This window comes from Aquitalea sp. (assembly GCF_030150775.1).
GTDB classification, from domain to species: domain Bacteria; phylum Pseudomonadota; class Gammaproteobacteria; order Burkholderiales; family Chromobacteriaceae; genus Aquitalea; species Aquitalea denitrificans.
Window position 1 is genome coordinate 1 of record NZ_JASLFG010000055.1, and the last position, 56,384, is coordinate 56,384.

The window sequence follows — 56,384 nt, forward strand, 5'->3', positions numbered from 1 at the left end:
GTTGGATAGAGTATTTGGCTACGAACCAAAGGGTCGGGCGTTCGAATCGCTCCGGGTGCACCAAAGTCCCTATAGTTTAGCGGTTAGAACACCGCCCTTTCACGGCGGTAGCCGGGGTTCGATTCCCCGTGGGGACGCCAGTATTCAAGAAAAAGCCCAGTCGCAAGACTGGGCTTTTTCGTTCTTGTGCTCCCGCCATCGATGGCGGGCAATATGCCGGCTACTGCCGGCATTGCCGTTTCTGTAGCTTATTGTCTGGCCATGCAGCTCTGATAACGGGTGTTCACCTTGCCAGCAAACCATTGCGTGGTCAGTTTGCGGCTGATCTTGGGGCTATGCAGGTCGATCTGTGGCATGCGTTCGCGTGGTACTGGCTTACCAGCCTTGCGGTCGGCTAGCGCAAACAGTTTGCGGTACAGCTCGCTCTGGGCAAAGTTGCTATTTTTCTCTTGCTGCAGGTCCCGTTCCAGTTCTCCCTGACTCATTTCCAGCCGACTGCGCAAGGTCAGCAAGGCTTGGTAGGTGCTGCCCGTGGCCTGTTTGCCGGTGTAACTGAGCAAGTCACCATCCAGTGCCAGCTTGCGGCCTGACAATTGGCTGACGGCGGCCTGGAAGGCGGCATTGCGGCTGCTGTAGCGGCCGGCATTGAAGTCGGCAAAGCGGTAGCGCATGTCCTGATAGGGTGCCGGGTATTGCAGCAGGATGGCCGTACCGAAGTAGATGCCGCCACGGCGTGTGAATACGTCGTTGCGGATGCTGTTGCCAGTCTGGTAGGGGTAGGGCCAGATTTTGACATGGGCTTCGGCAAACTCCACGCTCACCTGCATCGGTCCACCGGTACGAATGGGGTTTTTCATATTCATTGGTAGCCCCAGCTTGCTGGCCTCTGCCGCCATATCTTCGAACAGCAGGTTCATTTCACGCTCGGTACGCAGATTATCTATGCGCGCCTTATAGCTTTTGCCATTGGGCGAGGTTTTGAGCAGCGCAGCTTTCACTACCGGTAGCGGTACCAGGTATTTGTTGGCCCGCTCGCCAATCTTGCCCCAGACAATGGCCGGCAGATTGGGCACGGTCGGGTCGCCCTGCCAGCTGGATTCCTGCTCGATTACCGCTGCTACGGCGCAGAAGTTATCAGCCCGGTACGGAATTTTCAGCGCGGTGAAAGCCGAGATGATGTCCTTGCTCCAACCCTGGCGGTCACCAATATGTGGTGGCAGCAGGCGCTCCAGCAAGTTGCGCCCCTGACTCTCGCTCAGGACGACTGGTTTGACTGGCGGTGTGACGGGCGGAGGCAGGGTACCGACGACGGGAGGTAGCACTACCGGTGGCGCTACCGAAGGTGCGGATACTGCTTCGGATGCGGGAAGGACAGGAGAGCTGGGCAGGCTGCCCGACGGAGTAACAGGCTGGGTGCTGCAGGCGCTAAGTGTTGCCAGCAGCAGGAATGGGTACAGATAGCGGGTCATGCGGGTTTGCTTCCGGAAAGCCAAGCCGTGATCTTGGCCCAATGCGTGGGCTAGGGCAATCATTGCGTGCGTAGCAAAGCTACCCACCTTGCTTTTGCGCAGGAAAATCTGCCTTGGCCGGTGGTGATTATTTACAATGCATGATCAGCACGCTTGATATCGCTACCTTTGGGAGAGTCCGATGATTTACCTCTATACACCGCAGGATATGGCTGCGTATCGGGAAGCCTTGCAGCAGGCTTTGCCGGGTAAGGCGCTGGCCTGCTGGCCCGAGGAGATTGTCGCCAGCCGGGTGGAGTATGCAGTGGTGTGGAATCCACCAGCCGGTTTCTTTTGCGGCATGGTTAATCTGCAAGCGGTGTTCGTGCTGGGTGCAGGTGTGGACCGCATCCTGAAGCGGGATGATCTGGATCCAGCGGTGCCGGTAATCCGGCTGACTGATGCCGGCATGGCGCAGCAGATGCTGGAATATGTGTTGTACGGGGTATTGCATGTGCAGCGTCACATGGGGCAATACCGTCGTCAGCAAGCACAGCGGCAGTGGCAGCCGGTGGCTGCCGCTACTGCGGCGCAGACGCGCATCGGAGTACTTGGCCTGGGTGAGATTGGTGGGCGCGTGGCGCAGTCTCTGGCGGCCATGGGCTATGCGGTTGCCGGCTGGAGTCGCAGCGGCCGGCAGTTGCCGGACGTGGAGGATTTTGTCGGCGAAGCTGGTCTGCCAGCCTTGCTTGCGCGTACGGATATTCTGGTCAACCTGCTGCCGGCCACGCCTGCCACGCGTGGCCTGCTGGATGGTCGCATGCTGTCGCCGTTGCCGCGTGGTGCTGCCCTGATCAATGCCGGGCGCGGCGAGCAGCTTGATGAAGCGGCTCTGCTCGGACTGCTGGACAGTGGTCAGCTGCGCTTTGCCATGCTGGATGTCTTTGAAGTGGAGCCGCTGGAGTCTGTGCATCCGCTATGGAGCCATCCTGCGGTGCTGGTAACACCGCATATTGCTGCCATGACATTAGTGACTTCCGCTGTGGCGCAGATTGCAGCCAATCTGCAGTCCCTGCAGCAAGGCTTGCCGCCGCAGGGACTGGTGCAGCGGGTACGTGGTTATTGAGCAGGCAGGGCGGATAGCGGATCGATGGCCTTGCCCTGGCGGCGCAGCTCGAAATGCAGCATGTCGTGGCTGCTGCCGGAATGGCCAAGAGTGGCAATCTGCTGGCCGGCCTGCACGGTTTGTCCTTCCTTTACCAGCAAGGTCTGGTTGTGGGCATACGCCGTCAGGTAATCATTGCCGTGCTTGATGATGAGCAGATTGCCATAGGCACGTATGCCCTTGCCGGCATAGGCAACGGTGCCGCTGGCAGCGGCGCGTACCGGATCGCCGGCTTTGCCTGCAATATCGATGCCCTTGTTGCTGCTACCGTTGAATTTGCCTAGCAGCGTTCCGCGTACCGGCCATTGCAAGGCAATGACGGCAGAGGCGGGGCGGGTTGTCGCTGGTGCTTGCGTTTTACCTGTGCTACTTGCTGTTGGTTTAGGCTGGCCAGTATTGGCAGGGCTGATGCGCAGCAACTGGCCGGCATTGATGCTGGCCGGATCTGGCAGCTTGTTCCATGCCACCAGATTGCCAACGCTCTGATGATGGTTCAGCGCAATGCGGTACAAGGTATCGCCGGGGCGGACGCGATAAAACCCTGCTGGCGCAGGAGGATAGTCTGGCAGCGCAGTGCAGGCGCTAAGCAGCAGAAGCAGGCAGCAAAGGCGTAGAAGAGATTGCATGTCGGCCATTCTAACATCGGCATGACAGGGGACGGGGAGAGGCCTGGCTTTCGTGCGGATGGCCTTCTAAGCTAAAAGCCCCGGATGTCGTTTTGCAAGGAGTGTGCAATGGCTGAGCAACCGTTTTCACCGCAGAGTTTTCCTTACGCAGTCGAAGTTGAGGCCGGCAAGCACTATTGGTGGTGTGCGTGTGGTCAGAGCGAAAAACAGCCGTTTTGTGATGGCAGCCATGCCGGGTCCTGTTTCAGTCCGGTGGAGTATGTGGCGGATAAAAGCGGGCTGGTGTACTTCTGTGGTTGCAAGCTGAGTGAAGGCAAACCCTTGTGCGATGGATCACACAGCCAGTTGTCCTGAACGCGCTGCCCGGTCAATGACAAAACCCCCGCACGGCGGGGGTTTTGTTTTGCCATAGCTTGATCAGCGGGTGATCGGCTTGTAGCGGATACGCTTGGGTTTGGCACCTTCTTCGCCCAGGCGTTTTTTCTTGTCGGCTTCGTATTCCTGATAGTTGCCGTCAAAGAATGTCCATTGCGATTCGCCTTCCGCCGCCAGGATGTGGGTGGCGATACGGTCGAGGAACCAGCGGTCGTGGGAAATCACGAACACGGTGCCGGCGAATTCCAGCAGTGCATCTTCCAGCGCACGCAAGGTTTCCACGTCAAGGTCGTTGGACGGTTCGTCCAGCAGCAACACGTTGCCGCCCTTGAGCAGGGTCTTGGCCAGATGCAGACGGCCACGCTCACCACCGGACAGCATGCCTACCTTCTTCTGCTGGTCGGCACCCTTGAAGTTGAAACGGCCCAGATACGCACGGCTGGACATTTCAAAGCGGCCCACGGTCAGCAGATCGGCACCACCGGACACGTCGTCAAATACGGTCTTGTCGTCTTCCAGACCTTCTCGGCTCTGCTCGACAAAGGCCATCTGCACGGTCTGGCCGATCTTCACCGTACCGCTATCCGGCTGCTCCTTGCCGGCAATCATCTTGAACAGCGTCGACTTACCGGCACCGTTAGGGCCGATGATGCCGACGATGGCACCAGCCGGTGCCTTGAACGACAGGTTGTCGATCAGCAGGCGGTCGCCAAAACCCTTGGATACGCCGTCGAATTCGATTACTTCATTACCCAGGCGCTCGGCTACAGGGATGAAGATTTCCTGGGTCTCGTTACGCTTCTGGGTTTCGTAGCTGGACAGTTCTTCGAAGCGGGCAATACGCGCCTTGGACTTGGCCTGACGGCCCTTGGGGTTCTGGCGCACCCATTCCAGTTCCTGTTTCATCGCCTTCATGCGCGCGCCTTCGCTTTTTGCTTCCTTCTCCAGGCGCTCTTCCTTCTGTTCCAGCCAGCTGGAATAGTTGCCCTTCCACGGAATGCCTTCGCCACGGTCCAGTTCCAGAATCCATTCGGCAGCGTTGTCGAGGAAATAGCGGTCGTGGGTAACGGCCACCACGGTGCCGGGGAAGCGCACCAGGAATTGTTCCAGCCACTCCACCGATTCGGCATCCAGGTGGTTGGTGGGTTCGTCCAGCAGCAGCATGTCCGGTTTGGACAGCAGCAGCTTGCACAGTGCTACACGGCGCTTTTCACCACCGGACAGCGGGCCGATCTTGGCGTCCCACGGCGGCAGGCGCAGTGCATCGGCGGCCAGTTCCAGCTGCAGTTGTACGTTGTCGCCGGCACCGGCGGAGATGATGGCTTCCAGCTTGGCCTGTTCTTCGGCCAGGGCGTCGAAGTCGGCATCTTCTTCGGCGTAGGCGGCATACACTTCTTCCAGACGCTTTTGCGCGCCCATCACATCACCCATGCCGCTTTCCACTTCTTCGCGCACGGATTTTTCCGGGTCCAGCTGTGGTTCCTGTGGCAGGTAGCCGATTTTCACGCCCGGCAGATGCTGCACTTCACCGTCGTATTCCTTGTCCACATTGGCCATGATGCGCAGCACGGTGGATTTACCCGAACCGTTCAGGCCCAGCAGGCCGATTTTGGCACCCGGGAAGAAGGACAGGGAGATGTCCTTGATGATCTGGCGCTTGGGTGGCACCACTTTGCTCACGCGGAGCATGGACATTACATATTGAGCCATGAGGAACCCTGCTGAAGATAATCGTTAAGCGGAAGATTCTACCAAAAGCGGGCGGGCTGCGCTGAGCTGACCATCTGCCAGCAGCGGATTACCAGAACCAGGCAAAGAGTGCAGTAGCTAGCATGGCAAAGGCACAGCCGAGCTTGGCCACGGTGCCGATCAGGAAACCGGCCAGTGTGCCAAGGCCGACACGCCCGGCCTGCCAGGCATCGCGCCGTGCCAGCAGTTCGCCGATGGCTGCACCTAGCAGCGGCCCCAGGATCACGCCGGGCAGCCCTAGAAACAGACCGGTAATGCTGCCGATGAAGGCTCCCCACAACGCCTGCTTGCTGGCCCCGGTTATGCGGGCCCCCAGCAGGCCGGCGACAAAATCGATGGCCAGACCTACTACCGTTAGCACGGCCATGATCAGCAGTGCGGTGCTGCCCAGATGCCGGAACTGATCAGTCCAGGCCAGTAGCAGAAAGCCACCCATCATCAGCGGGAGGCCGGGGAGAGCCGGAAACAGCGTGCCAGCCACACCCAGCACGATCAGCACGATGGACAGCAAGACAAACAGGATTTCCAAGACGTTTTCCTTTGCGAGTGACTGCTGCATAGGAAAACGGCCACCGGGTGGAAGTTCCACCAGATGGCCGTCTGGCCTTGTCATGCAGGGTGTGGATGATTAACGGGCGTATTCTTCCAGCAGCAGGTTCTGGGCGCAGCGTTCCTTGCCACGGCTGGAGCGACGCTTGTAGCTGCCATCCGGCTGCATCTCCCAGGCGTTGACATTGTCTTCCAGGTACAGGCGCAATGCTTCTTTGATTACCCGGCGTTTGACCTTGGGGTCGAGAATGGGCGAGCAGGTTTCAATGCGGCGGAACAGGTTGCGGCCCATCCAGTCTGCACTGGCGATATACAGGTCTTCCTGCTTGTCGTTATAGAAGTAATAGACGCGCGGATGTTCCAGGAAGCGGCCGACTACCGAGCGGACGGTGATGTTGTCTGACAGCCCCGGTACGCCCGGACGCAGGGCGCATACCCCGCGTATGATCAGCTGGATCTTCACCCCGGCCTGGCTGGCGCGGTAGAGCGCGTGGATCACCTGTGGTTCCAGCAGGGCGTTCATCTTAGCGATGATCTGTGCCGGGCGACCTTGCTGGGCGTGCTCGATTTCCCGCTCGATGGAGTCGATCAGCAGGCCATGCAGGGTAAACGGACTCTGGTACAGCTGCTTGAGCTGGCTGGCACGGCCCAGGCCGGTGAGCTGTACGAAGATGTCATTTACATCGCTGGCGATGTCTTCATTGCAGGTGAGCAGGCCAAGGTCGGTATAGAAGCGGGCTGTGCGCGGGTGATAGTTGCCGGTACCCAGATGCACATAGCGGCGCAGGCGCTTGTCCTCGCGGCGGATCACCATCAGCATCTTGGCGTGTACCTTGTAGCCGAATACCCCGTATACCACGTGCGCGCCGGCATCTTCCAGATGGCTGGCCCAGCTGATGTTGGCTTCTTCGTCAAAGCGGGCCATCAGTTCCAGTACCACCGTTACCTGCTTGCCGGCACGGGCGGCGGCAATCAGCGACTCCATCAGTACCGAGTCGGTACCGGTGCGGTATACCGTCATCTTGATGGCAACCACCTGCGGGTCGGTCGCGGCCAGGTTCAGCATGTCGATGACAGGCTGGAAGCTCTGGAAGGGGTGGTGCAGCAGGATGTCACCCTTGCGGATGGCTTCGAACAGCGGCTGCTTCTTGCCCAACTGGTCTGGCAGCGAGGGCACGAAGGGCGGGAATTTCAAATCCGGGCGGTCCACCAGATCCGGCACCTGCATCAGCCGCACGAGGTTGACCGGGCCGTTGACGCGGTAGACATCCTGCTTTTTCAGGTTGAACTGGGTGAGCAGGAATTCTTCCATATGCGGTGGGCAGGTGTCGGCAATTTCCAGCCGTACTGCATCGCCAAACTGGCGCTGGTTCAATTCACCTTGCAATGCCGTGCGCAGGTTTTTCAGGTCTTCGTCTTCCACCGTCAGCTCACTGTCGCGGGTAACGCGGAACTGGTAGCAGCCCTTTACCGTCATGCCCAGGAACAGCTCATGGACATGTGAGTGCAGGATGGAGGACAGGAAAACAAAGGTATGCGGGTGGCCGCTGCACACTTCCGGCGGCACCTTGATCACGCGCGGCAGAATGCGCGGTGCCTGCACGATGGCGATGTCGGACTGGCGGCCAAAGGCATCGCGTCCTTCCAGCTCCACGGCAAAGTTGAGCGACTTGTTCAGCACCTTGGGGAAGGGGTGGGACGGGTCCAGCCCGATGGGCGTGAGGATGGGCATCAGCTCGTTGCTGAAGAAATCGTGCACCCATTCCTGTTGCTGTTCGGTCCATTCGTTACGGCGCAGGAAGATGATGTCTTCTTCACGTAGTGCCGGAAACAATACATCACTCATCACCGCGTATTGCTGGCGTACCAGCTCGTGCGAGGCAGACGAAATGCGCGCCATGATCTGGGCGGGCGTGGAGCCATCGGCCAGAATGCGTCCCGGTGTCAACTGGGCAGTTTCTTTCAGCCAGGCCATGCGCACTTCAAAGAACTCGTCCAGATTGGAGGAGACGATGCACAGGTATTTCAGGCGTTCGAGCAGTGGCAGGCTAGGGTCTTCAGCTTGGGCCAATACTCTGCGGTTGAATTCGATCAGGCCCAGTTCACGGTTAAGCAGCAACTCGTGGCTTTGTGACATACGGTTTCGCGCCAATGGTGATGAGGTGTGGAGACAAAAAAGCCCTCGCGCAGGAGGGCTTGAAACAATTACTGCTGCGGTGGCGTGTAGCCAGCCGGTGCATCGGCACCCTGACCGAAGAAGTAGGCATCCAGCTGTGCTGCCAGATACTGGCGGGCACGCGCATCGGCCAGGCTCAGGCGGTTTTCGTTGATCAGCATGGTCTGATAACGCAGCCAGCCTTGCCAGGCTTCCTTGGAGACATTTTCATATACACGCTTGCCAAGCTCGCCCGGCAGGGGCGGAAAGTCCAGACCTTCGGCCTCGCGACCCAGCTTGATGCAATTGACGTTTCTGGCCATTGCTAATCCTTGCAAAAATTGAACTGAATATACTTCAGTATTGTGTCACAACCATGACGCCCTTCCAACCATGCCGCCGATGTGGCAGGGATTGTTTTACAGCGGCTTGACGAATATCTTGGAGCGACGCTGGTTATTGTAGAAGGCCTGTCGGGCCTGTGGCAGCTGGCCGCGTCCGGCTTCGGCAAAGCCGCGCTCGACAAACCAGTGCGCGGTCTGAGTGGTTAGCACGAACAGCGCTTTCAGGCCACGGGTGCGGGCCTGGTATTCCACGTGCTTGAGCAGGGTTTCGCCAAAGCGGCCTTCACGCCGTTCCGGTGCCACGGCCAGGCAGGCCAGCTCGGCCATGCCGGCTTCGGGGAAGACATGCATGGCTACACAGCCGTAGATCTTGCCGTCATGTTCCAGCACGGAATACTGGGAAATTTCCATTTCCAGATGCTCGCGGCTGCGTTTGACCAGAATGCCTTGTTCTTCCAGCGGGCGGATCAGGTTCAGGATGGCCCCGATATCATCCACATTGGCATTGCGTACCTTTACCAGGGCGTCGCGGGCAATCATGGTGCCGGTGCCGCCATTGGTAAATAGTTCAGCCAGCAAGGAACCATCCTCGTGATGGCTGACCAGATGCGCACGCGGAATGCCATCGCGGGTGGCCTTGATGGCATAGGGCAGGTAGGCGGTGACATCGCGCTGCAGATGGCCTGCCTGCAACAGGTCTTCGGCCTGCTGCGCGGTCAGCGAGCTGACAAACTGGCCCAGTTCGTTGGTGACCCCACGGCCCTCGATCACGAAAATCAGTTTCTCGGCTTTCAGGGCGGAGGCCAGCTGGGCGGCCATTTCTTCCATGGTGAGGTTGAAGGCTTCGCCGGTGACTGAATAGCCCACCGGGGACAGCAGTACCAGTTCACCCGCAGCTAGCCGGGTATTGATGCCGTCCACGTCGATACGGCGTACCTGGCCGGTGTACTGCATGTCCACGCCATCCAGCACGCCTAGCGGCTGGGCGGTGATGAAGTTGCCGCCGGCCACGCGCAGGTGGGAGCCGAACATGGGTGAGTTGGGCATGCCCATCGACAGCTGCGCTTCGATGCCGTGGCGGGTAGCACCACAGGCCTGCTTGACGATCTCCATGGTGCTGGCATCGGTCACTCGTCGGTCGCGGTGGAACAGCCGGTTCAGGCCGAAGCGCTTGAGCAGGGCTTCGATCTGGGGACGGATGCCATGTACCAGCACCACGCGTACGCCCAGACTGACCAGCAGGTTGATATCCTGCGACAGATTATGAAAACCGCCTTCCATCACGGCTTCGCCACTGACTGCCAGCACGAAGGTTTTACCGCGGAAGGTATTGATGTAGGGGGCGGCTTCACGGAAGGAGAGGACAAATTCCCGGTTCAGCATTATTGGATAGGCTCCCGCCAGATAAGGACTTCGGAAGCGACAAGCCTAGCAGGAATAGGGCAGGAAGGGCAGGGCTTTTGCCGCTGGTCTGGGGGGGAGTGGAAATGAAAACAGCCACCACTGCACGGGGCAGGGTGGCTGTTGTGGCTGGTATCAATTGCCTTGTTTGATCAGGATTTGCTGCACCTTGAGGATGTTCAGGCCCTGGGACAGCTGGTAATCCTGTTTCGGATTCGGCTCGCGCGGGTTTTCCGGGCTGGCGTTCTTGTCGTCCTGTGGCTTGGGTGCTTCCTGTTTGATCACAGGTGGCGTTGCCGGCTTGGCGGGCTTGGCCGATTTGGATGGTGTTTCATCACCATTCGGATTGGCCAGATGGTTTTCCAGATCCGCTTCACGTACGCGCAGTGCTTGGTCGGCAGCGGTCACGGTAGCGTCTTCCACCACCACGTCTGGCACGATGCCCTTGGCCTGGATGGAGCGGCCACTTGGCGTGAAGTAACGGGCAGTGGTCAGCTTGATACCGCCAGCGCTGCCCAGCGGCAGGATGGACTGTACCGAGCCCTTGCCAAAGGTTTGGGTGCCTACCAGTACTGCGCGCTTGTGATCCTGCAGGGCACCGGCAACAATTTCGGATGCCGAGGCCGAGCCACCGTTCACCAGTACCACCAGCGGCACCTTGTGGGTTTCCTGCGGCAGTACCGAAAGCGGGTCCGGCATGCCTGGGCGGCCATAGTTCTGCGCCGAGGCAGTCAGCTTCATCTTGGCATCGGCGGTGCGGCCTTCGGTGTACACCACCAGCGCGTCCTTGGGCAGGAAGGCGGCGGATACCCCAACGGCGCTCGTCAGCAGGCCACCCGGGTCGTCACGCAGGTCCAGTACCAGGCCCTTGAGCGGCTGCTTGTTCTGCTTGGTCATGCTGGCCACGGCTTCGGCCAGGTTTTCCGTGGTGTGCTCCTGGAACTGGGTGATGCGCACATAGCCATAACCCGGTTCCAGTAATTTGGACTTCACGCTCTTGGTCTTGATGATGGCGCGGGTGATGGCAAAGACCAGCGGCTTGGTTTCGTTCTTGCGGGCAATGGTGAGCGTTACCTTGCTGCCGGGTTTGCCACGCATGCGCTTGACGGCATCGTTGAGCGACAGGCCTCGCACCGGGGTGTCATCGATCTTGATGATCAGGTCGCCGCTCTTGATGCCGGCTTTCTGCGCCGGGGTGTCTTCGATCGGGGAGACCACCTTGACCAGCCCGTCTTCGGCACCGATTTCGATGCCGAGGCCGCCAAACTCACCCTGGGTGCCTTCACGCAATTCCTTGAAGGCATCGGCATCCATGTAGTCGGAGTGCGGGTCCAGCCCGCTGAGCATGCCCTTGATGGCCTCGGTGATCAGCTTTTTGTCATCGACCGGGTCGACATAATCCTGCTTGATGCGACCGAATACTTCAGCAAAAGTACGCAACTCGTTCAGCGGCAGGGTAGTAGGTTCTTTGCCGGCAAAAGCCTGCACGCTGAGGGTAAGGGCTCCGCCGGCCAGTGCGCCAGCGGCGAGCCAGGCAATTTTTTTCATGCGATGACTAGTCATGTTGTGTGTTGGTCTCCGATACCGCGGGTGGCTTAACGTACCCAGGTTTGCGGGTTGAGAGGTCGTCCCATATGCCGGATTTCAAAGTACAGGCCGGATTCGCCGCTGTCCAGTGCGCCAGTGTTGCCAAGTGTTTCGCCGGCTTTCACTGTGCTGCCCACGCCCTTGCCGATGGATGACAGGCCGGTGTACACCGTCAGGTAATTACCGCCATGATCCACGATCACGGCATTGCCGAATCCGCGCAGCGCATCAGCATACACCACGTTGCCGTCTGCCACTGCATGCACTGGCTGGCCGGGGGCAGTCTTGATGAAAACACCTTTCCAGGATGTGCCCTCGCTACGTGCGCTACCAAAGCGCCCTGCCAGCTGTCCGGATACCGGCATCTTCATGCGGCCCTGCAGACTGGTAAATGCTTTGCCGGCAGCACTGCTGTCTGCGACATCATCCACCGGCTTGTCTTGCGGTACCGGTACGGATTTCTTGGCGACCTCTGGCACTGGCTTGCCTTGCTTACGGGCATTTTCAGCCAGCTTGCGCCGACGTTCGTTTTCCTTTTTCGCTGCGAGTGCCGCAGCCTGGCGTGCCTTGCGTTCTTCGGCGGCCTTGCGGATGGCTTCCTGACGGCGGCGTTCGATTTCCTGGTTGATCTGGGCAATCAGGTTGGTCAGCCGTTTTTCATCTTCCTGCAGCTTGCCCAGCCGGCTTTGTCCAGCCTGGATTTCGCCGGATAGTTTGCTCAGTTGCGCTTGCTTGCTGGACTTATTGTTCAGTAAGGCGTTCTTTTCCCGATTTTTGTGGCTGGACAAGGCATCCAGCCGTGCCAGTTCTTGTTCCAGTTGGAAGGTTAGCGCTTCAAGCTCATGTTGGTGGCTGATCAGCTGTGTCACCATTTGCTGCTGTGCCTTGGCAATATGCTGGTAATACACCATGTCGCGCGAGGTCTGGTTCGGATCGTCGGCATTAAGCATCAGTTTCATGGCGTCATGGTCGCCATTCTTGTACTGCCTGGCCAGCATCTGCGCTACGCGCTGGCGGGTTTCTGCCAGTTTGTGTGCGGTTGCCTGTACTTGCTGGCGCAGTTCGGCTAGTTGCTGTGCGGAGTTGTTCTGCTTGTTTTCCAGTTTGGCAATGGCCTGACTGGTTTGGGCAATGGCCTGTTCCGATTCCTGAATTGCGGATTTGGCTTCCTGCTGCACTACCTGCTTCTGCGCCAGGTCTTTTTTCAGACTGTCGATTTCCTTGCGGACCGATTGCAGGTTCTGTTGCTGTGGAGCAGTGGACAAGGACGGGGAGGCGGGGGTGGGGGCGGCTTGGGCCGCGCCAGCCAGCAGGGCTAGCAGCAATATCGGTTTCATTCCATCTTCGCTTCGGATTACACCTGTTGCCAGCATGATAACAGGCCGCAGCAGGCTGGGCAGCTACATTGCCGGCCTGTGTTGCAGGCCGGCGTGAGCGCTTACTCGAAGTCGATTAGTGAGCGACCGGTCATTTCTGCCGGCTGGGGCAGGCCCATCATGGCCAGCAGGGACGGCGCGATATCACGCAGTGCGCCGCCATCCTTGATGTGTGCCGGGCGGCCTACATACAGGAAGGGCACCTTGTCCAGGGTGTGCTGGGTATGCGGCTGGTGATGTGCGGCATCGTACATCTGTTCGCAATTGCCATGATCGGCGGTGATCAGCACTTCACCACCAGCGTCTCGCATGGCTTCTACACAGCGCTTGACGCAGGCATCCAGCGTTTCCACCGCCTTGACTGCGGCATCAAACTTGCCGGTATGGCCCACCATGTCGCCATTGGCATAGTTGCAGATGATGGCCTGGTACTTGCCGGAAGCAATGGCTTCGACGATGTGGTCAGTCACCTGCGGCGCATTCATTTCCGGCTGCAGGTCGTAGGTGGCCACCTTGGGGGAGGGCACCAGGATGCGGTCTTCACCAGGGTAAACCTGCTCCTCGCCACCGTTGAAGAAATAGGTGACGTGCGGGTATTTCTCGGTTTCGGCAATGCGCAGCTGGGTCAGCCCCAGGCTGGCCAGATATTCGCCAAAACCGTTGCTGATCTTTTGCGGCGCATAGGCAACCGGGTTGCTGTAAGCCTCGCCGTATGAAGTCAGGGTGACAAAGGCGGCCAGTTTGGGTTGGCGGGCGCTGAAGCCATTGAAGGCCGGGTCGGTTAGTGCGCTGCTGAGCTGGCGTGCGCGGTCAGCACGGAAATTCATGAATATGGCTACGTCACCATCCTGCATCTTTACGGCTGCGCCAATGCCGGTTGCGGCAACGAATTCGTCATTCTCATCACGCGCATAGGCTGCGGCCAGTGCCTGCAGGCCGCTGTCGGCATGGTACAGGCCTTCACCTTCCACCAGCAGGCGATAGGCCGGCTCAACACGCTCCCAGCGCTTGTCGCGGTCCATGGCCCAGTAACGACCGGTAACCGAAACCAGACGGGCAGACGGGCAGCTTGCCAGCACTTCATCCAGGCGCTTGAGATAGGTTTCAGCGCTGCGCGGTGGCGTGTCGCGGCCATCCAGGAAAGCATGCACGTAAATATGCGGCACGCCGGCGGCCTGGGCTGCACGGATCAATGCGAAGATATGATTTTCGTGGCTGTGGACACCGCCATCGGACAGCAGTCCCATTACATGCAGTGCCGAGCCTGTTGCTTGCTGGATGGCCTGTTGCAGTACCGGGTTCTGGTCGAAACGGTTTTCGTCAATATCGCAGTCGATACGGCTGATATCCTGTTGGACAATCCGACCTGCGCCGATATTCAGGTGACCCACTTCAGAATTGCCGAACTGTCCCTTGGGCAGGCCGACATAGCCTTCTGAGGCATCGATCACGCCGTAGGGATATCGCTGTTTCAGAGCGTCCCAGGTGGGGGTGCTGGCATGCAGGATGGCGTTGTCGTCACCTTCCAGCCGGTGTCCGAAGCCGTCGAGAATAAGGAGTAAAACGGGTGTGATAGCTGTCATGATGTCCACAATCAGAATATTAGAAATTCTTGATGGTATTGATTTTTTTAGTTAGTATTGTACCGTAGTCAAACCAATATAAATACGCATTGCAAACTACTTAGGAGCAGAGCTTGCTGTTCAACGATGACCAGATCGAACAGTCCTCGCGGGCAATGAAGGCGATGTCACATCCGTTGCGCTTGAAGATTATCTCGGTACTGGGCGACCAGGAAGTCAGTGTGCAGGACATTGTGGAGCAGGTGGGAACCTCGCAGAGCAACATCTCCCAGCATCTGGCGATCATGCGGGACAAAGGGGTTCTCCGGACGCGCAAAGATGCCAATCGGGTTTATTACCGCGTTGGTGATATCCGGACGCTGGAAGTACTGAAGATGATGCGCGAAGTATTCTGTGGTTTTGTCGACTGACCTTTCTGTTGGCAGTTACCTATCAAAAAAGGCCGCTCAGCGGCCTTTTTTACGTCTTACATACAAGGTTTTGTTCACGGTGGCTACGATGTCGCCGGTTTCGTCGCGGATATCCACTTTCAGCTCCGGCAAGTATTTCTCCCCACCGGCGGTGCGTTGTCGGATGTCCTGCAGCTGGTTTTCCTGCAGGCTGAAGCAGGCGCTCACCACGCCCTTGCCCGGCTTGTGATATTCGATTGCACCTGCCTTGTCCCACACCACGTAGTCGCGTCCTAGCGACTGCATCAGCATCAGCATGAAAAACGGATCGGTCATGGAGTACAGGCTGCCGCCAAAATGCACCCCGACATAATTGCGGTTGGTCAGCCCCAGGCGCAGCCGGACATCGATCTGCTTCCAGTCGGATGCGATGTGGCAAACTTTGATGCCGGCCCCGAGAAAGGGAGGCCATAGATTGATCAGGGTTTTGAGCAGGCGTGGGGATGGCTTCATGGTTGCATCATTCAAACGGTTGTTTGATTTGTATGCTCAACAAAAAGCCAATCCCTGTCAAGCCATGGCCTGGCTGCCTGCTTTCAGAAAGGTAGCTCGGGCTGTGCCCCTTGTGGATGATCAATCACGGCCTCGGTTACACCTTCTGCCAGCCGTAACTGTACCCTTTCCTGATTGAGCAGTTCTTGCGGGGATTTCACCGCGTGGCCATCGCTTTTTTGCACGATGGCATAACCCCTGCTTAGGACCGCCTCCGGATTCATCGCTTCCAGCGTGCTGGCATGTTGCAGCAGGGATTGCTGTCTTTGCTGCAGAGTCTGGCGCATGGCTCGCTGTAACTGCCTACCCAACTGGCTGAGCTGTTCTTGTTGTTGTGTCAGCTGCGGTTGGTGGCGTTGTAGCTGGCTGTTTGCCAGTTGCAGGCTGAAGCGGCGGCGGGCAAACAGGCTGTCCAGGCCGCGTTGCAGCCGACCCTTTGCCTGTTGCAGGCTCAGAGCCTGGCGCCGCAAGGTGTCACCGGGATGGTTAAGTCGGCGTGCCAGATAATCCAGTCGCTGGGATTTATCGACCAGCAGCCGTCCCAGCGCGCGCTCCAGACCGCGTTTGCCTTGGTCCAACTGCTGTCTCAACTGTTCCTGGCTGGGCGAAACCAGCTCCGCCGCTGCCGTGGGTGTGGGGGCGCGTTGGTCGGCAACAAAATCGCAGATGGTGAAGTCGGTTTCGTGGCCAACCCCGCTGACAATGGGGATGCGGGATGCCGCTACGGCGCGGGCGACGATTTCCTCATTGAATGACCACAAGTCTTCAATGCTGCCGCCGCCACGGCAGACGATCAGTACTTCAACCTCCTGCCTTGCCGACGCCTGTTCGATGGCTGTTGCAATCTGGCGTGCAGCGCTTTCGCCCTGTACCTGGGCGGGGTAAAGAATGACCGGAATGCTGGGCATACGTCGCCCCAGCGTAGTGACCACGTCGCGCAGTGCTGCAGCCGCGGGGGATGTGACGATGCCTATGGCGGCGGGGTGGGTCGGGAGCGGGCGCTTGCGTGCAGCATCGAACAAGCCTTCCACTTGTAGTTTGTTCTTCAGCTTTTCGAAGGCTTCATACAGGAGGCCCAGACCGGCGGAGCGCATGGTGTCGACGTTGATCTGGTAATCACCCCGTGCCTCGTACAGCGTCACCAATCCTTTGAGTTCCACCTGCATGCCTTCTGCCAGGCGAAACGGTAGCAGGGACAGTTTGTGGCGGAACATGACGCAGCGGATCTGCGCACCTGCGTCCTTGAGCGAGAAATAGGCATGGCCGGATGCTGCCAGTGTCAGGTTGGATATTTCCCCGCCAATCCACATCGGCGGCAAGCCTGACTCCAGCAGATCTCGCACCATGCGGTTGAGGGAAGAAACACTGATGACATCATTGGCCTTGCTATTGAAATTCATGCTTGTCAAGTCATCCACAGAAAAATATCCGGTTTTTGTCGATGGTAAATTGTCAGACAAAACTGGAGAGAGTGTTTATATGCCGAATAAAATTATGTTAAAAAACAAAGACCTGAGTGAGTTGTGCAAAATGAGGGCAGTCAGGTGGAAAGGGCTTTGGATCTGAGTCTGGCTTGGCTGTGCACAAGCTTATCAACAAAGTTATCCACAACATCTGTGGATGTCATCAAATTTTCCTTAGAAAATCAAAACTTAGCGAATATTCTTGTACAGACTTGCGAAATGGCATTTTTTGCCGGGCTCAGATCGCGGGCCATGGTTGCCGAGAAGTCTGGCAACCGCTAAAGTTTAGCGTTTAGCTATAGCTTTGGAGAATGTTTCGTGTGGTCAATTGTTGAAGCGGCCGGCTGGCCGATCTGGACCATCATTCTGGCCTCGGTCATTTCGCTGGCCATCATCTTCGAGCGTCTGTTCAGTTTGCGCGCCTCGCTGATCGTACCGGAAGGATTGCTGGCGCAGACGGTAGCTGAATTCCGCCGTGCCGGCGCATCGTCAGAATTACTACAACTGCTGCAAAACCATTCGCCGCTGGGCAAGCTGTTTGCCGCCGGCCTGCGCAATGTCAGCGGCAGCCGTGAAGTGATGAAAGATGCCATCGAAGACGAAGGTCGGGTGGTGGCTCATCATCTGGAGCGTTTCCTCAATACCTTGGGGACCATCGCCGCCATGGCACCGCTGCTGGGTTTGCTGGGCACCGTGATCGGCATGATCGAAATCTTCGGTTCCCAGGCTCCTGGCGGTTCCAGTAACCCGCAGCAGTTGGCGCATGGTATTTCCATCGCGCTCTACAACACGGCATTCGGCCTGATCGTGGCCATTCCCAGCATGATGTTCTATCGCCACTTCCGCGCCCGCGTGGACGGCCTGCTGGTGGAGATGGAGGCCCAAGCGGTGAAGCTGGTGGAAGTGGTGCATGGCGAACGCCAGAATGGTAGCCAGCCATGAATTTCCGTCGCGGCCGGCAGCGCGAGGAGCCGGAAATCAACTTCATTCCCATGATCGACCTGCTGTTGGTGATTCTGATTTTCCTGATGGTCACCACCACCTATTCGAAATTTGCCGAGATGAAAATCAACCTGCCCAGTGCGCAGGGAGAAACCAGCCAGCAGGTAGCGGCACCGATTACGGTGGCGGTGGCGGCCAGCGGTGAAATGGCAATTGACGGACGCAAACTGGCTGCCGGTGACAAGGCAGCACTGCAGGCGCAGCTGCGCGATGCGGCGGCAGGCAAGAAAGACCCGGTTGTGGTGGTGAATGCAGATGCCAAGGCGACGCACCAGTCGGTGGTCAGTGTCATGGAGGCGGCGCGTGCAGCAGGTTTGACGCAGTTGACCTTTGCCACGCAGAACATCACGCCGTGAGCCGGATCAGTCAGCGTATCGAGCGCCACTGGTATCAACCGGTATGGTGGCTGACAGCCCTTCTGGCTCCGCTGGAAGGGCTATTTGTACTATTGTCCACCTTACGCCGGCTGGCTTATCGCCACGGCGTGTGGCGCAGCCATCAACTGCCGGTTCCTGTTGTCGTCATCGGCAATATCAATGTCGGTGGTGTAGGCAAGACGCCGTTGACGCTCAGCCTGCTGGCCGAGCTGCAAGCCTGCGGCGTCAGGGTGGGCGTGATCAGCCGTGGCTATGGTGGCAACCATCGGCAAGCAATGCTGGTCACGGCTGATAGCTCTGCAAGTGTGGTGGGCGACGAACCCTTGCTGCTGGTGGCCAGCGGCGTGCCGGTGGTGGTGGGGCGTGACCGGGTGGCAGCGGGTGAGCATCTGCTGAGCCTGTATCCTGATCTGCAATTGATCCTGACAGATGACGGCCTGCAGCATTATCGTCTGGCGCGCACGCTGGAGCTGGTGGTGCTGGACGGGCGGCGCGGCCTGGGCAATGGTCGGCTGCTACCTGGCGGCCCGCTACGTGAGTCTGCCGCGCGGCTGGATACGGTGGATGCCATCGTGGTGAATGGCGATGGTGGCGCACTGTGTTTACCAGACGAGGTGCCGTGTTTTCACATGCGGCTGGTGGCCCAGCGCTTGCAGGCGCTGGCTCAGCCGGAGCAGACCCGCGCTGTAGCGGATTTCGCTGACCAGCCCGTGATTGCACTGGCAGGTATTGGTCATCCGGGGCGCTTCTTTTCTACCTTGCAGGGACAAGGTTTCCTACTGCAGCAGTGTCTTGTCTTTCCCGATCATCATGCTTTTACGCCGGATGATTTACCACCGGGTGACACTCCCGTCATCGTCACCAGCAAAGATGCGGTGAAATTGCGTGGAGTGATTCATGATGCGGCGCAGCGTGCTAGACTATGGGTCCTGCCGGTTGCGGCACAGCTGACGCCGGACCTTGCCGGCTGGCTACTTTCCCGATTGAAGATACGACATGGACGCTAAATTTCTGGACATCCTGGTGTGCCCGCTGTGCAAGGGCCCGCTGGTATTCGACAAGACCCGGCAGGAACTGATCTGCAAGGGCGATCGTCTGGCTTTCCCGATCAAGGACGGCATCCCGATGATGCTGGAAACCGAAGCCCGTGAGCTGGCGGCGGAAGAAGAAGTGAAATGAACGGTTTTTCCGTCGTCATTCCGGCACGCATGGCGTCCAGCCGTTTGCCAGGCAAGCCGCTGGCCGACCTGGCCGGCAAGCCCATGGTGGTGCGCGTTGCCGAACAGGCTGCCCGCAGCCAGGCAAGCCAGGTGGTGGTGGCGACGGATCACCACGACATCCTGCAAGCCTGTGCCGCGCATGGCATACAGGCGGTGATAACGCGGGAAGATCACGCCAGCGGTACCGACCGTCTGGCTGAAGTTGCGCTGCAGATGCAGTGGCCGGCGGAACAGATCGTGGTGAACGTGCAGGGTGACGAGCCCTTGATCGACCCGGAACTGATCAATCAGCTGGCGGCACTGATGGCTGAAACCGGGGTACCAATGGCAACGGTAGCGCACCCGTTTCATGCCGCACAAGACATGTTCAACCCCAATGTGGTCAAGGTGGTGCTGGACCATGCTGGGCGGGCCCTGTATTTCAGCCGGGCGCCCATTCCCTATGCCCGTGACGCGTTTGCACACGATACAAGCGTCCTGCCCGCCGACCTACCGGTCCTGCGGCACATCGGCATGTATGCCTATCAGGCAGGTTTTTTGCAGACCTACAGCGCATTGAGCCCGGCACCTCTGGAGCAGTTTGAAGCACTGGAACAGCTGCGCGTGTTGTGGCATGGCTACCCCATCATGGTGGCCACTGTGCGTGAAGCACCCGCTGCCGGTGTGGATACGCCGGCCGATCTGGAACGGGTGCGTGCCGTACTGGCCGGATGCTGAGCGCCGGGCAAGGCTGCAATGCAAGACGGTCGATGAACACCAATCACAATAAACGACATACAAACTGACGGGAGTAATTATGCGATTGATTCTGTTGGGCGCTCCGGGCGCAGGCAAGGGTACCCAGGCAAACTATATCCGCGAGGAATTCGGCATTCCGCAGATTTCCACTGGCGACATGCTGCGTGCAGCCGTCAAGGCTGGCACGCCGCTGGGTCTGGAAGCCAAGGCCATCATGGATGCAGGTGGTCTGGTACGCGATGACATCATCATCGGTCTGGTGAAGGAGCGTATTGCTCAGGACGACTGTGCCAAGGGTTTCCTGTTTGATGGTTTCCCGCGCACTATTCCGCAAGCCGAGGCCATGATCGCTGCCGGTGTGGATATCGACTTCGTAGTGGAAATCGACGTACCTGATGCCGCTATCATTGAGCGCATGGCTGGTCGCCGTGTGCATCTGGCTTCCGGCCGTACTTACCACATTACCTTCAACCCGCCGAAAGTGGCTGGCAAGGATGACGAAACCGGTGAAGACCTGATCCAGCGTGATGATGACCACGAAGACACCGTGAAGAAACGTCTGGCGGTGTATCACGAGCAGACCGAGGTTCTGGTTGGCTTCTATGGCCAGCGCGCTGCCAGTGGCGATGCCAAGGCACCCAAATATGTCAAGATCGACGGCACTCAGCCGGTTGACGTGGTGCGTGGCAATGTGCTGAAGGCACTGGCTGTCTGAGCGACAGTTTTTGCTGCCGATGTGACAAAGCGGGCTACGGCCCGCTTTGTTTTTGTATACTGCTTCTTATTGCCAAGGCGGCTGCAATGACTTGTTTTGCCGGATTTTGCCGCAAACTATCTATTGCCTTGCAGGAACTGCCTGCAAGCGGGTGCTGCCCAAGCAGCTGTCCGGATATACGGCGATGCCGCTGACCGGATCACATGGTCGCAGTGAGAAGAGAGAAATACATGTATTACGGAGAGCGCTTTAACGGCATTTCCCACCTGATTGGTACCGTGCTGGCCATCACCGGGCTGATCAGCCTGGTGTATGTGGCTGCCGAGCAGGGTGACCCGTGGAAGATCGTCAGCTTCAGCCTGTATGGCACGACACTGGTGCTGCTGTATCTGGTTTCCACCCTGTACCACAGTGCAAAAGGGCGGGCTAAGGCAATTTTGCAGAAGTGCGACCACTCGGCCATTTATCTGCTGATCGCAGGCAGTTATACGCCGTATTGTCTGGTCACGTTGCGCGGAGCCTGGGGCTGGACGCTGTTTGGTCTGAGCTGGGGGCTGGCCATTTTCGGTATTGTCCAGGAGCTGACACTGGGCCGGCGGACTCGTCTGCTGTCGATGATTCTATATGTGGTAATGGGGTGGCTGGTGGTGATTGCCATGCAGCCGCTGATTGCGGCCATGTCGTGGGGCGGCTTGTTCTGGCTGGCGCTGGGAGGCCTGATCTACAGCGTAGGCATTTATTGGTTTCTCAATGACGAAAAAATCCGTCACGGTCATGGTATCTGGCATCTGTTTGTGATGGGCGGCAGCATTTGCCAGTTTGTCAGCGTGATGTTCTACGTTGCCTGAGTGTTGCCCATGCATTGAAAAAGCCGCCCTGGTCTGTCAGGGCGGCTTTTTTTGTGCTGGCTGGTGCTACAGCTCGAAGGGCAGGCGTTTTTCTTCCACCAAAGTACACAGGGCGGTAACCACGACCGGGTCAAACTGGCTACCGGCGCGGCTACGGATGTAGTCCAGTGTTTCGGACAGTTCCCATGGCTCTTTATAAGGGCGCTTGTTGAGCAGGGCATCAAAGACATCGACAACGGCCACAATTCGCGCTGACAGGGGAATGTTCTGCCCCTGCAGTTTTTGCGGATAGCCATTGCCATCGAAGTGTTCATGATGACCGCCAGCAATTTCAGAACCGAGCGACAAATAGCTTTGTCCTTCCACCATCTGCGCGGATTTGGCCAGGATGTGTGCACCGATGCTGGCATGTTGTTCCATGATGCGGCGTTCATCCGGGTCCAGTTTGCCGGGCTTGAACAGGATGTGATCGGGCGTGCCGACCTTGCCCACATCATGCAGAATGCTGGCCATGCCAACCATGTCCATGAATTCTGCGGTCAGCAGTTCCAGATAATGGCCGTTGTCGCGGATTTCACCGGCAATGGCATGCGTCAGTTTCTGTACGCGCTGAACATGAGCACCGGTATCGGTGTCACGGTATTCGGCCAGGGCGGCCAGGGCCACCACAGTGGCTTCCTGGGAGTGGCGCAGCTGGTTGTAGAGATAGAGATTGTCGTAAGCGGATGAAATGCGCTGGCAGAATACCTCCAGTAGATTGCGTTCCACATCGTCCAGCGGCCAGGGCGGAGTGAAGTGGACGGCAAACTCCCTGCCGTTTTGCGCAGTGATGCACAGTACATCGTAGGGATGCTGGTAGATATTGCGCTTTTCCTGCAAGGCCAGGCGAATGGCCTGGGCCAGCTCCGGGTAGTCGTCCAGGCTGCCTTTTTCCAACAGGCTTTCATAGGCACCAGCTGCTGCCAGGATTTCCAGCAGCGGCCTGCCGGTCATGTCCGGTGTACTTTCCACGCATAGTATGCCATCGGTGCCGACATCCAGAATCGCGCTGATCTGCTTGAGTACGCCGGAAGCGAACTCTTTCAGCGAGAACATTTGGTATAGGTCCGCGGCGCCTTCCAGAATCTTGGCCAGTCCCTGGCGGTTTTTTTCGATGGTGATCAGGTTCTCGTAGGCGCGTAGCGAGGCAATGACGGTAGTGAACAGCTTCTGTACCGTCAGTTCGGTCTTGGTCTTGTAGTCGTTGATATCGTAATTGAGGATGACCTCCTGCTCCGGTGCCTGGCCGGGCTGGCCGGTACGCAGCACGATGCGGGTGGTACCTATCTGCATTTCTTCACGGATGCGGCGTACCAGCCGCAGGCCGGCATCATCGGTCTCCATCACCACATCCAGCAGAATCAGTGCGATATGGTCATGTTTGAGCAGCATTTGCTGCGCTTCGGCCGCCGAGTAGGCACTGAGCAGTTCCAGCCCGCGTTCTTTGTATCGGATGTTGCGAATGGCCAGCGCCGTGGCACTGTGTACATCGGGTTCGTCATCGACGATCAGGATTTTCCAGGGACGCTTATACTGTGGTTGCTGGCTTTCCTGTTCCGCAGGGTCGTCTTCCAGCAGCCAGTTGTCATCGTTATCCTGTTGCGGGCTCATTCCCTTGCCTCCTTGTGCGGAATTTCCGGAGCAATGCACGGCATGGTGATGGTAAAGGTGCTGCCCTTGCCGGGTTCGCTATGAACTTCTATGGTACCGCCCAGTCGTTGCCGGATTATGTTGTACACGATATGCAGACCCAGTCCGCTGCCACCGCTGCCGCGGCGGGTGGTGAAGAAGGGGTCGAAGACGCGGTTGAGATTTTCGGTGGGAATGCCTTTACCATCATCCTTGACGCTGAGGCGGATTTCGCTGTTGCTGCAGCGTTCTGCATGAATGTGGATGGAGCCGCCGGGCTTTTCGTCAAATCCGTGCACCAGTGCATTGACCAGTAGATTGGTGACAACCTGTGATACTGCTCCGGGGTAGCTGTCCAGCAGCAGGTCGTCTTCGCAGTCGATGGAAATGCTGGTTTGTGAACGCTTGAAGCGTGGCTTCAGGCTGGTGACGATTTCATTGAGATAGTCGTTGAGCTGGAAGTCGCGGCGCTGCTCGCTGGTCTGGTCGACTGCCACCTGTTTGAAGCTGTGAATCAGGTTGGCTGCGCGTTCGGCATTGGACAGTATCAGTTCGCAACACTCCTTGGCCGTATCCAGATACGCCTGGAAGTCACTTTTCTTGACGCCGCCGTTGTCCAGTTTTTCGGTGATATGCAGGGTGGTGGTGGCAAGGTGGGAGGCCGTGGTCAGGGTAATTCCCACCGGGGTGTTAATCTCGTGGGCTACGCCAGCAACCAGGCTACCCAGCGAGGCCAGTTTTTCGGTTTCAACCAGGGTCTGTTGGGTTTGTACCAACTGGCGCAGCGCCTGCTCGGCATTGTCCCGTTCCTGGCGCGCTTGCGCCTCGGCACTGGTACGCATGGCAAGATCGGCCGAGATACGGTCGACAATGCGGTTGAAACTGTGGGTGACCGCACCGAACTCATCCTGGGTTTGCTGTTCCAGGCGCAATGATTTTGCATCGTCGCTGCTGGCAGCCTGATTCAGTGCTTCCTGCAGCCGCTTAAGTGGATCAAAAACAAAACGGTTCAGGTTGTAGGTCATCACAATGAAGATGAGACCGTCCAGAATCAGGATTTCCACCAGGATTTCCAGCAAGTGCATGCGCTGGCGGTGCTCCAGCTGGCTACGGGAAAGATAGACGGTGGCAGTTCCAAGCTTTTCCCGGTTCTGATAGATGATGGGGATGTTCAGCACATCATCGCTGCTGGGCTTTTCTGCCGGTGCCATATCACGCAATGTGGCGTTGTCGGTATTGCGGCTTCGACCGATATTCAGCCCGGCATCGCCGGTGATGCGAATGGCAAGCACGGAACTCCAGCCCAGCTCGGCATCCAGAGTAAGGCGGGTATAGGAGTCATCCATCTGCCATACACCATGTGGCAATGACAGCGATAGACGCGCTTGCAGCGATGCGCGCTGAGCCTGGTAGTCTTCTTCGTCCTGACTGCGGTTTTGCTTGTACGACAACAGTCCGGTGATGGCCACAATCACCGTTACCCCTATCATCAGCCAGAGCCTGAGCTTGGATTTGATGCTATTCATTGCTTTTATTATCCTTTTTGCCCTGCTTAATCCTAGGAAGTCTTCCTGGGAAATGCCACTTTTGCTTGTCAGGCATGGTGTCATCGCTTTGATGAGACTGTCACGGCAATCCAGTGCCAAATGCATAATTTACTGGCTTACGGTTGCAAATGGCACCACATTATTTGAATTGTGGCTAGGAAATCACACGTTTTTGCTGGGGTCAGGTTGAGGGTTAACACATTGCTGACTGATTGCCACCGGGCGGTGCTGCCGACCCAGCCGCAGTCTGGGCAGTTTCTGCAGCAATAGCCCACCCAGGATCAGCGCCAAACCCAGCAAGGTCGACGGCAGTATCTGCTCTCCCACGATAAAGTGAATCAGACCCAGCGAAAGCAGGGGGGAGAGGAAAATCAGATTGGCGATCCGCGCTGTACTGTTGGTGAGTTTCATGGCACTGAGCCACAAGACAAAGGTAAAACCCATTTCCAGAGCGCCGACATATGCGGCTCCCGCCAGTCCTTGCCATGCGGCAGCATGCAGTTCACCGGTTATGGCACAGAACAGCAGGCTTAGCGGCAGTGAGAGCAGAAAGTTGAGTGCCAGCCCCAGTATGGGTTCGCGCTGGTCCCGGGCATTAAGGACCCAGTAGGTGGCCCACAGCAGAGTGGATGCCAGTGCATAGCCTACACCGGCCAAACTGGAAAAATGCAGGCTGAACAGCTGGCCATGGGTGCCGATAACCAGCACGCCCAGGTAGCAGATGACTGCGGCTCCCGCATCGTTCAGGCTCAGTTTGTGCTTGAGCAAGGGCACGGACAGCAGGGTCATGGTCAGTGCCCAGGTGTAGTTGATGACCTGAGCCTCCTGCGCGGGAAGCAGCGCATAGGCCTTGAACAAGAGCAGGTAATAGACCAGCGGGTTGACTGTGCCCAGCAGGAGTGAGCGACGCCAGTGCTGGCGTATTGCCGGCAGCAGGCTGCTCAGGCGCCTCTGATACAGCAGGATGCCAAGCAGGCTGGCGGTAGAGGCAAGGCTTGCATACAGGACAAGCTGTGCAGGCGTCAGGTGCGCCAGGCTGATTTTGAAGGCAGTGGCCACCGTAGACCAGACAAGTACGGCACTCAGCCCGTACACATAGGCTTTCTTCTGTTGATGCAAAAGTTTTTCCTCCGGAAGAGCCGATCATTTTACCTAGGCTGGATTTCCGCAGGAAAAGTATTTCCATGGACAAAAGAGCAGCAAACGCTGCTACCCGACAGGATTTATGCGTTCAGCAAGCGGTTGAGAATGAGACTGCAGCGGTGGGCAGTGGCTGTGGCAGTCAGCCCGATGGGGCCACCGGTTTCCTGCTGGTATTCATCTCCGGCCATGCCATGTACCCGTACGGCAAGGCAGCATGCGGCCATGGCCGGCATGCCTTGTGCCAGCAGCGCGGCAATCAGGCCGCTCAGTACATCGCCTTGACCGGCAACCGCGAGCGCGGGGCCGCCGCTGGTATTGAGCTGATAAGGCTGACCAGCCGCCGCAATCAGCGTTCCGGCACCTTTGAGGATTACCAGGCAGTCAAAGCGGCTGACCAGTTGCTGAACTGCGGCAAGACGGTCTGCCTGAACCGTGGCTGTACTATTGCCCAGCAGGCGTGCTGCTTCTGCAGGGTGTGGCGTCAGGATAGTGTCGGCCTCACGCATGGCCAGCTGATCCTGCAGCTGGGCATCGCTTGCCAGCATGTTAAGGGCATCCGCATCCAGCACCAGCGGCAGAGGAGATGCCAGCGCATGTTCCAGCCATTGTCTAGCCTGCCTGCTTTGCCCCAGTCCCGGGCCGGTGGCAAGCACATCGCAGTCGGGTTGGCTGTGCGGTTGCCGTGCATCATGCAACATCAGCTCCGGGCAGGATGTATCTGCCGCAAGGCGGCCATCCAGCGCCAGCACATGGACTTTGCCGGCACCAGCGGCCAATGCTGCTCGGCCGGCAAGCAGTGCCGCACCCAGCATGCCTTCGCTGCCACCGATGATGGCTACAGTGCCATGACTGCCCTTGTGGCTGTCGCGACGGCGTTGCAAAGCTTGTGCACCTTGCCGGTTCAAATAGCCTTCCGGGGCAGGTTGGAGGGCCGGGGGGCAGTCCAGGGTGGCCAGTTCTACCTGCCCGGCATAGTCTGCTCCAGCGGAATAAAACAAGCCTGGTTTGTGGCAGAGAAAAGTCAGGGTATGCGTGGCGTGAATACAGGCTTGCTGTACCTGACCGGTGTAGGCGTTCAGACCGCTTGGGCAGTCCAGCGCCAGTCGCTGGCAATCAAGTTGATCCAGCTGGTGGATCAGGGCCAGCCACTTGGTATCCAGGGGACGACTAAGTCCGATGCCAAACAGCCCATCAATCAGCAATGCCGGAGCAGGGGCGTCCGCTGCAAGTTGCTGCAAGGGAATGCCACCGGCACTGCGCAAGGCCAGGTAGGCTTGCTGCGCCTGCGGGCTGGCGGGCATTTGCGGCATCAGGATATCTAGGCTGTAGCCCTCCTGCATCAGCAGCAGGGCAGCGTACAGGGCATCGCCGCCGTTATTGCCGGGGCCGGCTGCCACCAGAATACGCGCACCGGGTGGCAGATGCCGTCGGGTCCATGCCGCTGTGGCGCGTGCTGCGCGCTGCATCAGGTCAAGGCCCTGTAATTCGGCCTCTATCTCCAGACGGCGCAAGGCCGGCAGACTCCATAATGCATCTTGCAGCATGTTTTACTCCTTTACGGACTCTCCCCAGCGTGGCATCAGGCTGTGCGGGACACGCAACTGGTCGAGAATGCGTGCCACCACAAAGTCCACCATGTCGTCGACGCTGGCTGGATGGGTGTAAAAACCGGGTGATGGCGGCAGGATGACAGCGCCAAGCCGCGCCAGTTTCAGCATGTTTTCCAGATGGATGACCGACAGCGGGGTTTCGCGTGGCACCAGGATAAGCTTGCGGCCTTCCTTGATGCTGACATCGGCCGCCCGTTCGATCAGGTTGTCGCTCATGCCATGGGCGATGGCCGCCAATGTACCCATCGAGCAAGGGCAAACCACCATGGCGTCAGCCGGATTGGAACCCGATGCCACCGGGGCAAACCACTCTTCCCGACCGAATACGGCCAGTTGCCCGGCTTTTGCCCCGCTACGTTGTTGCAGCCATTGTGCAACTTCGGCAGGGCGTGAGGGCAGATGCAAGTCCATTTCCTGCTTGGCGACAATTTGTGCGGCTTGGGAGTACAGCACCCATACGCGTACGCCTGCGCTGATGAGGCTATCAACCAGGCGCAGGCCATAGGGCAGGCCGGAGGCACCAGTAAGGGCAACGGTGACGGTTTGTGGGGTTTGCATCAGTATTTCCATGTGCGGTCAGCTGGCTATCCCGTCTGGATCTTGCACGGGTTGTGCCAAAGATGTGCAGCCTGCCAGCAGGCGGATCAGGACTCGCGGAACAACTGACGATGGCGAATCAGAACCTGTTCGGCCGGAAAGGCACGCGACAGTTGTTCGGCAATGTAGACCGAACGGTGCTGGCCACCGGTACACCCGATGGCGACGGTCAGATAGCTACGGTTTTCACGGCTGAATTCGGGCAGCCATTTGGCGATCATGCACCTGATGTCTTCAGCCATTGCCGCGACCAGCGGCTGCTGACCGAAAAAGTCGATGATGGGCTGGTCGCGTCCGGTGAAGGGGCGCAGCGCCGGGTCGTAGTAAGGATTGGGCAGGCAGCGTACATCAAACACAAAATCGGCATTAAGCGGTACGCCGTGCTTGAAACCGAAGGATTCGAAAATAATGGTCAGCCGGCTGCTGTCTGCTTCCACCAGCTGCTTGATAGCGGTTTTCAGTGCGTTGGCAGACAGTTCGCTGGTATCAATGCGGATACCCATTTCCTGAATGCTGGCCAGCAGTTCCTGTTCGAGCTGAATGCATTCTTCCACGGTGGCACCGATACCAGACAGCGGATGGCGACGGCGGGTTTCGGAAAAACGCTTGACCAAGGTTTCGGGTTTGGCTTCCAGAAACAGCAGTCGCACATCCACGCCCTGCTGGCGCAGCTTGTGCACTTCATCCGGCAATGCACCCAGCGACGGGCTGGAGCGGGTATCCACACTGATGGCAATCTGCTTGTAGCCATAATCGGCATAGAGCGACATGGCTTCATGCAGCATGGTGGCCGGCAGATTGTCCACGCAGTAGAAGCCGGAATCCTCCAGGGCGCGCAGGGCGATGGACTTGCCGGAGCCGGACAGGCCGCTAATCAATATCAGGCGCATTTTCCTGATCCCTGAGGAAGTTGGTGTGGCGTTCAATGAATTCACGGGTACTGTCGATGCCGCGCAGCTGCAAGATGTAATTGCGCACTGCAGCTTCGACCAGTACCGCCAGGTTACGGCCCGCAGCAACCGGCAATACCACCTTGCGTACGGTGACGCCGATGATGTCCTGGGTTTCCGACTGGATATTCAGCCGGTCCAGTGCCTGCATTGCCTGATCGTTGGCCTTGACCAGGTGGATAATCAGTTTTAGCACTTTTTTCGGGCGAACTGCAGTTTCACCGAATATGGTGCGGATGTTCAGAATGCCAAGGCCACGAACTTCCAGAAAGTCACGCAGAAGTGGCGGGCAGCGGCCTTCCAGAGTTTCCGGGCCGATGCGATAGAGTTCGACGGCATCATCTGCCACCATGCCATGGCCACGGGAAATCAGCTCCAGTGCCAGCTCGCTCTTGCCCATGGCCGAGTCGCCCATGATCAGCACGCCGATTTCCAGCACGTCGAGAAAAACCCCGTGCAGTACGGTGGATACCGCCAGCGCGCGAGCCAGATAGATGCGCAGTACATCCATCAGGTAGGGGCTTTCCAGCGGTGTGCTCATCAATGGCACATTATGGGTGTGGCAGTAATCGCGCAGCAGTTTGGGTACTTGCTGGCCATTGGCTACCATCACCACCGACATGGTCTTGTGGAACAACTGGTCCAGCGCCGTTTTGGCGGCAGACTGTTCCAGCCGGTTCAGATAATCGACCTCAGCCAGGCCCAGAACCTGGACCCGGTTGGGGTGGATGAAGTTGAGGTGGCCTACCAGCGCCAGTGTCGGGCGTTGTTCATCATTGCCGATGGGGCTGTCCGCGCCGCCGGTTCCTGCAACCCAGGTCAGGTTGAGCTTTTGCTGATTGTCCTGATACAACCGGCGCACGGTAATGCTAGGCATTGTTGGTATTCCATCCGGTAAGCAGCTGGTATAGATCGGCACGCGATGGCGCACTCAGCAGTTGCTCACGCAATTGTTTGCTGGAGAAAAGCTGGGCCAGTTCTGACAGAACCTGCAGATGCAGATCAGTTGCCTGCTCCGGAACCAGCAGTACAAACAGGCTTTGCACGGGCTTGCCGTCCGGGGCATCGAAAGGAATGGGGTTTTTCAGGCGGATGAACACGCCTGCAGCTTCCTTGAGCCCTCTGGCCCGGCCATGCGGAATGGCCACGCCCTGGCCCAGGCCGGTGGAGCCCAGTTTTTCCCGGGCAAACAGGCAGTCGAAAATTTCACTGCGCGCAATGCCGTGGGTATTTTCGATAAGGAGGCCCACCTGCTCGAAGACACGTTTCTTGCTGGCGACATCCAGGTCCGGAAGAATGTGGTCCTGTGTCAGGATTTTGCCAATCAGGCTCATAGGAATGTATGCACACGGCTACAAAAACTGGCCAATTCTACGTTGCCTTCATCAAAATGAAAAAGGCTCCGTGCAAATAAAAACGGGAACCCGTGGGTTCCCGCATCGTCGGTCAGGTGATTACAGGGATGCTTCCGGCTGAACTTGCGGAGTTGCGCGGTGTTCGCTCTGTTTTTCCTTGTGCTTGAGTACCTGTCGATCCAGCTTGTCCATCAGCGCATCGATGGCAGCGTACATGTCGGAGTCGGTGGCTTCTACGTGGATATCCTTGCCGGAAAGATGAACGTTGACTTCCGCTTTCTGTACCAGCTTGTCCACCGACAGGGTGACGGTGACGTCGATCACGTGATCGACATGGCGGGTGATACGTTCCAGCTTGCTTTCCAGAAATTCACGGATTGCCGGGGTTACTTCGAGGTGGAGACCGGTTACTTTGAGGTTCATACCCTAACTCCTTCTTGTGTTGACTGCCCGGTCGGGTCGGCCGGGCGAGCGGATATTCTTCAAGACACGCTTTACAGTGCCTTGCGCAGATTGACCGGCGGTATCTGCATAGCTTCACGATACTTCGCAACGGTGCGTCTTGCAACCTGTATCCCTTGCTTGCCCAGTTCGTCGGCAATGGCGCTGTCCGAAAGCGGCTTGGCTGTGTTCTCACCATCGATCATGCGACGGATATGGGCCTTGATGGCGGTGGCTGAGCATTCGCCGCCGCTGTCGGTTTCCAGTGCGCTGCCGAAAAAGTATTTCAGTTCGAACAGGCCGCGAGGGCAGAGCAGGTATTTCTGGGTGGTGACGCGTGACACCGTGGATTCATGCAATCCCAGCTCGTCTGCAATGTCACGCAGGATAAGCGGGCGCATGGCCACTTCACCGTGTTCAAAGAACGCTTGTTGCCTTTCGACTATAGCTTCTGACACTTTCAGAATGGTGTCAAATCGTTGCTGGATGTTCTTGACCAGCCACTTGGCTTCTTGCAGGCGACCGGTCAGTTCGCCTGCTGCGCTGCGGTTTTCCGACAGCATCTGGGCGTACAGCTGGTTGACGCGTAAGCGCGGTACCGCCCCGTTATTGAGTTCGGCCACCCAGTGGCCGCGGCGTTTGCGTACGGTGACATCCGGGATGACATAGTGCACGTCTTCGCCGCCGAAACCGGCGGCGGGGTGGGGAGTCAGTCGGGCGATCAGTTGCTGTGCCTGGCGGATGGCTTCGTCATCCGCGCCCAGTATGCGCTTGAGGCGGGTGTAGTCCCGATTGCCGAGCAAGCTGAGGTGCTCTGCCACGATCTTGCATGCCAGGGCATGGCCAGGCTCTTGGTGCGGCAGGCGAGCCAGCTGCAGGCTGAGTGATTCGGCAAGGCTGCGTGCGGCAATGCCTGCAGGGTCGAACTGCTGCAGCAGGCGCAGGCCAACCATCAGTTCGTCGCATTCCAGTTCCAGTTCCAGCGGCAGATTGCTGGCCAGTTCTTCCATGTCGATGGTGAGAAAGCCGTTATCGTCCAGTTCTTCAATCAGCAGCTGTACGATGGCCTGATCCCTGGTGGGCAGCGTCAGCTCCCCCAACTGGGCCAGCAGATGTTGGCGCAGGCTGACCGGGCAGGGGACATTCAGCATGGGGTCGAACTCATCGTCACCGTCGTTGCGCCGGCTGCCACTGCCCCAGTCGGTCAGCTCGCCGCTGCTTTCGCTGTGGCTGTCATTGTCGCTGCTGTCGGATGTGGGGGTGGTTGATTCTTCGTTGCTGCTGGCGGACTCGGTGGCGGGGCCTTCCTGCGCGGGCAGGTCGTCGCCGCGTTCCAGCATGGGGTTGTCCAGAAGGAAGCGCTCTACCTCGGTTTGCAGGTCAAGCGTGGACAGCTGCAGCAGCTTGATCGACTGCTGCAGTTGTGGAGTGAGGGTGAGTTGCTGTGAAACCCGGAGCTGTAATGACTGTTTCATGGTTTACAGGTGGAAGTGCTCGCCCAGGTAGACCTGGCGCACTTTCTCGTTGTTGACCAGTTCTTCCGGTTCGCCGGATGCCAGTACCGAGCCATCGCTGATGATGTAGGCCCGGTCGCAGATGCGCAGGGTTTCCCGGACATTGTGGTCGGTTATCAGTACGCCGATGCCACGCTGTTGCAGGAAAGTGATGATTTTCTGGATGTCGATCACGGCAATCGGGTCGACACCGGCAAAGGGTTCGTCCAGCAGGATGAAGCGTGGGCGGGTGGCCAGTACCCGGGCAATTTCCACCCGGCGTCGCTCGCCGCCGGACAGGGCCAGCGCATTGCTTTCGCGCAGGTGAGCGATGTTGAGGTCGTCCAGCAGCAGGCTCAGTTCCTTCTCCAGCTTGTCGCCCTTGTAACCGGCAATTTCCAGCACTGCGGTAATGTTTTCCTCTACCGTCATCTTGCGGAAAATGGAGGCTTCCTGCGGCAGATAACCCAGGCCAAGGCGGGCGCGCTGATGGATGGGCAGATGGGTGATGCTGCTGCCATCCAGCGTGATTTCGCCTTCATCGGCACCGATCAGTCCGACAATCATGTAAAAGCTGGTGGTTTTGCCGGCACCGTTCGGGCCAAGCAAACCGATGACTTCTCCACTCTGGATCTGCAAGGCGACGTCTTTGACCACCGTGCGTTTCTTGAAGCGCTTTTTCAGCCGCTCCACTTTAAGGATGCTGGGGCCGCTCATTGCGCGCTTCCGTCGGTTTTTTTGGCGGCAGGGGTGTTGTCCCTGGGCTTGGGCTGGATGATGGCAGTGACACGGCCACCATTGCTGCTGGCCCCGCTGCTGACGTCATACATTTCGGTTTCGGTGTTGTAGGTAATCACATTGCCGATGACCAAGTCGTTGCCACGCTTGACGCGGGCGTTGCCGGTCAGCACTGCGGCGTGGGTGACGGTGTTGTAGTCCAACTGGTTGGCCTGGCCTTCGATCCATTCGTTCTTGCCATCCATTTTCTGGCGGAAGACAACTTGGCGGCCGGTGGCCTGCATGGTCTGGTTCCCCTGCTTGTCCTGGGTGACGGTGGCGCGGTCGGCATTCAGCTTGAGTGTACCCTGAATGATGATGACATTGCCCTGCCATACCGTGACGCCCTTGAGCTGATCGAGATTGCCGCGGTCGGCACTGATTTCGATGGGTTTGTCGCGGTCAGTCTTTTCGGCATGGGCAGTCTGGAGGGCGCACAGGCCTAGGGCCAGCCAGGCCAGCCGGATGAAGCGGCGGCAGTTATTTTTCATAAGTGACCTTTGCATTGGACAGCAGCTGCAACTGGCCGGCCTGCTGTTCGTAGATGAAGCCGACGGCGCTGCCGGTCGACTTGCCGTAGTAGAAGTGGCTCAATGCCGCGGACTGGGCGATATGGCGTACGGTGTCGATGCGCATATTGCTGCTGAGCACACGGGTTTCCTGTTGGGTACCGGTGGCAGGCTGGATCAGTGTGACTTTCTTGTCGAACAGCACCTGCTTTGTCTTGCTGTTGTACCGACCGCTCTCACCGATGGCGTGATAGGCCAGTGTGCCGTTCTTGTAGCTTTGCAGGTCTGGTGCCTCGAAATATGATTCGGTGCGGTCAGGGTATTGCCACATGCGGCTGGCAATCAGTTTTTCCTGCAACATTCCCTTGGGGTCGAAGCGGGTGGCCATGACGTTATCGGCCACGACCTCGGGCTTGTTGGGGTCAAGTTCGCGCTTGTTGGGCTGCCAGCGTGACACGGCGTCCAGCCAGACGGTGAGCAGACCGGTAATCAGCACCAGCAGGATGGGAAACAGACGGTGCGAACGGATCATGCCAGGTACCGGGCCAGGATGGCGTCAAAGCTGCCCTGTGCCTGCATGATGAGTTCGGCCAGCTCACGTACTGCACCCTGTCCGCCGGGAAAACCGGTGACATAGTGCGCGTGCTGGCGCACCAGGGTGGGCGCTGCCGGGACGGCCACAGCCAGGCCGACGCGGCGCAGTACCGGCAGATCGATGAGGTCATCCCCGATGAAAGCGCATTCTTCCAGGCTGACAGCGGCTTGTTCTAGTAGTTGGTTCAGGGCTTCCTGCTTGTTGTGGATGCCGCCGAAATAGAAGTCGATGCCCAGCGCCTGGGCACGATGCTCCACGCAGCGATCGGCCCGCCCGGAGATGATGGCCAGGCGCACGCCGGTGGATTGCAGCAGCTTGAGGCCAAGGCCGTCCTGTACGTAGAAGGATTTGCTTTCTTCGCCCTGGGCGTTGTAGTAGATGCGGCCGTCGGTGAGGACGCCGTCCACGTCCATGATCAGCAGCTTGATCTTGCGGGCTTGTTCGGTGATGGCTTGCATGGGCTTCCTTGTTGGCGGCTAGACGACGCCGGCCTTGAGCAGATCGTGCATGTGGATGGCCCCGGCCAGCTTGCCGTCGGCATCCACCACCAGCAGGCTGGTGATGCGGCGTTGCTCCATCAGGTGAACCGCCTCGGTGGCCAGCTTGCTGTGCAGGATGGTTTGCGGGGCGGGGCTCATCACCTGGTCGATGATCAGATCGTAGATATTGCCGGAACGTTCCAGCGTACGGCGCAGGTCACCATCGGTATAGATGCCCTTGATGACATTGTCAGCCGTGGCAATGGCCACCATGCCAAGGCGCTGGTGCGACATTTCCAGCAGCGCATCCTTGAGCGGGGTGCCGGGCAGGACCCGTGGCAGTTCGTCGCCGCTGTGCATCAGGTCTTTGACATGGACCAGCAGGCGACGACCCAGACTGCCGCCCGGGTGGGACAGGGCAAAGTCTTCCGGGCCAAACTGGCGGGCATCCAGCAGGGTGACGGCCAGGGCATCGCCCAGGGCAATCTGCACCGTGGTGCTGGTGGTGGGGGCCAAGCCCAGCGGGCAGGCTTCCTTTTCCACCTGGGTATCCAGCAGGATGTCGGCTTCGCGGCCCAGCGAGGAGGCGGGATTGCCGGTCATGCCGATCAGCACCAGCCCCTTGCGCTTGAGTGCCGGCAGCAGGGCCACCACTTCGCCCGATTCACCGGAGTTGGACAGCGCAATGACCACATCCTGAGCGGTAATCATGCCCAGATCGCCGTGGGCTGCCTCGGCTGGGTGTACGAAAAAGGCCGGGCTGCCGGTGCTGGCCAGGGTAGCGGCAATCTTGCGGCCCACGTGGCCGGATTTGCCCATGCCGGTGACGACGATGCGGCCGGTGCAGGCCAGAATGGCATCGACAGCGCGCAGAAAATCGCCATTGAGTCGACGGGACAGGGCCAGAATTGCATCCGCCTCGGTCTGCAGTACTTCACGCGCCAGATCGAGCCGGGAGCTTGTTTGAGCTTTTTCCATAGGGGAAAGTATATCAAAGGTTATAATCGCTGGAGGCAGAAGCTGGTGCATCTTTTGCTTGGTGTCTGATTTCGTGCGCCGTTGCCGGATGGTTTTTGCCCGCGTCCGGGTCATGCTTTATGCTGTCTGCTTGCTGCAGACAGCTCATCTTTGCAGGTAACTGATGTTACCGTCATGTTGATTTTCCCGCGTTTACACAGGAGATTGTTGCGCTCATGCATTCGCTTGCCCCGATTGTGCTGGTTCTGCTGGCGGCCGTGTTGTCCGTTACCTTGTGCCGCAGCCTGCGCGTCCCGCCTATGCTGGGCTATCTGGTGGTGGGCTTCCTGGCAGGTCCTGGTGTGGCCAGCCTGATTCCCGAGGGCGAGGAGACGCAGTTCCTGGGTGAAATCGGCATCGTGTTCATGATGTTCTCCATTGGTCTGGAATTTTCCCTGCCCAAGCTGCGGGCGATGCGGCATCTGGTATTTGGCCTGGGACTGGCGCAGGTAGTGGTTACGCTGTCGCTGATTGCGCTGGTGATGGGTTGGCTGACCGGTTCTGCGCTGTCCGGCTTTGCCGTGGGCGGTGCGCTGGCCATGTCATCAACCGCCATTGTCAGCAAATTGCTGACCGAGCGGCTGGAGCTGAATCAGCAGCACGGCCAGCTGGCTATCGGTGTGCTGTTGTTCCAAGACATTGCCGTGGTGCCGCTGTTGATTCTGCTGCCTGCCTTTGCCGGCGGCAGCGAGACCTTGTGGATGGATCTGGGGCTGGCTGCCGTCAAGGTCGTGGTGGTGATGGCCCTGCTGCTGTTCTTCGGTCAGCGCCTGGTACGGCCCTGGTTCCATCTGGTGGCGCGCCAGCGTTCGGGCGAGCTGTTCATGATCAATGTGCTGCTGATCACCCTGGGAGTGGCCTGGCTGACCGAGCTGTCCGGCCTGTCGCTGGCCCTGGGTGCTTTTGTGGCCGGCATGCTGATTTCAGAGACCGAATACCGTTACCAGGTGGAAGAGGACATCAAGCCCTTCCGCGACATCTTGCTGGGCTTCTTTTTTGTCACCGTGGGCATGCGCCTGCAGCTGTCGGTGCTGTTCGAGCGTTTTGGTGAGGTAGCGCTGATGCTGGGCCTGCTGTTGCTGGCCAAGCTGGGCATTGTATTCGTGTTGGGCCGTCTGTTGCGGCACCAGCCCAACCATTCCATGCGTGCGGGTCTGGCGCTGGCGCAGGGCGGCGAGTTCGGCTTTGTGCTGCTGGCGCTGTCCGGCAATCTGGGGCTGATTGCCGAAAGTACCGAGCAGGCCGCGATTGCCGCCATTTTGCTGTCCATGCTGGTAGCGCCGTTCATGATCATGTACGGCGAGGCCATCACCCGCCGGCTGGTGAAGCAGGACTGGATGATGCAGGCCTTCAGCCTGCACCACCTGATGGTGGAAAGCATGGGCAAGTCCGACCATGTGCTGATCTGCGGCTATGGGCGTAGCGGCCAGGCACTGGCCCGCCTGCTGGAAACCGAAGACATACCATTCTTTGCGCTGGACATGGACCCGGAGCGGGTGCGCGAGGCCGGTGAAGCTGGTGACCCGGTGGTGTTCGGCGATGCCGGCAAGAAGGAAGTACTGGTGGCCGGTGGCCTGATGCGGGCCAAGGTGGTGGTGGTGACCTTTGCCGATACCCACGCTGCCTTGCGCATTTTGCATACCGTGCAGTCGGCGCGGCCTGATCTGCCGGTGATCGTACGCACGGTGGATGACAGCGATATCGACCAGCTGCGCCGTGCCGGGGCGGACGAAGTGGTGGCTGAGGTGATGGAGGGCAGCCTGATGCTGGCTTCGCAAGCGCTGATGGTGCTGGGCGTGCCGCTGAACCGGGTTTTGCGCCGCATCCGTTCGGTGCGTGAAGAACGTTACAACCTGTTCCGCGGCTTCTTTCGCGGTACCAGTGACGATGGCGAGGGGCTGGACGAGGCGCTGGTGCCGCGCTTGCTGAGCATTCAGGCCTGTCCGGGGGCGTATGCCATCGGTCATCCGCTGGGCGCGTTGCAGCTGGAGCTGCTGGGCGTGGAAGTCAAGGCGCTGCGTCGCAACAGCATACGCCGGCTGGATTTTGATGCCGATTTCGAGATTGTCGCCAACGATGTACTGGTGCTGCTGGGCACGCCAGAGCAGCTGGCGCTGGCGGAAACCCGCATCCTGCAGGGCTGAGCTTACGCATCACAACCATATTGCCCAGCTGATTTTCCACTCGCACCATGCAAAAGGCCGTGTCATTGACACGGCCTTTTGCATGCAGGGGCGGGGTGATCAGGGCAGAATGGTGGTGATCTGCTTTTTCAGTTCCTGCTTCAGCGCCTGCTGTTTTTCCCCTTCGGTTTTCTTGCCCTTGACCATGGCGTTGAAGTCCAGTGCATACACCGGGGCATTGAGCGGCCCGGTAATTTTCAACGGCACATTTACGCCCTTGAAGCGGCTGAATTCCTGCGGGTTGGCCTGCACATCCATGGTGTAGTCGACGATGTTCTGGATCAGGTCTACCTTGCCCGAACCCTTTACATTGACCAGCTGTGAGGCCAGCTGCATGTTTTGGCTACGGGCCACGCCCTTGTCCAGGCGGAAGCTGGTGGACAGGGTGGAGAAGGTGGTTTTCTGGTCAGCCTGGGCCTGGGTATTCCATTCCTTGAGTTCTGCCGGCAGATTTTTCAGCGCAGCGACCAGGTCGATACCTGACAGCGCGCCCTTGTTGAGGCTGGTTTCCACATTGCCGGTCAGGGTGTTGCGCAGTTCAAGGAAGGATTTGCCATCGGCATTGATGTCGATATGGCCGCTGCCCTTGCCATCCAGTCGGCTGAAGTTGAACAGATCCACCAGCAGCGGGCGGATGTTCATATCCTTCAGCGTCTGTTTTACCTCAAGGTGTGGCGTGTCGCGGCGGGCCAGCAGCATGTCGCCCTGCAGGCGGCCCTGGTAGATGTCAGCCGACATCTGGTCCAGCTCCAGTTCGCGCGGATTGATGCGCACGCTGGCGTTGAGGTTGTTCATGCGAAAGCGGCCCATGGCCAGCTCGCCCACGGCCACCTTGCCAGTGAGGTCGAAATAGTCCAGCCAGTCCAGTGGAATCGGCTTGCTGTCCTGGAAAATGGCTACCGGATCGCCCTTGGTTTCCGGCAGATAGCGGTTCAGGTCGAGCTTGCCCACCGACAGCGTTACTTCATGACGCGGCTTCATCAGGCCGAACTGGCTGACGGTGACCGACAGGTCGGAACCATCCAGCTTGCCGGCTACCCGCAGGTTCAGCCGTGGTTCGTCCAGATCGCCATCCAGCGCGCCTTCCATGGTGGAGAACAGCTTGCCGCGTGGCAGCAGCGGGGTGGTGAGCGTGGCCGTCATGTTCAAGGGCTGCATGCGCAGCTGCTTCATGCCCATCAGCGCCAGTGGTGCATCCAGTCTGAAATTGAGCCGGGTATCGCCAGCCTGCCAGTTGAAATCGCCCTTCACCTTGTCGGCGGCCAGTCCGCCTTCGGTCAGCTTGAGGTTGTCCAGTCCGGCATCCAGCTGGTATTGGCTGTGGGCGTAACTGAGCTTGCCGCTCAGATGGCCGGAGGGCATGGTGACTTCGTTAAAGCTGGCATTGAGTTCCGGAACTTTCAGCTCCAGCTGGCTGCTGGGACGTTCGCTGCTAAAGCTGAAGCTCAGGTCCTTGCCGGAGGTTTGCAAGGTAGCGAAGTTCAGCTTGTACTGGCCGGTGGCGGTAAATTTGCTTTCCCCCAGCCCTGGTAATTCGGATAGGGCTACGGCGTCCAGCTTTTCCAGGCTGACCTGGTCATCCTGAATGGTTAGCGGCGTGCTGATCGCCAGGCGGATGGGGCGCTTGCCATTACTGAGAATGGCCGCCGCACTCAGGCTGGCACCACTGCGCAGATCATCGGCATCCAGGCTGATGGTGTCCAGCTTCTGTTCGCTGCCGTTCATCTTGTCGCTGTACAGCAGGGTGCCTTCACGGATGACCAGCCGGTCCAGCTTCATGCTGATGGTGCCGGGAATGCGGCGCTGGAACAGGTCCATGATGGAAAGCCGACCATCGGCCGCACGGGTGATGCTGGCGGTGACGCCATGCAGCTCCAGCGCCTTGATCTCTCGGTTGCCGGTAAGCAGAGGCAGCCAGGACAGGTAGACATCCAGCTGCTCTATCCGGGCAAACGGCTGTTTGCTGCCAGGCTCGCTGATGCTTAGCTGGTGGATGCTCAAGCCTGGCGAGGGAAACAGTGTCGGGGTGATCTTGCCTTCAACCACAAGCTGACGCTGGGTGTCATTCAGGGCGCTGGTGAGTGTTTTGCGGACTGCCGATTCATCAAATTGCCAGAATATCAGTGCCTGGATAAGGATGAACAGCGCAAACAGCGAGGTGGTGCCGTAGACCGAGATTCGAAGCCATAGCCGGCCGGAGTTCCATTTCATGAGTGCATCTTCGGGGGGCTAAGCGGGGTAGTGTCGTTTGCAAGCATGGCGATGGCTGACAAGGCTTGGCAGCCGCTTGCCCAAGTTTGGCGAAGCCAAAATATTACCGGGCAGCCCGCGTTTGTAAAGCGCGAATTTTAGCATGCTTTAGCAGACAGGCTGCAAACCGGGCTGCGCAACGGTGCTGGCAGCCCGGGCAGCAGCCGGCTGGTATGGAGGGATAGGGCAGCAGTGCTTACCGGTTTTTACACGGCAGCGCTAGTACAGTGCCGTGCCTGACGGCTTAGTCGCGTCCAGTTTGGAGCAGGTGCAGGAAGCGTGGCGACGTAGTGGCTGCCCTGGCTCTATGGTGTGTGCCTTCCGGATGGGAAGGAGCAAGCCTGGGGGCTTCATCCTGCACTGTCATGCCCCAGCGGCGTAACTGGCTGGCCATGGTGGCCTCGTGGCAGGCCAGCTGCAGCGGATAGCCCTGTTGTTCGCACCACAGGCGCAGACGATGCAGCGCTTGCATGGCGGAGCTGTCCAGACTGGCATGACGCAGGCACAGCTGAACGCTGCCTCCACGGGGAAGATGCTGGCGTATTTCCACCTGCAATTGGTCGTGCAGACGGCTGGCTGAGCCAAAATACAGCTGGCCGGTCAGTTCCACTTTCAGCAAACCCTGTTCCGCCTTATGCGGATTGCCCGGCAGCACGGCAATGGTGCGCAGCAGGTTTTCCTGGCTGGCGCGATAGCAAAACAACAGGGCCGACAACACCAGTCCCACCGCAATGCCGGCCACCACATTCACCAGTAGGAAGGTCAGCATGGTGCCCAGCAGAATGCCGCGCTCGGCGCTGGCCAGGGCAGACCAGCGGCGCAGCCACTGGCTGAGCAGTTCCAGCCCGAAATAAACCAGCACGCCGCCCAGCACGAAGGGCTGGATCAGGCTGAGCATCAATTGCTGCTGCCAGATGGCAACCATGCCACAGGCAATAAAGCTGATGGCCAGTGGCCAGCGCTGCGCCCCCATGCTGCCGGCCAGCAGGCTGTCAGACAGCATTACGCTGACTGGTGGACCGGCACACAGTGCAGAACCCAGGCAGGCGATGCCGTTCATGCGCAGTTCGTGGTTAAGGTCGGCTCCGGCATGTTGGGCCTGATCCAGTGCCATGATGTTGCTGGTACTGCCCAGCATGGCCATGATGGCGGCGGCAGCCATGGTGGGGAGTGCTGCCAGTATTTCCGACCAGACCGGTGCAACGAGCTGCAGCGTTGGCAGGTTGCTACCCGTCGACAGGGCTGGGGAAGACGGGCTCAACAGGCAGGCGAGTGACAGCAGGGCGGTAAGCATGGCCGGGTGGTCCACCTTGCGCATGCACAGCAACAGCAGCAGACCAAAGGCCAGGCCCCAGCCCAGTTGTGTGATCTCCAGACCAGACAGATGCCAGCTGGCCAGCTGGCTGATGGACAGGCTGTGCGAGGCGGAGATGCTCAGACCGAACACCACCAGCAACAGCCCGCTGCTGGCCATGAAGGCTGCCAGCACCGGAAAGGGCAGGCAGCGTGCCAGTTGGCCGGCGCGAAAGCGTGCGGCCAGCAGGAACACCGCAGCAGCCAGCAGGGCGGTCAGGGCATTGGTGATCAGCAGCGTGCTGAGCAGTTGCTCGGGTGAAACATGCAAGCTGGCAAGATGCAGGGTGCTCGTGGTGGCCAGCGCGGCGAGAATCACCATGGCAGGCTCATCCAGGCCGGGAATGGCCAGCTTAAGCCGGCTGTTACCGGCAACCAGCAGCATGGCAAGGCAGCATGCGGCCATCATCAGCGAAAACAGCAAGGCCCGTGCCGCCACGGTGTGCAGGGCCGTGCTGAGCAGGTCGGAAAATGCGGCGTTGACGGAAATGGCAATGCTGGCCGTAATCAGGCCGGCGGCAATGCTGTGAAAGCTTTTCATCTCTGCGGTCCCATGCCTGGAGTGAATTTGCCGACCCATGCAACCGGTCTGTGCCGTGTTTGGCCGCGGCAATACCTGCCGGGCAATGCTGGGGGCGGATGCAATGGACTGAAGGGGGGGTGACTACCCTGATCCACCGCTCTGGTGATGGGCTAGATGTTATGAGCAGTGCCGCGCGGCCACAATAATGCAAATAGACTATTGCTGTAAGCGCGCTGGCGCGGGCAAAGCCGCAGGGCGTGCCGGATCGAAGCCGCTGTTTGCTACTGCCAACAGCCAGATTCCGGCAGCGGCTGCATCATGTGGCAATGGTGGCCAGGTAGCTGCTGGCAAAGGTTTTGAAACTCTGTGCCGCGGGGCTGAGTGAACGGCTGTGCTGAGTAAAGCAGTAAAAATCGCGGTGCAAGACCGGGTCGACCAATGGGCGCATTTCCAGACGGTACAGCGTTACCAGTGATGTGGCATAGCTGATGCAGGCCGTTACCCCCAGACCCGCGTTGACCATGGCCAGTGCGGTGGACATGAACGCGACCTCATTGCTGGGCGCAATGCGCATTGCTGCCCCGGCATCGTGCAAATCCTGCCTCAGGCGTTCGGTAAACTGGCCTTGCAGGGAAATGAAGGGATGGGCCAATAACTGCTCCCAGCTCACTTCTGCCTGATTGCCAAGCGGATGCCCCGCCGGGAATACCGCCATGAAACGACCGGAAAACAGCGTTTGGGTGGCGATATCCGAATTTGGCTCACGTTCAGGTCCGATCCCCAGATCGACTTCGCCCGAGAACACCTTGGACACGATACTTTCCACGACCGCATCAACCAGCTTCACGCGCACGGCTGGAAATGCCGCGTTATAGGCGGCAATCAGCTCCGGCAGCAGAGTTGAGGCCATCAGTTGTGGTGCTGCAACTCTGACAAAACCATTTTGCAGTGATTTTTTTTCAGATACGTCAGATAGCACGTGATCCAGGTCGGAAAGTATTTTCTCAACAACCGGATAGAACTCTCTTCCTATTTCCGTCAATTGTACCCGGCGCGTGCTGCGGTCAACCAGGCGGATGCCCATATTGTTCTCCAGCTCGCGCATCAGGCCAGACAAGGCTGACTGGGTGATATACAGGCTTTCGGCGGCCAGCGTGAAGCTGCCAGTACGTGCCAGGGCGACAAAAGCCCGCAGCTGGCGCAGCGTGATATTCATAAGAAAATCCAATTAATCAATCATGAAAAACGGTTGGATTAATAGTTCGAGCCATTTTTAAATGTTTACACCCACCGCGCAGATTGGCTGCGCCCGTCGTGGATGGCCGCTCAAAAACCGGGAGACAGCTGCATGCAATTGATCAAGAAAATCCACCATGTTGCGTATCGCTGCAAGGATGCCAGACAGACCGTGCTCTGGTATCAGAAGTATCTGGACATGCAATTCATTCTGGCGATTGCCGAAGACCAGGTGCCCTCCACCGGTGCCGCCGATCCATACATGCATGTGTTTCTGGACGCCGGCAATGGCAATGTCCTGGCGTTTTTCGAACTGCCTACCTGGCCGGAAATGGGACGAGACCCGAACACGCCGGCATGGACCCAGCACCTGGCATTGGAAGTGGCATCCGTTGCTGTGCTGCTGAGCGTGAAAGCACGGCTGGAGGCAGACGGGATTGAAGTGGTCGGACCGACCAACCATACCTTGTTCCAGTCCATTTATTTTCAGGACCCCAGCGGCCATCGGCTGGAGCTGGCGGCCAATACCGCCACGGAAGAGATGCAGGCCAGGCTGGATGCAGTGAAGTGGGACATGCTGGAGGAATGGTCGCAAACCAAACGTGCTCCGCATCATGCCCGCTGGATGCACGATACGACGAACTCCCGGTCTGCCCAAGCGGAATGAGTGGGGATGGGCCGTAGACAGAGACCATTGGTTTGACATGGCCGGTAGTGTCCATAAAAACAATCAGGAGCAAGACGCCGTGAGTGAGACGATAAAAGTGGATGTGGCCGCACTGATTGATGCCAGTCCGATTGGCAGATACCAGTGGCTGATTTTCATCCTCTGCGGCATCTGCATGGTGCTGGATGGTTTTGATGTGCAAGCCATGGCTTATGTCGCCCCTGCTTTGTTGCAGACATGGGCCGTGGACAAATCAGCACTGGGGCCAGTGTTTTCCTCTGGCTTGCTGGGGCTGTTGCTGGGTTCGCTGCTGTTCAGCATGTTGGCGGATCGCTATGGCCGCAGGCCGGTATTGATTGTTTCCACGCTGTTCTTTGGCATGTGCATGCTGCTGACCGCGCTGGTCACCACACTGCAGCAATTGATGCTGATCCGCTTCATCACGGGCCTGGGGCTGGGGGCTATCATGCCCAATGCCATGGCGCTGTGTGGCGAATACAGCCCGCGGCGCAAACGGGTTTCCACCATGATGCTGATTTCATGCGGTTTTACGCTGGGGGCAATGAGTGGCGGGCTGGTGGCGGCGCTACTGATTCCACGCTTTGGCTGGCAGTCGGTGTTTGTGCTGGGTGGAATCCTGCCCATTCTCATCGCACTGCTGATGTGGCGATATCTGCCGGAGTCTATCCACTACCAGCTGCTGGTTCGCCAACAGCCAGAACAGGCCCGGGTCCTGTTGCAGCGTGTGTTGTCGGTGCCGCTGCCGCCCAATGGGCTATTGCAACTGGCTGAGCGGCCAACAGGCAGCATGCCGCTGCTTGCCCTGTTTCAGGATGGTCGCCGGTCCGGCACCTTGCTGCTGTGGCTGGTCTGTTTTCTCAACATGATTGCCCTGTATTTTCTGTCCAACTGGCTACCCACTTTGGCGCGCCTGGCGGGTATGAGCCTGGAGCGTGCGGTGCTGGTCGGTGCCGTGCTGCAGCTGGGAGGCACGCTGGGCACCATCCTGATGGGCTGGCTGATTGATCGTGCCGGATTTCGCCGGATTCTGCTTCCCTGCTTCATGCTGGCCACGGTACTGATTGCGCTGATCGGTCACAGCGTTTCCAGCGCCGGCTGGCTGTTTGCCCTGGTGTTTCTGGTGGGGTTTGCCGTTGTTGGCGGTCAGCCTGCCATCAATGCCATGGCAGCCAGTTTCTATCCCACGACGCTGCGTACTACCGGCGTGGGCTGGAGTCTGGGCATAGGGCGTATCGGCTCGGTACTCGGGCCGATGGTGGGCGGCCAGCTGATTGCACTGAACTGGACGCAGGTTGCGCTGTTCCAGTTGGTGGCCTTGCCGTCCTTGCTGATTGTCGTGCTGCTGCTGTTTGGCCTGCGCGGCAGTCTGGGCAAGGGGGTGACGGGCTGAATGTTTACTTGGCGGTAATGTTGTCCTGGCCTCACCACCGGTGGGGCCAGATGTGAAAATTGATCAAAACAGGAAACACAGCATGAAACTGGCAAGTCTGAAAAATGGCCGCCGCGATGGCCAACTGGTTGTGGTTAACCGCTCGCTCACCCATTGCCTGCCCGTGGCCGACATCGCCGATTGCCTGCAGCAGGCACTGGATGACTGGGATGCTGTCGCCGCAAGACTGGAGGAACGCTATCAGGCACTGAACCGGGAGATTCCGCCGAAGGCCTTGTTGTTTGACCCGGCACAATGCCTGTCGCCTCTGCCACGTGCTTACCAGTGGGCGGATGGCTCGGCCTATGTCAATCATGTCGAGCTGGTTCGCCGTGCCCGTGGAGCCGCCTTGCCACCAGAGTTCTGGACCAGTCCGCTGATGTATCAGGGCGGGTCTGATGCCTTTGTCGGCCCACGCGATCCCATTGTCGCCGGCTCCGTCGAGTGGGGCATCGACTTTGAAGCCGAGCTTGCCGTGATCACTGCCGATGTCGCCATGGGGACGACGCCAGCGCAGGCAGGCTCGGCTATTCGTCTGCTGATGCTGGTCAATGATGTCTCCTTGCGCAATCTGATCCCTGCGGAGCTGGCCAAGGGCTTTGGTTTTTTCCAGTCCAAACCGGCTTCAGCATTCAGCCCGGTGGCTGTCACGCCGGATGAGCTGGGCAGGCATTGGCAGGGTGGCAAGCTGCACCGCCCATTACGGGTACATCTGAACGGCGAGCTGTTTGGTTGCCCAAATGCCGGGCAGGACATGACCTTCAACTTTCCGCAACTGATTGCGCATGCGGCCAAAACCAGAGAACTGCGGGCGGGCTCCATCATCGGTTCCGGGACGGTATCGAACAAGCAGGGCAGCTTGCATGGTTCGTCCATCGATAACGGCGGCGTGGGTTATTGCTGCCTGGCCGAAGTCCGCATGTATGAAACCATCGAGCTGGGTGCTGCACAGACTTCATTCATGCGTGCCGGCGACCGGGTGTGCATTGAGATGCTGGACGAGGCCGGGACAAGTATTTTCGGTGCCATCGAGCAGCAGGTGATGATTTTTGGCCAATGAGCACCACATGCGCTCAGCCATGGCATCGGCAATAGCTGGGCTCCTGCCCGAGTCTGCGGAATCAGTTCAGCAAGATGTAGCCGTCTTGCCGGCGGTGCCACCAGGTGGTATTTGCTGGGGTCGGCAGTAGCAGGTACTGCTGATCAGACATGAAAAAAGCCAACCGGTAACGGTTGGCTTTTTCTTTTGCAGATCAAGGATCTACAGGAATCCGGTGTGGAGCGGGCGATGGGAATCGAACCCACGGCACAAGCTTGGGAAGCTTGGGTATTACCATTATACGACGCCCGCGAAGGGGTGCATTGTAACCGGGTTTTCCCTGGCTGGGTAGCTGCTTCTACGGCCTGTGGGGTGGTGGCCCAGCTGATTCGGGCGGATCAATCCGGCTATACCTTCCCGGGCCCGCTATGGCTGGCTAGCTGGCTTGATACAAAAACTGCACAGAAATCCGCTTGTTTGACAGGCGCGCGCGCGCGAGCATGCCGGCCATGCTTGCGGAATAAAACGTCGGCTATCCAGACCACGGAGAAGTTATATGGCTGAGGAAGAATACGAGATTGCAGGGCTGCATGAAAAGCTGCTGGAAGAGGAGGCCGAAAAGGGCCAGCTGGCGCAGAAGATTGCCTTGTTGACTGCCATTCTGGCCACGATTGGCGCGGTGTTCAGCTACCAGAGCGGCGCCAAGCAGAATGAAGCCTTGTTTCTGAAAAACCAGAGCATTCTCAAACAGTCCGAGGCATCCGATGCCTGGGCCTACTATCAGGCCAAATCGACCAAGGCCCATCTGGACCAGCTGGCGCTGGTGCTGGTGCGCGACCCGGCAGAGCAAGCCCGTTACCAGGCGGACTTGCAAAAGCAGCAAACCCAACAGGCTGAGCAGCTGAAGAAAGCCCAGGCTTTACAGGAAGAGTCGCGCCAGCTGAGTGAAGAATCCGAAAAGGTATTGCGTCCGCACGAGCGCATGGCGCTGGCGATGACGCTGATCCAGATTGCCGTTGCCATGGCATCCATCACGGTGCTGACCCAGCGACGCTGGTTGCTGGCTGTTTCTTTGGTTTCGGCCCTGGGTGGCATAGGCCTGGCGCTTAGCACCTGGCTGTAGCACAAGCGTGCGCAGCAGGGGCTGTCATCCGCCAATAACCCTGCTGCGTTGTAGACAATGGCTGCCAGCGATTGGGCTGACATGCCGGCAGGCGGCAAGCGCGGGAGAGGCCCGCAACAAGAAAGGCAATGCAGTGCAACAAGACGAGGCCGGACAAGCGGCAGTAACAGGGCAGGGCGCATCACGCAGCAGTTGGGCGCAGCGCGTAGATTATTACCTGGACGTAATGGGCATGCGCGGCAAGGGTTTGCTGCTGTTGGGTGGCCTGCTGGTCATTGGCTGGATCATGGCCGGCATCTACAAGGTGCAGCCGGATGAGCAGGGCGTGGTGTTGCGCCTGGGCCGCTGGGTGGATACCACCCAGGCCGGCTTGCACTATCACCTGCCATGGCCGATCGAAACCGTCATGCTGCCCAAGGTTACCCAGATCAAGCAGCTGAAGCTGGCTAATCTGTACGACGGTGTTACCACGGATTCCACCGATCCGCGTGACAAGCAGATGCTGACCGGTGACGAAAACATCGTCGAGGCCGATGGCGTGGTGTTCTGGCGCATCAAGGACGCCGGGCAGTTTTTGTTCAAGGTGAACAACCCGGAAACCTCGCTGCGCATTGCCGCCGAAAGCGCCATGCGCGAGGTGGTGTCACGCACGCCCATCCAGGCGGTGATGTCCAACCGTCGCCAGCAGGTGGCAGAGGAGACCCGCAGCTTGCTGCAAAGCCGTCTGGATGAAGCCGAAAGCGGCATCATCGTCACTCAGGTGCAGTTGCAGCGGGTGGACCCGCCGGCGGCGGTGATCGACGCCTTCAACGATGTACAGCGCGCCCGTGCCGACCAGGAACGCGCACGCAACGAAGCCCAGGCTTACAGCAACGACATTCTGCCCAAGGCGCGTGGCGATGCCGCCCGCATCATGCAGGAGGCTCAGGCCTATCAAAGCCAGGTGGTGAATCTGGCGCAGGGCGAGGCCAAGCGGTTTGATTCGGTTTACCAGAGCTATGCCCAGGCCAAGGATGTCACCGCCTGGCGGCTGTATCTGGACAGCATGGACGAAGTGCTGAAAAAGGCCAGCAAGGTGGTGGTGGATTCCTCCGGCAAGGGCGGCAATGGCGGTGTGCTGTCGCTGTTGCAGTTGCAGGACAAAGACAAGGCCAAGCCTGCCAAGGAGACGCGTTGATGGCTACTTCCTACAAGGGTGCGGGCATTGTGGCCGCCCTGGCGGCCGTGTGGCTGCTGTCGTCTTCTTTCTATACCCTCAGCGAGGGGCAGAAGGGTCTGATCATCCGCCTGGGCGCACCGATAGACGTGGACGCCGAGCCTGGCCTCAAGTTCAAGCTGCCGCTGGTGGACAGCCTGCAGTTTTACGATGTGCGCTTGCAAACCCTGGCACCGCCGCCGGAGCAGATCATCCTGGGCGATGAAAAACGGGTGGAAGCGGAAACCTATACCCGTTACCGCATTGCCAACCCGCTGCGTTTTTACCAGGCACTGCGTACTGAGGACCAGGCGCGGCTACAGCTGACCCAACTGGTCAGCACCTCGCTGCGGCGCGAACTGGGCAAGGTGCCGCTCAAGGCCCTGCTATCGGAAGAGCGTACCCGCATCGTGCAGCAAATCCAGCAGGAAACCGCCACCCGCGCCCGCATGCTGGGTATCGAGGTGACCGAAGTGCGTCTGCACCGTGCCGACCTGCCGCTGGAAACCAGCCAGGCCATTTACGACCGCATGAAGTCAGCACGTCAGCAAGAAGCGCGTGAGCTGCGCGCCCAGGGCGGACAGTGGTCACAGGAAATCCAGGCCAAGGCTGATGGTGAGCGCACTGTCATTCTGTCTGAAGCGCAACGTCAAAGCGCCATCATTCATGGCGAGGCGGATGCTCAGGCCAATCGTATTCTGGCGGCCGCCTTTGGCAAGGACCCCAAGTTCTACAAGTTCTACCGTTCCTTGCAGACTTACCGCCAGGCGCTGTCGGACTCTGCTCCCACGCTGCTGCTGACACCGGATTCCGCCTTGCTGCATGACTTCCGCAACGGCCCGGCCAGCGGCAAGCCATGACCCAGCTGGTCAGCGCCTTGCGTATCCTGTCGCCGCGCCTTGGCCGCCTGCAGCGGCTGGCTGCCACCCTGGGGCCAGGGCTGGTGGTGATGCTGGCCGATACCGATGCCGGCAGCGTGCTCACCGCCGCCCAGAGCGGTGCGCAGTGGGGCTACCGCCTATTGCTGTTGCAGTTCCTCATCATTCCGCTGCTATTCATCGTGCAGGAACTGACGGTGCGACTGGCGCTGTCCACCGGCAAAGGCTATGGCGAACTGGTGCTGCAGCGCTTTGGCCGCGGCTGGGCCTGGTTGTCCACCTGTGCCTTGATCCTGAGCTGCTTTGGTGCCTTGCTTACCGAAATGAGTGGTCTGTCCGGGGTGGCACAGCTGTATGGCGTGCCGGTATGGCAGAGCGTCAGCCTGGTGGCTGTGTTGATCTTCCTGATGGTTTGCAGTGGCAGCTACCGCGAGGTGGAGCGGGTTGCCATGCTGTTTGGCGTGGCGGAGCTGGCTTTCCTGTGGATGGCGTGGCACGCCTACCCAAGCTGGCAGCACATAAAGCCGCAATTGCTGGAGATGCCGCTGCACGATGCCAGTTATCTGTATCTGCTGGCCGCCAATCTGGGTAGCAGCGTGATGCCGTGGACGGTGTTTTATCAACAGTCTGCGCTGATCGACAAGGGGCTGAATCTGGATGATCTGCGCGCCGCGCGTATCGACACCATGCTCGGCGCCATACTGTGCCAGCTGATCACGGCGGCAGTCCTGATGGCGGCTGCTGCCGTATTTGCCGGTCATGGCGGGGTCGTGCTGGATACCATACCGGAACTGGCCAATGCCTTTGGTTCCGCGCTGGGCCCGCTGGCAGGCCGGCTGCTGTTTGCACTGGCACTCAGCGGCGGAGCCTTGGTGGCCACCATTGTGGTGTGCCTGTCGGCAGTCTGGGCGCTGGGCGAGCTGGGTGGCCGGCATCATGCCCTGGCCGAGCACCCGCGGCAGGTGCCGTGGTTCTATGCTGCCTTTGCCCTGATGTTGCTGCTGGCTGCCGTGGTGGTGGCCATCAGCCCAAGCCTGGTGCGCTTGTCGATTGCCACTGCCGTACTCAATGCTGTGTTGCTGCCGCTGGTACTGGGTTTCCTGTACCGGCTGGCACGCTGCGAACTGCCGCCAGCCTTGCGTCTGCAAGGACCGTATGCCGTGCTGGTGGCGGCCCTGTTTTTACTGGCCGGTGGCCTTGGTCTGTTTGCCGGGTTTGCTGGTGCCCTGGCTGCCTGAGGCAGCAGGCCATATTGCAATGGAAAGGTTGTAATGGAGCTGGATGGTTTGATGCAGGCACTGGGCATGACGCTGCAAGTGTTTTTCCTGGACCTGATTCTCAGTGGTGACAATGCGCTGGTGATTGCCGTGGCCTGCCGTTCGCTGCCGCCACAGCTGATGCGCAAGGCGGTGATGCTGGGTACGGGCTTCGCCATATTGCTGCGCGTACTGCTTACCACCGTGGTGGGTTTTCTGCTGCAGGTGCCGCTGCTCAAGCTGCTGGGTGCAGCGTTGCTGATCAGCATTGCCATCAAGCTGTTGCTGGGCGATGACGACGCCGACGGCCAACCCGGTGCAACTGCGGACAGCCGCCAGCTGTGGTCGGCGGTGTCGGTGGTGGTGATGGCCGATCTGGTACTCAGTCTGGACAATGTGGTGGCGCTGGCCGCCGCGGCGCAGGGCAGTGTGCTGTACCTGATCCTCGGCTTGCTGTTCAGCGTTCCCTTGTTGATGTACGGCAGCCTGCTGATTGCCCGTCTGCTGAACGATTACCCGCTGCTGCTGCCATTGGGTGCCAGCCTGCTGGCCTGGGTAGCCGGGCAGCTGGCGGTGAGCGACCCGCTGGTGCTGGACTGGGTGAATACCCAGGCCCCGGCCTTGCAAGTGGTGGTGCCGCTGCTGTGCGTGATATTCGTGCTGGTGGAAAGCCGCATCATCCGCCAGCGTGCCCCGGCACTGACCCCTCCGCCGCCACTGGGCTGGCTGGATGGTCTGACCAGTCGACTGGCCAGGATTGGTGAGGCTGGAGAAACTGGAGAAACTGGAGAAACCGCCAGCATGGTCGCGCAATACAGCGCCCCTGCCGTGCAAAATGCGCCCGCGCTGGGCGTGGCTGCCATCGTTGCTCAGCCCCAGGCCGACAAGGCCGAGGTCCGGATTGAGATTCCGCCTGTACTGCCGTTAGCTGCTCCTGAGGTGCTGCCATCCGCGCCAGTTGCTTCCGCGCTGGTCAAGCCGGAAGGTGCACCGCGCAGCGATGGCCTGCTTGCCTCGCCACGCATGGCTTTGTTGGTGAAGCTGCTGCTGGGGTTTGCTGCGCTGGTGGGTATCTGCGCACTGGGCTGGCTGCTGTTTCATCTGCTCAGTCAGGGCTTTTTGCCCACTCCGGCACCCAGCCACAAAATCAAGCACTGATGCACACGGCCATGCCCCGGCATGGCACCATCACGATTCCGGCGTCCGCATTCCGACAGGACGTCCTTGAAGGACTTTTGCATGTACCGTTATCTGTCGGTGGCGGCATTACTGGGTTTGACCGGTTGTGCTGCCACGGTGGCCCCGGTGGCCCAGCCTGTTCCCGTTCCTGCTCCTGTCTTGCGCCCGGCCCCGATGCCGGACCCGCAAAGCCTGTTGCCCGCACCGGTTGTCAAACCGGTACAGCCGGCCCCCGTTGTTGTTGCCCCCGTCAGCAAGCCGGTGCCCTTGCCCTTGCAACCGGCCTATGCCAACGAGAAGGAGGGCAGCGCCTTGCTGGACAAGCTGCTGCCGCGTGGCATTCCGGCGCGGCGCGAATGGCATGGCGACATCATGACCGCCTTCAGCCATCTGAAGATTCCGTATGCGCCGCAATACTTCTGCGCGGTGCTGGCGGTGGCGGAGCAGGAGTCAGGCTTCAACCCCGATCCGGTGGTGCCAAACCTTTCCAGGATTGTCTGGGGGCAGATTGAAGAGCGGCGGCAGAAGTATTTCATCCCCGCGCTGGTGGTGGATGCGGCCATGCTGAAGAAATCCCCCAATGGCCAGACCTACAAGGAACGGGTGAATGCCCTGCGCACCAAGAAGCAGATGAATGCGCTGTTTGAAGACATGATCCGCGAACTGCCGTTCGGCCAGACCATCTTCGAACACAAGAACCCCATCCGCGATGGCGGGCCGATGCAGGTGAGTGTGGCCTTTGCCGAAACCCAGGTGCGTGCCTGGCCTTATCCCTACAGCTATACCAGCTTGCGCGACGAAGTATTCAGCCTGCGCGGCAGCGTGTATTTCGGCACCGCCATCCTGCTGCAGTATCCCATCAGCTATCCGGACATGGTGTACCGCTTTGCCGACTACAATGCCGGGCGCTATGCCAGCCGCAACGCCGCTTTCCAGCAGGCGGTGCAGCACCTGTCAGGGCAAAAGCTGGCGCTGGACGGCGACATCATGCTGTACAGCGACAAGATGAACCGCGTGTTGTCCGGTGCCACCAGCGACACCCAGCGCGCCCTCAACGGCCTGGCCGGACGCTTGCGCCTGAGCCCGGATGAGATGGCGCGCGATCTGCGGCAGGAAAAACTGGCGGTGTTCAGCCAGACCGAAGTCTACAAGCGGGTATTTACGCTGGCCGAGCAGTCCGGCCGGGCTGCTCCGCGTCAGATCATTCCGCAGATTGTGCTGGTCAGCCCCAAGTTCACCCACCAGTTGACCACCGAGTGGTTTGCCCGGCGGGTGGATGGCCGCTACCAGAACTGCATGGCGCGCGGCGGTTTTCATTGACAGCAAGTGCGGTTCTCCCCTGTACTGACAGACGGGTAAGTACAGGGGAAGCATAAGAATGGCGAAGCCACGAATCGGCTGGGGCGGCATGTTGCTGTTGCTGTCGGCATGCCCGGCGATGGCCGGCGAATTGCGGGTGCTGGTGGATGACAGCACCGAGATGCCGCAGGCCAATATCGTCAATGAAACACTACAGGATGGTCTGCATCGGGATATCGGCCTGGCGCTGGCAGCCCGCTTGCAACGGACGGCGCGTTTCCGGGTATTGCCGCGCAAGCGCTTGATTCCGGCGCTGGAAGCGGGGCAGGGCGATGTGGTGTGTCTGGCCTTACCAGCGTGGATGCCAGACAAGAGCCTGCGCTGGAGCCAGCCCTTCTTGCAAAATCAGGATTTGCTGCTGAGTAGCCGCGAGGCACCGCCACGCAGTCAGCTGTCTGCACTGGCCGGCCAGCCTGTCGGCACGGTGCTGGGTTTTGCCTATCCGGAACTGCAGGCAGAACTGGGTAGCCGCTTTGTGCGTGATGACGCCCACAGTATGGATGACAGCCTGCACAAGCTGGCTGCCGGGCGTGTACCGCATGCCGTCAGCAACCGGCTGTATCTGGATTACCAATTGGCGCACGGCCTGAAGCTGCCACCGATGCAGCCGCCGCTGGTGATCAGCAGCTACCGCATGCGTTGTGCGCTGTCAGCGCGCAGTCAGATCGGTTTGGTCGAGCTTGACCGGGCGTTGGGGCAGTTGCAGCAGCAAGGCGCGTTTGCACGCATGCTGCTGCATTACCGCTAACCTGCTTACCAGTTCAGTTGCTGCCAGCCGTGTTGTGCCGCCACAGCGGCCAGTTTCGGGTCGGCATTCACCGTGTAGGCCTGCTCTACTGCTTGCAGCAGCGGCACATCATTGATGGAGTCGCTGTAGCCATGGCTACCGTCCAGGTTTTCGCCATGCTGTTGCAGCCATTGCTGCAGACGGATCACCTTACCGTGCTGATAGGTCATTACGCTGTGGGTGTGGCCGGTGTAGCTGCCATCCTCGGTGGCCAGGCAGATGGCCAGAAAGTCGTCGGCACCCAGAAAGCGCGAGATCGGCCCCACCAGATGTTCGCCGGTGGCGGAGATCACCAGCAGGGTGCGGCCCTCGGCCTTGTAGCGCGCCAGCGTGTCACGCGCCTGCGGAAACACGATGGGGGCGATCTTGTCGGCAATGAAGCCTTCCACCCACTCGGCAATTTCCACCACACTGCGCCCCTGCATTGGTTGCAGGGTGAAGTCCATATAGTCTTCCATACGCAACTCACCACGGCGGTAGGCCGCCATCAGCTCGGCCTCGCGCGGCAGCATGTCGGCTGCGGCCAGTCCGCGCTCCACCATGAATTGCAGCCACAGGCTGGAGCTGTCGCCATTGGTGAGGGTGTCGTCCAGATCGAAAATGGCCAGCATCAGCGTACCTCGCGCATGTCGTCACGGCTGATTTGCAGGCGCACGGCGGTGCCAGCCGGCATCAGGTCGCTGGCGGTGCGGTTCAGCCGGTCTACCAGCAGGGTGATGCCGCCGCTTTCTATCTGGTAACGGATGATATTGCCCAGCAACTGGTGCTGGCGGATGGTGCCGGCCAGGGTGTCGGCCTGCTGGCTGTGGGCATCCAGCACGTGGATGGATTCCGGGCGGATAGCCATGTGGCCCTGGATATCCAGCCCCAGCAGGCGCTGGGTATCGGCCGCACCCAGCAGATTGTAATTGCCCATGAAACGGGCCACGAATTCGGTGGCCGGCTGGGTGTATACCATTTCGGCACGGCCTTCCTGTTCCACCTTGCCCTGATTCATCACGAAGATGCGGTCGGACATGGTGAGTGCTTCTTCCTGATCGTGGGTGACGAAAATGGTGGTCAGGCCCAGACGGCGCTGGATGTCGCGGATCTGCTCGCGCAGGTTTTTGCGGATGCGCGCGTCCAGTGCCGACAGCGGTTCGTCCAGCAGCAGGATGCGCGGCTCCACCACCAGTGCGCGTGCCAGCGCCACCCGCTGACGCTGACCGCCGGACAATTCGTGCGGGTAGTGGTTTTCCTTGCCGGAGAGCTCCACCAGCTTGATGACTTCCGCCACCTTGCGGGCAATTTCTGCGCCGTCGCATTTGCGCATTTTCAGGCCGAAGCCGATGTTCTGCGTCACGTTCATATTCGGGAACAGCGCGTAGCTCTGAAACACCATGCCGATGCCGCGCTTTTGCGGTGACAGATGAGTGATTTCATCGCTGCCGACGCGGATCTGGCCGGAGGTGGGGGTTTCAAAACCGGCAATCATGCGCAGCACGGTGGTCTTGCCGCAGCCGGACGGGCCCAGAAAGGTAACGAACTCGCCCTGCTCGATGCTCATGTTGAAGTCGTGTACCACGACATGGTCGTCAAAGCGTTTGTGCAGATTATTGATGGTGAGGTAAGCCATGTGGTTTTCCTTGGATTCTGTCTGGGCTCAGGCCGTCTTGCGGGCCGGGCGGGCATTGCGGGCGAATACCTGGATCAGCCCCATGGCGGCCCAGGTCACCAGGAAGGCGATGATGGCCAGTGCCGAGGGCTCGTAAGCGCGGTTGGCACCGATCAGTTGCAGGTAAGGGCCAAAGGCCGGGCGGCCCAACAGGCTGGCCATGGTGAATTCGCCAATCACTACCGCGAAGGTAAGAAAGGCACCGGACAGGATGGCCGACTTCACATTCGGGAAAATCACCTGCAGCAGAATGCTGGGCCAGCTGGCACCCAGGCTCTCGGCGGCTTCGGTCAGGGTGCGCACATCGATGGCGCGCAGGCCGGCGTCGATGGAGCGGTACAGATAGGGCAGGGCCAGCGTGACGTAGCTGCACATCAGCAGAAAATCGGTGGCGCGTTCATTGCCGGTC

General features: G+C 59.3%; 54 protein-coding genes and 2 tRNA genes (1 of these 56 running past the window's edge). 22 read left to right on the plus strand and 34 right to left on the minus strand.

What is annotated here, in order from left to right; translation table 11 throughout:
• Positions 1–65 precede the first annotated feature (65 nt).
• Positions 66–140 (plus strand) — tRNA-Glu (locus QVF59_RS18045).
• A 108-nt stretch (positions 141–248) separates the two neighbouring features.
• Here QVF59_RS18045 and QVF59_RS18050 read toward each other — a convergent pair.
• Positions 249–1,469 carry a DUF1615 domain-containing protein gene (locus QVF59_RS18050; protein WP_287881636.1) on the minus strand — a complete coding sequence of 407 codons (1,221 nt, stop codon included), beginning with the start codon at positions 1,467–1,469 and terminating at the stop codon, positions 249–251.
• A 181-nt stretch (positions 1,470–1,650) separates the two neighbouring features.
• Here QVF59_RS18050 and QVF59_RS18055 point away from each other — a divergent pair, with 181 nt between their 5' ends.
• Positions 1,651–2,574: a 2-hydroxyacid dehydrogenase gene (locus QVF59_RS18055; RefSeq protein WP_287881638.1), complete on the plus strand. Its 924-nt coding sequence runs from the start codon at positions 1,651–1,653 to the stop codon at positions 2,572–2,574.
• Here the strand turns inward: QVF59_RS18055 and QVF59_RS18060 are convergent.
• Positions 2,568–3,239: a peptidoglycan DD-metalloendopeptidase family protein gene (locus QVF59_RS18060; protein WP_159879264.1), complete on the minus strand. Its 672-nt coding sequence runs from the start codon at positions 3,237–3,239 to the stop codon at positions 2,568–2,570. The two genes, QVF59_RS18055 and QVF59_RS18060, sit on opposite strands and share 7 nt — an antisense overlap.
• Positions 3,240–3,347: 108 nt before the next feature.
• On the opposite strand from QVF59_RS18060, the gene QVF59_RS18065 reads away from it, so the two are divergent.
• Positions 3,348–3,593 carry a CDGSH iron-sulfur domain-containing protein gene (locus QVF59_RS18065; RefSeq protein WP_159879262.1) on the plus strand — a complete coding sequence of 82 codons (246 nt, stop codon included), beginning with the start codon at positions 3,348–3,350 and terminating at the stop codon, positions 3,591–3,593.
• A gap of 63 nt (positions 3,594–3,656) precedes the next feature.
• Here the strand turns inward: QVF59_RS18065 and ettA are convergent, their stop codons facing one another.
• From ettA to gpmI, 8 genes are all read right to left on the minus strand, one after another.
• Complete coding sequence (gene ettA / locus QVF59_RS18070) at positions 3,657–5,324, minus strand: energy-dependent translational throttle protein EttA (RefSeq protein ID WP_159879260.1); 1,668 nt, start codon at positions 5,322–5,324, stop codon at positions 3,657–3,659.
• An 88-nt stretch (positions 5,325–5,412) separates the two neighbouring features.
• On the minus strand, positions 5,413–5,892 hold the full coding sequence (locus tag QVF59_RS18075) for a DUF456 domain-containing protein (RefSeq protein ID WP_287881640.1): 480 nt from the start codon (positions 5,890–5,892) through the stop codon (positions 5,413–5,415).
• A gap of 99 nt (positions 5,893–5,991) precedes the next feature.
• Positions 5,992–8,049, minus strand: coding sequence for a polyphosphate kinase 1 (gene ppk1, locus QVF59_RS18080; protein ID WP_159879256.1), 2,058 nt, complete (start codon positions 8,047–8,049; stop codon positions 5,992–5,994).
• A gap of 68 nt (positions 8,050–8,117) precedes the next feature.
• A complete protein-coding gene (locus tag QVF59_RS18085; RefSeq protein WP_045845523.1) occupies positions 8,118–8,390 on the minus strand; it encodes an oxidative damage protection protein in 273 nt (90 codons plus the stop codon).
• A 96-nt stretch (positions 8,391–8,486) separates the two neighbouring features.
• Positions 8,487–9,794 carry an amino-acid N-acetyltransferase gene (gene argA / locus QVF59_RS18090; RefSeq protein ID WP_159879254.1) on the minus strand — a complete coding sequence of 436 codons (1,308 nt, stop codon included), beginning with the start codon at positions 9,792–9,794 and terminating at the stop codon, positions 8,487–8,489.
• Positions 9,795–9,947: 153 nt separating this feature from the next.
• Positions 9,948–11,360: a S41 family peptidase gene (locus QVF59_RS18095; RefSeq protein ID WP_502866817.1), complete on the minus strand. Its 1,413-nt coding sequence runs from the start codon at positions 11,358–11,360 to the stop codon at positions 9,948–9,950.
• 47 nt (positions 11,361–11,407) lie between these two features.
• Positions 11,408–12,736 (minus strand): murein hydrolase activator EnvC family protein, encoded by a 1,329-nt coding sequence (locus tag QVF59_RS18100; RefSeq protein ID WP_287881645.1) that lies wholly within the window; start codon positions 12,734–12,736, stop codon positions 11,408–11,410.
• Between the two features lie 101 nt (positions 12,737–12,837).
• Positions 12,838–14,358 (minus strand): 2,3-bisphosphoglycerate-independent phosphoglycerate mutase, encoded by a 1,521-nt coding sequence (gene gpmI / locus QVF59_RS18105; RefSeq protein ID WP_287881647.1) that lies wholly within the window; start codon positions 14,356–14,358, stop codon positions 12,838–12,840.
• Positions 14,359–14,471: 113 nt separating this feature from the next.
• Between gpmI and QVF59_RS18110 the strand changes: the two genes are divergently transcribed.
• Positions 14,472–14,768 (plus strand): ArsR/SmtB family transcription factor, encoded by a 297-nt coding sequence (locus tag QVF59_RS18110; RefSeq protein WP_045845528.1) that lies wholly within the window; start codon positions 14,472–14,474, stop codon positions 14,766–14,768.
• 36 nt (positions 14,769–14,804) lie between these two features.
• Here QVF59_RS18110 and QVF59_RS18115 read toward each other — a convergent pair whose 3' ends face one another.
• Both QVF59_RS18115 and xseA read right to left on the minus strand, forming a co-directional pair.
• Entirely contained in the window at positions 14,805–15,260 is a 456-nt protein-coding gene (locus QVF59_RS18115) for a DUF4442 domain-containing protein (RefSeq protein ID WP_159879248.1), read from the minus strand.
• Between the two features lie 83 nt (positions 15,261–15,343).
• On the minus strand, positions 15,344–16,699 hold the full coding sequence (gene xseA / locus QVF59_RS18120; protein WP_287881652.1) for an exodeoxyribonuclease VII large subunit: 1,356 nt from the start codon (positions 16,697–16,699) through the stop codon (positions 15,344–15,346).
• 381 nt (positions 16,700–17,080) lie between these two features.
• On the opposite strand from xseA, the gene QVF59_RS18125 reads away from it, so the two are divergent.
• The 7 genes from QVF59_RS18125 (at position 17,081) to trhA (ending at position 21,662) form a co-directional block, all read left to right on the plus strand.
• Entirely contained in the window at positions 17,081–17,704 is a 624-nt protein-coding gene (locus QVF59_RS18125) for a MotA/TolQ/ExbB proton channel family protein (protein ID WP_159879244.1), read from the plus strand.
• The gene (locus QVF59_RS18130; protein WP_287881654.1) at positions 17,701–18,120 is read left to right on the plus strand and encodes an ExbD/TolR family protein; all 420 of its coding nucleotides are present in this window, start codon (positions 17,701–17,703) and stop codon (positions 18,118–18,120) included. The genes QVF59_RS18125 and QVF59_RS18130 overlap by 4 nt, the downstream gene beginning before the upstream one ends.
• Complete coding sequence (lpxK, locus tag QVF59_RS18135) at positions 18,117–19,148, plus strand: tetraacyldisaccharide 4'-kinase (protein WP_287881655.1); 1,032 nt, start codon at positions 18,117–18,119, stop codon at positions 19,146–19,148. Before QVF59_RS18130 ends, lpxK begins: the two co-directional genes overlap by 4 nt.
• Positions 19,138–19,320, plus strand: a complete 183-nt coding sequence (locus QVF59_RS18140; protein WP_159879240.1) for a Trm112 family protein — start codon at positions 19,138–19,140, stop codon at positions 19,318–19,320. Before lpxK ends, QVF59_RS18140 begins: the two co-directional genes overlap by 11 nt.
• Complete coding sequence (kdsB, locus tag QVF59_RS18145) at positions 19,317–20,078, plus strand: 3-deoxy-manno-octulosonate cytidylyltransferase (RefSeq protein ID WP_287881657.1); 762 nt, start codon at positions 19,317–19,319, stop codon at positions 20,076–20,078. Before QVF59_RS18140 ends, kdsB begins: the two co-directional genes overlap by 4 nt.
• 79 nt (positions 20,079–20,157) lie before the next feature.
• Positions 20,158–20,814 carry an adenylate kinase gene (gene adk / locus QVF59_RS18150; RefSeq protein ID WP_159879236.1) on the plus strand — a complete coding sequence of 219 codons (657 nt, stop codon included), beginning with the start codon at positions 20,158–20,160 and terminating at the stop codon, positions 20,812–20,814.
• Positions 20,815–21,044: 230 nt separating this feature from the next.
• The gene (trhA, locus tag QVF59_RS18155) at positions 21,045–21,662 is read left to right on the plus strand and encodes a PAQR family membrane homeostasis protein TrhA (RefSeq protein WP_159879234.1); all 618 of its coding nucleotides are present in this window, start codon (positions 21,045–21,047) and stop codon (positions 21,660–21,662) included.
• 66 nt (positions 21,663–21,728) lie between these two features.
• Here trhA and QVF59_RS18160 read toward each other — a convergent pair whose 3' ends face one another.
• From QVF59_RS18160 to QVF59_RS18230, 15 genes are all read right to left on the minus strand, one after another.
• The gene (locus tag QVF59_RS18160; protein WP_287881659.1) at positions 21,729–23,312 is read right to left on the minus strand and encodes a DUF3369 domain-containing protein; all 1,584 of its coding nucleotides are present in this window, start codon (positions 23,310–23,312) and stop codon (positions 21,729–21,731) included.
• Entirely contained in the window at positions 23,309–24,856 is a 1,548-nt protein-coding gene (locus tag QVF59_RS18165) for a sensor histidine kinase (protein WP_159879230.1), read from the minus strand. The genes QVF59_RS18160 and QVF59_RS18165 overlap by 4 nt, the downstream gene beginning before the upstream one ends.
• A gap of 183 nt (positions 24,857–25,039) precedes the next feature.
• Positions 25,040–25,996, minus strand: coding sequence for a DMT family transporter (locus QVF59_RS18170; RefSeq protein ID WP_287881660.1), 957 nt, complete (start codon positions 25,994–25,996; stop codon positions 25,040–25,042).
• A 104-nt stretch (positions 25,997–26,100) separates the two neighbouring features.
• On the minus strand, positions 26,101–27,564 hold the full coding sequence (locus tag QVF59_RS18175; protein ID WP_287881661.1) for an NAD(P)H-hydrate dehydratase: 1,464 nt from the start codon (positions 27,562–27,564) through the stop codon (positions 26,101–26,103).
• Positions 27,565–27,567: 3 nt separating this feature from the next.
• Positions 27,568–28,188, minus strand: coding sequence for a flavin prenyltransferase UbiX (locus tag QVF59_RS18180; RefSeq protein ID WP_159879224.1), 621 nt, complete (start codon positions 28,186–28,188; stop codon positions 27,568–27,570).
• 86 nt (positions 28,189–28,274) lie between these two features.
• On the minus strand, positions 28,275–29,117 hold the full coding sequence (rapZ, locus tag QVF59_RS18185; protein WP_159879222.1) for an RNase adapter RapZ: 843 nt from the start codon (positions 29,115–29,117) through the stop codon (positions 28,275–28,277).
• Positions 29,098–30,054 carry an HPr(Ser) kinase/phosphatase gene (hprK, locus tag QVF59_RS18190; protein ID WP_089084016.1) on the minus strand — a complete coding sequence of 319 codons (957 nt, stop codon included), beginning with the start codon at positions 30,052–30,054 and terminating at the stop codon, positions 29,098–29,100. Before hprK ends, rapZ begins: the two co-directional genes overlap by 20 nt.
• On the minus strand, positions 30,047–30,511 hold the full coding sequence (ptsN, locus tag QVF59_RS18195) for a PTS IIA-like nitrogen regulatory protein PtsN (protein WP_159879220.1): 465 nt from the start codon (positions 30,509–30,511) through the stop codon (positions 30,047–30,049). The genes hprK and ptsN overlap by 8 nt, the downstream gene beginning before the upstream one ends.
• A gap of 120 nt (positions 30,512–30,631) precedes the next feature.
• Positions 30,632–30,955: a ribosome hibernation-promoting factor, HPF/YfiA family gene (gene hpf, locus QVF59_RS18200; protein WP_159879218.1), complete on the minus strand. Its 324-nt coding sequence runs from the start codon at positions 30,953–30,955 to the stop codon at positions 30,632–30,634.
• Positions 30,956–31,026: 71 nt separating this feature from the next.
• Positions 31,027–32,448: an RNA polymerase factor sigma-54 gene (locus QVF59_RS18205; RefSeq protein WP_159879216.1), complete on the minus strand. Its 1,422-nt coding sequence runs from the start codon at positions 32,446–32,448 to the stop codon at positions 31,027–31,029.
• A gap of 3 nt (positions 32,449–32,451) precedes the next feature.
• Positions 32,452–33,183 (minus strand): LPS export ABC transporter ATP-binding protein, encoded by a 732-nt coding sequence (gene lptB, locus QVF59_RS18210; RefSeq protein ID WP_287881664.1) that lies wholly within the window; start codon positions 33,181–33,183, stop codon positions 32,452–32,454.
• Entirely contained in the window at positions 33,180–33,734 is a 555-nt protein-coding gene (lptA, locus tag QVF59_RS18215) for a lipopolysaccharide transport periplasmic protein LptA (RefSeq protein ID WP_159879212.1), read from the minus strand. The genes lptB and lptA overlap by 4 nt, the downstream gene beginning before the upstream one ends.
• Entirely contained in the window at positions 33,724–34,284 is a 561-nt protein-coding gene (gene lptC / locus QVF59_RS18220; RefSeq protein ID WP_159879210.1) for an LPS export ABC transporter periplasmic protein LptC, read from the minus strand. Before lptC ends, lptA begins: the two co-directional genes overlap by 11 nt.
• Complete coding sequence (locus tag QVF59_RS18225) at positions 34,281–34,805, minus strand: KdsC family phosphatase (protein WP_159879208.1); 525 nt, start codon at positions 34,803–34,805, stop codon at positions 34,281–34,283. Before QVF59_RS18225 ends, lptC begins: the two co-directional genes overlap by 4 nt.
• A gap of 18 nt (positions 34,806–34,823) precedes the next feature.
• A complete protein-coding gene (locus tag QVF59_RS18230; RefSeq protein WP_159879206.1) occupies positions 34,824–35,804 on the minus strand; it encodes a KpsF/GutQ family sugar-phosphate isomerase in 981 nt (326 codons plus the stop codon).
• A gap of 215 nt (positions 35,805–36,019) precedes the next feature.
• Between QVF59_RS18230 and QVF59_RS18235 the strand changes: the two genes are divergently transcribed.
• Positions 36,020–37,987, plus strand: a complete 1,968-nt coding sequence (locus QVF59_RS18235) for a monovalent cation:proton antiporter family protein (RefSeq protein ID WP_159879204.1) — start codon at positions 36,020–36,022, stop codon at positions 37,985–37,987.
• A 99-nt stretch (positions 37,988–38,086) separates the two neighbouring features.
• On the opposite strand, the gene QVF59_RS18240 is transcribed toward QVF59_RS18235, so the two are convergent.
• From QVF59_RS18240 to QVF59_RS18250, 3 genes are all read right to left on the minus strand, one after another.
• Positions 38,087–40,237 carry an AsmA family protein gene (locus QVF59_RS18240; RefSeq protein WP_159879202.1) on the minus strand — a complete coding sequence of 717 codons (2,151 nt, stop codon included), beginning with the start codon at positions 40,235–40,237 and terminating at the stop codon, positions 38,087–38,089.
• A 283-nt stretch (positions 40,238–40,520) separates the two neighbouring features.
• Positions 40,521–42,170 carry a SulP family inorganic anion transporter gene (locus tag QVF59_RS18245; RefSeq protein WP_287881669.1) on the minus strand — a complete coding sequence of 550 codons (1,650 nt, stop codon included), beginning with the start codon at positions 42,168–42,170 and terminating at the stop codon, positions 40,521–40,523.
• Positions 42,171–42,468: 298 nt separating this feature from the next.
• Complete coding sequence (locus QVF59_RS18250) at positions 42,469–43,368, minus strand: LysR family transcriptional regulator (protein ID WP_287881671.1); 900 nt, start codon at positions 43,366–43,368, stop codon at positions 42,469–42,471.
• Positions 43,369–43,500: 132 nt separating this feature from the next.
• Here QVF59_RS18250 and QVF59_RS18255 point away from each other — a divergent pair, with 132 nt between their 5' ends.
• From QVF59_RS18255 to QVF59_RS18265, 3 genes are all read left to right on the plus strand, one after another.
• Positions 43,501–44,055 carry a VOC family protein gene (locus QVF59_RS18255; RefSeq protein WP_159879196.1) on the plus strand — a complete coding sequence of 185 codons (555 nt, stop codon included), beginning with the start codon at positions 43,501–43,503 and terminating at the stop codon, positions 44,053–44,055.
• Positions 44,056–44,134: 79 nt separating this feature from the next.
• Positions 44,135–45,466, plus strand: a complete 1,332-nt coding sequence (locus QVF59_RS18260) for an MFS transporter (RefSeq protein WP_287881673.1) — start codon at positions 44,135–44,137, stop codon at positions 45,464–45,466.
• 82 nt (positions 45,467–45,548) lie between these two features.
• Positions 45,549–46,565, plus strand: coding sequence for a fumarylacetoacetate hydrolase family protein (locus tag QVF59_RS18265; protein ID WP_287881675.1), 1,017 nt, complete (start codon positions 45,549–45,551; stop codon positions 46,563–46,565).
• Between the two features lie 217 nt (positions 46,566–46,782).
• Here QVF59_RS18265 and QVF59_RS18270 read toward each other — a convergent pair.
• Positions 46,783–46,856, minus strand: a tRNA-Gly gene (locus QVF59_RS18270).
• A gap of 244 nt (positions 46,857–47,100) precedes the next feature.
• On the opposite strand from QVF59_RS18270, the gene QVF59_RS18275 reads away from it, so the two are divergent.
• The 7 genes from QVF59_RS18275 (at position 47,101) to QVF59_RS18305 (ending at position 54,282) form a co-directional block, all read left to right on the plus strand.
• The gene (locus tag QVF59_RS18275) at positions 47,101–47,667 is read left to right on the plus strand and encodes a DUF4337 domain-containing protein (protein WP_287881677.1); all 567 of its coding nucleotides are present in this window, start codon (positions 47,101–47,103) and stop codon (positions 47,665–47,667) included.
• A 133-nt stretch (positions 47,668–47,800) separates the two neighbouring features.
• Positions 47,801–48,844: an FtsH protease activity modulator HflK gene (hflK, locus tag QVF59_RS18280; protein WP_240902520.1), complete on the plus strand. Its 1,044-nt coding sequence runs from the start codon at positions 47,801–47,803 to the stop codon at positions 48,842–48,844.
• A complete protein-coding gene (gene hflC, locus QVF59_RS18285; RefSeq protein WP_159879188.1) occupies positions 48,844–49,722 on the plus strand; it encodes a protease modulator HflC in 879 nt (292 codons plus the stop codon). The genes hflK and hflC overlap by 1 nt, the downstream gene beginning before the upstream one ends.
• Positions 49,719–50,978, plus strand: coding sequence for an NRAMP family divalent metal transporter (locus QVF59_RS18290; RefSeq protein ID WP_287881680.1), 1,260 nt, complete (start codon positions 49,719–49,721; stop codon positions 50,976–50,978). The genes hflC and QVF59_RS18290 overlap by 4 nt, the downstream gene beginning before the upstream one ends.
• Positions 50,979–51,011: 33 nt before the next feature.
• Positions 51,012–52,154: a YjbE family putative metal transport protein gene (locus tag QVF59_RS18295; protein WP_287881682.1), complete on the plus strand. Its 1,143-nt coding sequence runs from the start codon at positions 51,012–51,014 to the stop codon at positions 52,152–52,154.
• Between the two features lie 81 nt (positions 52,155–52,235).
• Positions 52,236–53,495, plus strand: coding sequence for a DUF1615 family protein (locus QVF59_RS18300; RefSeq protein ID WP_287881684.1), 1,260 nt, complete (start codon positions 52,236–52,238; stop codon positions 53,493–53,495).
• Positions 53,496–53,553: 58 nt separating this feature from the next.
• Complete coding sequence (locus tag QVF59_RS18305; RefSeq protein ID WP_159879182.1) at positions 53,554–54,282, plus strand: substrate-binding periplasmic protein; 729 nt, start codon at positions 53,554–53,556, stop codon at positions 54,280–54,282.
• Positions 54,283–54,287: 5 nt separating this feature from the next.
• Here QVF59_RS18305 and QVF59_RS18310 read toward each other — a convergent pair whose 3' ends face one another.
• The 3 genes in view from QVF59_RS18310 to QVF59_RS18320 are tightly spaced (at most 27 nt apart) and all read right to left on the minus strand, a layout consistent with a single transcriptional unit that may run on beyond the window.
• A complete protein-coding gene (locus QVF59_RS18310) occupies positions 54,288–54,932 on the minus strand; it encodes an HAD family hydrolase (RefSeq protein WP_287881687.1) in 645 nt (214 codons plus the stop codon).
• Positions 54,932–55,936 carry an ABC transporter ATP-binding protein gene (locus tag QVF59_RS18315; protein WP_287881688.1) on the minus strand — a complete coding sequence of 335 codons (1,005 nt, stop codon included), beginning with the start codon at positions 55,934–55,936 and terminating at the stop codon, positions 54,932–54,934. Before QVF59_RS18315 ends, QVF59_RS18310 begins: the two co-directional genes overlap by 1 nt.
• A gap of 27 nt (positions 55,937–55,963) precedes the next feature.
• A protein-coding gene (locus QVF59_RS18320) for an ABC transporter permease (protein WP_159879178.1) crosses the window boundary here: on the minus strand, positions 55,964–56,384 show its 3' portion. Its footprint extends 371 nt past the window's final position; the window shows 421 of its 792 coding nt (coding positions 372–792); its start codon lies off the right edge, out of view — the gene reads right to left on this strand; its stop codon occupies positions 55,964–55,966.

Coding starts and splice junctions, on each gene's coding strand:
- QVF59_RS18050 (WP_287881636.1), bottom strand. CDS start 1,469: ATGACCCGCTATCTGTACCCATTCCTGCTGCTGGCAACACTTAGCGCC.
- QVF59_RS18055 (WP_287881638.1), top strand. CDS start 1,651: ATGATTTACCTCTATACACCGCAGGATATGGCTGCGTATCGGGAAGCC.
- QVF59_RS18060 (WP_159879264.1), bottom strand. CDS start 3,239: ATGCAATCTCTTCTACGCCTTTGCTGCCTGCTTCTGCTGCTTAGCGCC.
- QVF59_RS18065 (WP_159879262.1), top strand. CDS start 3,348: ATGGCTGAGCAACCGTTTTCACCGCAGAGTTTTCCTTACGCAGTCGAA.
- ettA (WP_159879260.1), bottom strand. CDS start 5,324: ATGGCTCAATATGTAATGTCCATGCTCCGCGTGAGCAAAGTGGTGCCA.
- ppk1 (WP_159879256.1), bottom strand. CDS start 8,049: ATGTCACAAAGCCACGAGTTGCTGCTTAACCGTGAACTGGGCCTGATC.
- QVF59_RS18085 (WP_045845523.1), bottom strand. CDS start 8,390: ATGGCCAGAAACGTCAATTGCATCAAGCTGGGTCGCGAGGCCGAAGGT.
- argA (WP_159879254.1), bottom strand. CDS start 9,794: ATGCTGAACCGGGAATTTGTCCTCTCCTTCCGTGAAGCCGCCCCCTAC.
- QVF59_RS18095 (WP_502866817.1), bottom strand. CDS start 11,360: ATGAAAAAAATTGCCTGGCTCGCCGCTGGCGCACTGGCCGGCGGAGCC.
- QVF59_RS18100 (WP_287881645.1), bottom strand. CDS start 12,736: ATGAAACCGATATTGCTGCTAGCCCTGCTGGCTGGCGCGGCCCAAGCC.
- gpmI (WP_287881647.1), bottom strand. CDS start 14,358: ATGACAGCTATCACACCCGTTTTACTCCTTATTCTCGACGGCTTCGGA.
- QVF59_RS18115 (WP_159879248.1), bottom strand. CDS start 15,260: ATGAAGCCATCCCCACGCCTGCTCAAAACCCTGATCAATCTATGGCCT.
- xseA (WP_287881652.1), bottom strand. CDS start 16,699: ATGAATTTCAATAGCAAGGCCAATGATGTCATCAGTGTTTCTTCCCTC.
- QVF59_RS18130 (WP_287881654.1), top strand. CDS start 17,701: ATGAATTTCCGTCGCGGCCGGCAGCGCGAGGAGCCGGAAATCAACTTC.
- QVF59_RS18140 (WP_159879240.1), top strand. CDS start 19,138: ATGGACGCTAAATTTCTGGACATCCTGGTGTGCCCGCTGTGCAAGGGC.
- kdsB (WP_287881657.1), top strand. CDS start 19,317: ATGAACGGTTTTTCCGTCGTCATTCCGGCACGCATGGCGTCCAGCCGT.
- adk (WP_159879236.1), top strand. CDS start 20,158: ATGCGATTGATTCTGTTGGGCGCTCCGGGCGCAGGCAAGGGTACCCAG.
- trhA (WP_159879234.1), top strand. CDS start 21,045: ATGTATTACGGAGAGCGCTTTAACGGCATTTCCCACCTGATTGGTACC.
- QVF59_RS18160 (WP_287881659.1), bottom strand. CDS start 23,312: ATGAGCCCGCAACAGGATAACGATGACAACTGGCTGCTGGAAGACGAC.
- QVF59_RS18165 (WP_159879230.1), bottom strand. CDS start 24,856: ATGAATAGCATCAAATCCAAGCTCAGGCTCTGGCTGATGATAGGGGTA.
- QVF59_RS18175 (WP_287881661.1), bottom strand. CDS start 27,564: ATGCTGCAAGATGCATTATGGAGTCTGCCGGCCTTGCGCCGTCTGGAG.
- QVF59_RS18180 (WP_159879224.1), bottom strand. CDS start 28,188: ATGCAAACCCCACAAACCGTCACCGTTGCCCTTACTGGTGCCTCCGGC.
- rapZ (WP_159879222.1), bottom strand. CDS start 29,117: ATGCGCCTGATATTGATTAGCGGCCTGTCCGGCTCCGGCAAGTCCATC.
- hprK (WP_089084016.1), bottom strand. CDS start 30,054: ATGCCTAGCATTACCGTGCGCCGGTTGTATCAGGACAATCAGCAAAAG.
- ptsN (WP_159879220.1), bottom strand. CDS start 30,511: ATGAGCCTGATTGGCAAAATCCTGACACAGGACCACATTCTTCCGGAC.
- hpf (WP_159879218.1), bottom strand. CDS start 30,955: ATGAACCTCAAAGTAACCGGTCTCCACCTCGAAGTAACCCCGGCAATC.
- QVF59_RS18205 (WP_159879216.1), bottom strand. CDS start 32,448: ATGAAACAGTCATTACAGCTCCGGGTTTCACAGCAACTCACCCTCACT.
- lptB (WP_287881664.1), bottom strand. CDS start 33,183: ATGAGCGGCCCCAGCATCCTTAAAGTGGAGCGGCTGAAAAAGCGCTTC.
- lptA (WP_159879212.1), bottom strand. CDS start 33,734: ATGAAAAATAACTGCCGCCGCTTCATCCGGCTGGCCTGGCTGGCCCTA.
- lptC (WP_159879210.1), bottom strand. CDS start 34,284: ATGATCCGTTCGCACCGTCTGTTTCCCATCCTGCTGGTGCTGATTACC.
- QVF59_RS18225 (WP_159879208.1), bottom strand. CDS start 34,805: ATGCAAGCCATCACCGAACAAGCCCGCAAGATCAAGCTGCTGATCATG.
- QVF59_RS18230 (WP_159879206.1), bottom strand. CDS start 35,804: ATGGAAAAAGCTCAAACAAGCTCCCGGCTCGATCTGGCGCGTGAAGTA.
- QVF59_RS18235 (WP_159879204.1), top strand. CDS start 36,020: ATGCATTCGCTTGCCCCGATTGTGCTGGTTCTGCTGGCGGCCGTGTTG.
- QVF59_RS18240 (WP_159879202.1), bottom strand. CDS start 40,237: ATGAAATGGAACTCCGGCCGGCTATGGCTTCGAATCTCGGTCTACGGC.
- QVF59_RS18245 (WP_287881669.1), bottom strand. CDS start 42,170: ATGAAAAGCTTTCACAGCATTGCCGCCGGCCTGATTACGGCCAGCATT.
- QVF59_RS18250 (WP_287881671.1), bottom strand. CDS start 43,368: ATGAATATCACGCTGCGCCAGCTGCGGGCTTTTGTCGCCCTGGCACGT.
- QVF59_RS18255 (WP_159879196.1), top strand. CDS start 43,501: ATGCAATTGATCAAGAAAATCCACCATGTTGCGTATCGCTGCAAGGAT.
- QVF59_RS18265 (WP_287881675.1), top strand. CDS start 45,549: ATGAAACTGGCAAGTCTGAAAAATGGCCGCCGCGATGGCCAACTGGTT.
- QVF59_RS18275 (WP_287881677.1), top strand. CDS start 47,101: ATGGCTGAGGAAGAATACGAGATTGCAGGGCTGCATGAAAAGCTGCTG.
- hflC (WP_159879188.1), top strand. CDS start 48,844: ATGGCTACTTCCTACAAGGGTGCGGGCATTGTGGCCGCCCTGGCGGCC.
- QVF59_RS18290 (WP_287881680.1), top strand. CDS start 49,719: ATGACCCAGCTGGTCAGCGCCTTGCGTATCCTGTCGCCGCGCCTTGGC.
- QVF59_RS18295 (WP_287881682.1), top strand. CDS start 51,012: ATGGAGCTGGATGGTTTGATGCAGGCACTGGGCATGACGCTGCAAGTG.
- QVF59_RS18300 (WP_287881684.1), top strand. CDS start 52,236: ATGTACCGTTATCTGTCGGTGGCGGCATTACTGGGTTTGACCGGTTGT.
- QVF59_RS18305 (WP_159879182.1), top strand. CDS start 53,554: ATGGCGAAGCCACGAATCGGCTGGGGCGGCATGTTGCTGTTGCTGTCG.
- QVF59_RS18310 (WP_287881687.1), bottom strand. CDS start 54,932: ATGCTGGCCATTTTCGATCTGGACGACACCCTCACCAATGGCGACAGC.
- QVF59_RS18315 (WP_287881688.1), bottom strand. CDS start 55,936: ATGGCTTACCTCACCATCAATAATCTGCACAAACGCTTTGACGACCAT.